At 60.3% G+C, this 57,671-nt stretch carries 40 protein-coding genes (2 of these 40 running past the window's edge); 19 read left to right on the forward strand and 21 right to left on the reverse strand.

Annotation, left to right across the window (positions count from 1 at the left end):
* Both BM110_RS09025 and lpxO read left to right on the forward strand, forming a co-directional pair.
* Positions 1 to 1,201 carry the 3' portion of an LPS O-antigen chain length determinant protein WzzB gene (locus tag BM110_RS09025; RefSeq protein ID WP_092250178.1) on the forward strand. Its footprint begins 143 nt before the window's first position, so the window shows 1,201 of its 1,344 coding nt (coding positions 144-1,344); its start codon lies beyond the left edge, outside the window; the stop codon is at positions 1,199 to 1,201.
* A gap of 258 nt (positions 1,202 to 1,459) precedes the next feature.
* Positions 1,460 to 2,359, forward strand: coding sequence for a lipid A hydroxylase LpxO (lpxO, locus tag BM110_RS09030; RefSeq protein ID WP_092250175.1), 900 nt, complete (start codon positions 1,460 to 1,462; stop codon positions 2,357 to 2,359).
* Positions 2,360 to 2,375: 16 nt separating this feature from the next.
* On the opposite strand, the gene ligD is transcribed toward lpxO, so the two are convergent.
* Together ligD and BM110_RS09040 are read right to left on the reverse strand one after the other, a co-directional pair.
* Positions 2,376 to 4,841 carry a DNA ligase D gene (ligD, locus tag BM110_RS09035; RefSeq protein ID WP_093513198.1) on the reverse strand — a complete coding sequence of 822 codons (2,466 nt, stop codon included), beginning with the start codon at positions 4,839 to 4,841 and terminating at the stop codon, positions 2,376 to 2,378.
* Positions 4,842 to 4,844: 3 nt separating this feature from the next.
* On the reverse strand, positions 4,845 to 5,678 hold the full coding sequence (locus BM110_RS09040; RefSeq protein WP_092250168.1) for a non-homologous end joining protein Ku: 834 nt from the start codon (positions 5,676 to 5,678) through the stop codon (positions 4,845 to 4,847).
* A gap of 185 nt (positions 5,679 to 5,863) precedes the next feature.
* On the opposite strand from BM110_RS09040, the gene BM110_RS09045 reads away from it, so the two are divergent.
* Positions 5,864 to 6,178, forward strand: a complete 315-nt coding sequence (locus tag BM110_RS09045) for a hypothetical protein (protein ID WP_093513199.1) — start codon at positions 5,864 to 5,866, stop codon at positions 6,176 to 6,178.
* A gap of 12 nt (positions 6,179 to 6,190) precedes the next feature.
* On the forward strand, positions 6,191 to 7,348 hold the full coding sequence (locus BM110_RS09050) for a PQQ-dependent sugar dehydrogenase (protein WP_093513200.1): 1,158 nt from the start codon (positions 6,191 to 6,193) through the stop codon (positions 7,346 to 7,348).
* Positions 7,349 to 7,419: 71 nt separating this feature from the next.
* On the opposite strand, the gene BM110_RS09055 is transcribed toward BM110_RS09050, so the two are convergent.
* A complete protein-coding gene (locus BM110_RS09055; protein ID WP_071495778.1) occupies positions 7,420 to 7,899 on the reverse strand; it encodes a nuclear transport factor 2 family protein in 480 nt (159 codons plus the stop codon).
* Positions 7,900 to 7,952: 53 nt separating this feature from the next.
* The gene (locus BM110_RS09060; protein WP_093513201.1) at positions 7,953 to 8,516 is read right to left on the reverse strand and encodes a TetR/AcrR family transcriptional regulator; all 564 of its coding nucleotides are present in this window, start codon (positions 8,514 to 8,516) and stop codon (positions 7,953 to 7,955) included.
* Positions 8,517 to 8,641: 125 nt separating this feature from the next.
* Here BM110_RS09060 and pssA point away from each other — a divergent pair, with 125 nt between their 5' ends.
* On the forward strand, positions 8,642 to 9,985 hold the full coding sequence (gene pssA, locus BM110_RS09065) for a CDP-diacylglycerol--serine O-phosphatidyltransferase (protein WP_093513202.1): 1,344 nt from the start codon (positions 8,642 to 8,644) through the stop codon (positions 9,983 to 9,985).
* Positions 9,986 to 10,336: 351 nt separating this feature from the next.
* Positions 10,337 to 13,306 (forward strand): hypothetical protein, encoded by a 2,970-nt coding sequence (locus BM110_RS09070; RefSeq protein ID WP_139220319.1) that lies wholly within the window; start codon positions 10,337 to 10,339, stop codon positions 13,304 to 13,306.
* A 51-nt stretch (positions 13,307 to 13,357) separates the two neighbouring features.
* Here BM110_RS09070 and efeO (BM110_RS09075) read toward each other — a convergent pair whose 3' ends face one another.
* From efeO (BM110_RS09075) to efeU, 4 genes are read right to left on the reverse strand one after another with little or no spacing between them, the layout of a single operon-like run.
* A complete protein-coding gene (gene efeO, locus BM110_RS09075; RefSeq protein ID WP_092250153.1) occupies positions 13,358 to 14,176 on the reverse strand; it encodes an iron uptake system protein EfeO in 819 nt (272 codons plus the stop codon).
* A 28-nt stretch (positions 14,177 to 14,204) separates the two neighbouring features.
* Positions 14,205 to 15,509: an iron uptake transporter deferrochelatase/peroxidase subunit gene (gene efeB, locus BM110_RS09080; protein WP_092250280.1), complete on the reverse strand. Its 1,305-nt coding sequence runs from the start codon at positions 15,507 to 15,509 to the stop codon at positions 14,205 to 14,207.
* A gap of 14 nt (positions 15,510 to 15,523) precedes the next feature.
* Positions 15,524 to 16,726, reverse strand: coding sequence for an iron uptake system protein EfeO (gene efeO, locus BM110_RS09085; RefSeq protein ID WP_092250150.1), 1,203 nt, complete (start codon positions 16,724 to 16,726; stop codon positions 15,524 to 15,526).
* Positions 16,727 to 16,736: 10 nt separating this feature from the next.
* A complete protein-coding gene (gene efeU / locus BM110_RS09090; protein WP_093513204.1) occupies positions 16,737 to 17,582 on the reverse strand; it encodes an iron uptake transporter permease EfeU in 846 nt (281 codons plus the stop codon).
* Between the two features lie 167 nt (positions 17,583 to 17,749).
* On the opposite strand from efeU, the gene BM110_RS09095 reads away from it, so the two are divergent.
* Positions 17,750 to 18,766, forward strand: coding sequence for an AraC family transcriptional regulator (locus tag BM110_RS09095; protein WP_093513205.1), 1,017 nt, complete (start codon positions 17,750 to 17,752; stop codon positions 18,764 to 18,766).
* 96 nt (positions 18,767 to 18,862) lie between these two features.
* Positions 18,863 to 24,256, forward strand: a complete 5,394-nt coding sequence (locus BM110_RS09100; RefSeq protein WP_093513206.1) for a hypothetical protein — start codon at positions 18,863 to 18,865, stop codon at positions 24,254 to 24,256.
* A 102-nt stretch (positions 24,257 to 24,358) separates the two neighbouring features.
* Here the strand turns inward: BM110_RS09100 and BM110_RS09105 are convergent, their stop codons facing one another.
* From BM110_RS09105 to BM110_RS09140, 8 genes are all read right to left on the reverse strand, one after another.
* Positions 24,359 to 25,774, reverse strand: a complete 1,416-nt coding sequence (locus BM110_RS09105; protein ID WP_092250136.1) for an efflux transporter outer membrane subunit — start codon at positions 25,772 to 25,774, stop codon at positions 24,359 to 24,361.
* Positions 25,771 to 28,950 carry an efflux RND transporter permease subunit gene (locus BM110_RS09110; protein WP_071488416.1) on the reverse strand — a complete coding sequence of 1,060 codons (3,180 nt, stop codon included), beginning with the start codon at positions 28,948 to 28,950 and terminating at the stop codon, positions 25,771 to 25,773. The genes BM110_RS09105 and BM110_RS09110 overlap by 4 nt, the downstream gene beginning before the upstream one ends.
* 15 nt (positions 28,951 to 28,965) lie before the next feature.
* On the reverse strand, positions 28,966 to 30,207 hold the full coding sequence (gene mexE, locus BM110_RS09115; protein ID WP_071488457.1) for a multidrug efflux RND transporter periplasmic adaptor subunit MexE: 1,242 nt from the start codon (positions 30,205 to 30,207) through the stop codon (positions 28,966 to 28,968).
* 293 nt (positions 30,208 to 30,500) lie between these two features.
* The gene (locus tag BM110_RS09120; RefSeq protein WP_093513207.1) at positions 30,501 to 32,114 is read right to left on the reverse strand and encodes a dipeptide ABC transporter ATP-binding protein; all 1,614 of its coding nucleotides are present in this window, start codon (positions 32,112 to 32,114) and stop codon (positions 30,501 to 30,503) included.
* Positions 32,111 to 33,010, reverse strand: coding sequence for an ABC transporter permease (locus tag BM110_RS09125; RefSeq protein WP_093513208.1), 900 nt, complete (start codon positions 33,008 to 33,010; stop codon positions 32,111 to 32,113). The genes BM110_RS09120 and BM110_RS09125 overlap by 4 nt, the downstream gene beginning before the upstream one ends.
* Before the next feature lie 3 nt (positions 33,011 to 33,013).
* On the reverse strand, positions 33,014 to 33,964 hold the full coding sequence (locus tag BM110_RS09130) for an ABC transporter permease (protein WP_093513209.1): 951 nt from the start codon (positions 33,962 to 33,964) through the stop codon (positions 33,014 to 33,016).
* The gene (locus BM110_RS09135; RefSeq protein WP_175538841.1) at positions 33,961 to 35,571 is read right to left on the reverse strand and encodes an ABC transporter substrate-binding protein; all 1,611 of its coding nucleotides are present in this window, start codon (positions 35,569 to 35,571) and stop codon (positions 33,961 to 33,963) included. The genes BM110_RS09130 and BM110_RS09135 overlap by 4 nt, the downstream gene beginning before the upstream one ends.
* Before the next feature lie 44 nt (positions 35,572 to 35,615).
* Positions 35,616 to 38,036 carry a TonB-dependent receptor plug domain-containing protein gene (locus tag BM110_RS09140; protein ID WP_093513211.1) on the reverse strand — a complete coding sequence of 807 codons (2,421 nt, stop codon included), beginning with the start codon at positions 38,034 to 38,036 and terminating at the stop codon, positions 35,616 to 35,618.
* A 238-nt stretch (positions 38,037 to 38,274) separates the two neighbouring features.
* Between BM110_RS09140 and BM110_RS09145 the strand changes: the two genes are divergently transcribed.
* Positions 38,275 to 38,736 carry an anti-virulence regulator CigR family protein gene (locus BM110_RS09145; protein WP_092250118.1) on the forward strand — a complete coding sequence of 154 codons (462 nt, stop codon included), beginning with the start codon at positions 38,275 to 38,277 and terminating at the stop codon, positions 38,734 to 38,736.
* Positions 38,737 to 38,861: 125 nt separating this feature from the next.
* Here the strand turns inward: BM110_RS09145 and BM110_RS09150 are convergent, their stop codons facing one another.
* On the reverse strand, positions 38,862 to 39,278 hold the full coding sequence (locus BM110_RS09150) for a VOC family protein (RefSeq protein WP_093513212.1): 417 nt from the start codon (positions 39,276 to 39,278) through the stop codon (positions 38,862 to 38,864).
* A 148-nt stretch (positions 39,279 to 39,426) separates the two neighbouring features.
* On the opposite strand from BM110_RS09150, the gene BM110_RS29560 reads away from it, so the two are divergent.
* Together BM110_RS29560 and BM110_RS09160 are read left to right on the forward strand one after the other, a co-directional pair.
* Entirely contained in the window at positions 39,427 to 39,885 is a 459-nt protein-coding gene (locus tag BM110_RS29560; protein WP_175538839.1) for a hypothetical protein, read from the forward strand.
* A 184-nt stretch (positions 39,886 to 40,069) separates the two neighbouring features.
* On the forward strand, positions 40,070 to 40,930 hold the full coding sequence (locus BM110_RS09160; protein WP_092250113.1) for a LysR family transcriptional regulator: 861 nt from the start codon (positions 40,070 to 40,072) through the stop codon (positions 40,928 to 40,930).
* A 1-nt stretch (position 40,931) separates the two neighbouring features.
* On the opposite strand, the gene BM110_RS09165 is transcribed toward BM110_RS09160, so the two are convergent.
* Positions 40,932 to 42,389, reverse strand: a complete 1,458-nt coding sequence (locus BM110_RS09165) for an MFS transporter (protein ID WP_092250110.1) — start codon at positions 42,387 to 42,389, stop codon at positions 40,932 to 40,934.
* A 222-nt stretch (positions 42,390 to 42,611) separates the two neighbouring features.
* On the opposite strand from BM110_RS09165, the gene BM110_RS09170 reads away from it, so the two are divergent.
* Positions 42,612 to 43,370: an SDR family oxidoreductase gene (locus BM110_RS09170; protein WP_093120958.1), complete on the forward strand. Its 759-nt coding sequence runs from the start codon at positions 42,612 to 42,614 to the stop codon at positions 43,368 to 43,370.
* Positions 43,371 to 43,943: 573 nt separating this feature from the next.
* Here BM110_RS09170 and BM110_RS09180 read toward each other — a convergent pair.
* Positions 43,944 to 44,858 carry a LysR family transcriptional regulator gene (locus tag BM110_RS09180; protein WP_028616088.1) on the reverse strand — a complete coding sequence of 305 codons (915 nt, stop codon included), beginning with the start codon at positions 44,856 to 44,858 and terminating at the stop codon, positions 43,944 to 43,946.
* 247 nt (positions 44,859 to 45,105) lie between these two features.
* On the opposite strand from BM110_RS09180, the gene BM110_RS09185 reads away from it, so the two are divergent.
* The 4 genes from BM110_RS09185 (at position 45,106) to pgm (ending at position 51,409) form a co-directional block, all read left to right on the forward strand.
* Complete coding sequence (locus BM110_RS09185; RefSeq protein WP_071495692.1) at positions 45,106 to 46,128, forward strand: zinc-dependent alcohol dehydrogenase family protein; 1,023 nt, start codon at positions 45,106 to 45,108, stop codon at positions 46,126 to 46,128.
* A gap of 704 nt (positions 46,129 to 46,832) precedes the next feature.
* Complete coding sequence (locus BM110_RS09195) at positions 46,833 to 48,257, forward strand: hypothetical protein (RefSeq protein WP_092243390.1); 1,425 nt, start codon at positions 46,833 to 46,835, stop codon at positions 48,255 to 48,257.
* Positions 48,254 to 49,660 carry an aminotransferase-like domain-containing protein gene (locus tag BM110_RS09200; RefSeq protein ID WP_092243394.1) on the forward strand — a complete coding sequence of 469 codons (1,407 nt, stop codon included), beginning with the start codon at positions 48,254 to 48,256 and terminating at the stop codon, positions 49,658 to 49,660. The genes BM110_RS09195 and BM110_RS09200 overlap by 4 nt, the downstream gene beginning before the upstream one ends.
* A 105-nt stretch (positions 49,661 to 49,765) precedes the next feature.
* Positions 49,766 to 51,409 carry a phosphoglucomutase (alpha-D-glucose-1,6-bisphosphate-dependent) gene (gene pgm, locus BM110_RS09205; protein WP_093513213.1) on the forward strand — a complete coding sequence of 548 codons (1,644 nt, stop codon included), beginning with the start codon at positions 49,766 to 49,768 and terminating at the stop codon, positions 51,407 to 51,409.
* 114 nt (positions 51,410 to 51,523) lie between these two features.
* Here pgm and BM110_RS09210 read toward each other — a convergent pair whose 3' ends face one another.
* The gene (locus tag BM110_RS09210; RefSeq protein ID WP_092243400.1) at positions 51,524 to 52,219 is read right to left on the reverse strand and encodes a pirin family protein; all 696 of its coding nucleotides are present in this window, start codon (positions 52,217 to 52,219) and stop codon (positions 51,524 to 51,526) included.
* Positions 52,220 to 52,437: 218 nt separating this feature from the next.
* Between BM110_RS09210 and BM110_RS09215 the strand changes: the two genes are divergently transcribed.
* Positions 52,438 to 54,885, forward strand: a complete 2,448-nt coding sequence (locus tag BM110_RS09215) for a UvrD-helicase domain-containing protein (RefSeq protein ID WP_093513214.1) — start codon at positions 52,438 to 52,440, stop codon at positions 54,883 to 54,885.
* A gap of 76 nt (positions 54,886 to 54,961) precedes the next feature.
* Here BM110_RS09215 and BM110_RS09220 read toward each other — a convergent pair whose 3' ends face one another.
* Positions 54,962 to 55,234, reverse strand: coding sequence for a DUF1652 domain-containing protein (locus BM110_RS09220; RefSeq protein WP_058425948.1), 273 nt, complete (start codon positions 55,232 to 55,234; stop codon positions 54,962 to 54,964).
* A 257-nt stretch (positions 55,235 to 55,491) separates the two neighbouring features.
* Here BM110_RS09220 and BM110_RS09225 point away from each other — a divergent pair, with 257 nt between their 5' ends.
* Both BM110_RS09225 and BM110_RS09230 read left to right on the forward strand, forming a co-directional pair.
* Complete coding sequence (locus BM110_RS09225; RefSeq protein ID WP_093513215.1) at positions 55,492 to 56,301, forward strand: helix-turn-helix transcriptional regulator; 810 nt, start codon at positions 55,492 to 55,494, stop codon at positions 56,299 to 56,301.
* 49 nt (positions 56,302 to 56,350) lie between these two features.
* Positions 56,351 to 57,671, forward strand: the 5' portion of a protein-coding gene (locus BM110_RS09230) for an NAD(P)/FAD-dependent oxidoreductase (RefSeq protein WP_093513216.1). The gene runs 86 nt beyond the window's last position; the window shows 1,321 of its 1,407 coding nt (coding positions 1-1,321); its start codon is at positions 56,351 to 56,353; its stop codon lies beyond the right edge, outside the window.

The raw sequence follows: 57,671 nt of genomic DNA on the forward strand, positions 1-57,671 counted from the left end.
TTTGGCGCCCCGGACTTATGAGGTCAGCAGTGTATTGCGTCCTGCCGCGCTGAATGAGCTGGACGCGTTGAACCGTTCCGAGGTTTATAAGCTACCGCCCGCCGATGCGCTGTCAAAGGTGGGGTCGCAATTGGACTCTTACGAAACACGGCTGGAATTTTTCAAGTCGCACCAGCAATTGTTCAAGGCATTTCAGAAACCAGGCCAAAGCCTGGAGCAGTCTTTCGAAGACTTCAATCGCAACGCGGTCAACCTCATTCTGCCTGACCCCAAAAAGGCTGACTCGTTGAGCAGTTACATCCGCCTGGAGTTGCAGTACCCCGCCGATGTCGATGGTGTGGCGATTCTCAACGGGTTTGTCGATTACGCTATTAGCGCCGAGCGCGAGCAAGTGGGCGCGGACCTCAAGGTGATCGTCAATAACCGCTTGAACGAGCTCAAGGGCAAGATTGATGCCGCTCGCGCCAATTATGAGAACGAGAAAGAGTCGAAGATCGCCTCACTGCTGGAAAGCGACCGGCTCAAGCGTGCCCAGTTGCAAGATGAGCTCAGTGCGCTGCGTCTGCAGATGAAGATGGAGCGCAGTGATCGGCTGGCAGAACTGACCGAGGCCATCGCCATTGCCAAGTCCCTGGGAATCAAAACCCCGACGACGCCGTCGGCAATGGCGGATGCATCACGCGGTGGGAGCGGGCAGGTCATGCGTACTGAAGTCAACAACCAGAAAATCCCGCTGTATTTCATGGGCTCCAATGCGCTTGAAGCGGAGCGCGATGCACTCCAGCGACGCACCAGCGACGATTTCACCAACGCCCGCGTCGCCGAGATCGGCAAAGAATTGCAAATGTTAGAGGTGAACCGTAAGGTCGAGGTACTGCGCAGGCGCGACAATGAGGACATTTTCCTGCAGGATGTCGAACCGCTGCGTGCCGAAGTCGCGCGGTTGCGCAACTTGAACATCGATATGAGCAACCTCAAACTGGTGACCATTGATCGTCGCGCCCAGGAGCCGCTGGCGCCGATAAAGCCGAAGAAAGCGCTGGTGGTTGCCTTGAGCCTGACTGCAGGGCTGGTGCTGGGGCTGGTCATCGCGTTGATCCGCTACGTTGTGCAGAATCGTGGACAACCGGCACCTTACTCGCCGCTGGAAGAGGGGCGTTTTTCCCGCCGAGAGCGCAAGGACGATGAACCTTTGCTGTAACAGCATCGCGCACAACGGCGGTTCATGCCCAGTGGTTGTGCGCCTTCGCAACATCCGTCAGAAGACAGCTTTTCACAATTCTTAGTTAACTTTTGGTTACAACCTGTGGCTAAATAACTGCAAAGGGCCACGCGCCGGGTGGTCACTCAGCCGGTCGTGCCGATTGTGTGAATTGTGATTTCAGGTGCTGCTATCCATCCTCGTCCGTTGTGGGCACGCAGGAGCAGCCTGTTCTCTTCTGACTTGTGACGAAATCCCTTGAAACTCATCATTGTTATTCTCTACGTTGCCTCGATTGCGTATGTACACCTGCGTGGGCGGGTGCGGCACAAGCTGGGGCGCCAACTCAGTGATCATTCGACCTTCCTGGCGCCGATCAACTGCTTTCTCTACCTCTTTTCCAGGCTGCCCAGCCGACCTTACCTGTCGCCCAGCGATTTCCCGGACCTGAGCCCGCTCCAGGAGCATTGGCAGGAGATTCGCGAGGAAGGCCAGAACCTGCTGCGCGCCGGCGAAATCAAGCGCTCGGAACAGTACAACGACGTAGGTTTCAATTCGTTCTTCAAGTCCGGCTGGAAGCGCTTCTATCTGAAATGGTATGGCGACAGCCACCCGTCGGCGATGAAGCTGTGCCCGCGTACCACCGAGCTGGTGCAGGGCATCGGTTCGATCAAGGCCGCGATGTTCGCCGAACTGCCGCCGGGGTCCAGGCTGGTGCGCCATCGCGACCCGTATGCCGGCTCGTATCGCTATCACCTGGGCCTGGACACGCCGAACGACCCGGGCTGCTACATCAACGTGGACGGTGAGAACTACTACTGGCGTGATGGCGAGCCGGTAATGTTTGACGAGACCTACATCCACTACGCGGAAAACACGACGCAGCAGAACCGCATCATTCTGTTCTGCGATATCGAGCGCCCGATGAAATACCGTTGGGCCGCTGCGTTCAATCGCTGGTTCAGCCGCAACGTAATGGCGGCTGCGGGCTCGCCCAACGATGCCGGTGACAAGACGGGCGGGCTCAACCGCGCCTTCACCCGGCTGTACAAGATTCGCTTGCGCGGCAAAGAGCTGAAAAAGCGCAACCGTACGCGTTATTACCTGGAAAAATGGGCGATCTTTGCAGGGTTGGCCGCCATTTTCCTGCTGATCTGAGTGCTTCGGGCGCCATTCACTCCGGTGGATGGGCGTCCAGTTTGTCCCACATCTTTTTGCTGATCTTCTGTCGATTGGTATAGCCGTCCCAGGGATCGTTCTTCAAGCCGTCCAAGCGCTGCTGCAGATTGGCGACGGTCCATTGTTGGGCCCCGCGCAATCCCTTCAATTCCTCGCGACTGACCGGTACCGACACCGGCAAACCTGGCCGCGCCCTTACCGAATAAGCGGCCACGGTACTGGCGCCCCTTGCGTTGCGCAGGTAGTCGATGAAGATCTTGCCCACCCGGTTTTTTGGCCCTGACGTCGCGGTGAAGCGTTCGGGCAGTTGCTCGGTCATGAATTGGGCAATCGCTTTGGCGAATGCCTTGACAGTGTCCCAGTCATCTCGGCGCGCCAGCGGCACGACCAGGTGCAGGCCTTTGCCGCCACTGGTTTTGACGAAGGCTTGCAAGCCCAATTCGTCCAGGACCGAGAGGGTGAGTTGCGCCGCTTCCAGCATGCTTTTCCACGGCAGCGCCGGGTCGGGGTCGAGGTCGAGTACAAACAGGTCCGGAGTTTCGATCTTGTCGACAGTGGCGCCCCAGGTATGAAACTCCACGGTGCCCATTTGCACCGCCCCGAGCAACGCCTTGGCACTGTCGACTTCTATCAGGCGCGCATGGCCGGGATCGAGTGCCTGTTCCAACTGCTTGATGTTGGGAATGGCCAGGCGCTCCGAATGTTTCTGGAAGAACTGTTCGCCGTCGATGCCTTCGGGTGCCCTCAGCAGTGACACGGGACGGTGACGCAGAAAAGGCAGGATCCACTCGCTGATGCTGTTGTAGAACTGCGCCAGTTGCTCCTTCTGCATGCCGCTCTGCTTATCGATTACGCGGTCCGGGTGGGTGATTTTCACGGTGTCAGTGGTTTTTTTCGCAGGTTTCATGGATTTGACCGTGCGCGGTTGCTCATGAATGACCTGTGCGGCCGGTTTGTCGGTGCGCATCGCGACAAACGCCGCCTGGCGGATCACCCCCTCACGGGTCCATTCGGCAAACTGCACTTCGCCGACCAGTGTCGGTTCCACCCAGTGCACGTCACGGGCCTGGGCGCTGGTCAGGGCTTTTTCAAGCGGCGATGACTTACGCTCCAATGGCCTGAGTTGCGCATGGATCGCCTTCAGTGACGCTTGATCAAACCCGGTGCCCACGCGTCCGGCGTACACCAATCCCGAGGTGTCATTCACTGCCAGCAGCAGTGCACCGAAACCACTGCGCGAGCCCTGCGGACGGGTGTAGCCGACGATCACGAATTCCTGGCGCAGGCGGCATTTGAGCTTGACCCAATCGGTGTTGCGACTGGACACGTATGGGCTGCCCAGGCGCTTGCCGATGACGCCCTCGAGGGCCAGGTCACAGGCGCTTTCAAAGATGTCCCGATGATGGGCAGTAAAGGCTTCGGAGAAGCGTAATAGCTTGCTTCTGCTGCCGGACAACGCAGTCTTCAGCGCTGCACGGCGATCTTCGACGGGGGCCTGGCGCTGATCCTGGCCATCCAGGAACGGCGCATCGAACAGGTAGTAGACAATGTCCAGGCTGCGTCCGATATCAAAGGCGTTCTGCAGCGCCTGGAAGTCCGGAAGGCCATCGCCGTTGAGGCTGACCACCTCGCCATCGAGCCAACTGTCCTTGAGCTTGAGGGCTTGCAAGGCCTTGGCCTGGCGCGGCAGGCGGTCGGTCCAGTCGTGGCCGTTGCGCGTGAACAGCCGCACCTCGCCGTCGCGGATGCGCGCAAGCATGCGGTAACCGTCGAACTTGATTTCGTACTGCCAATCGCCCTCGGGGGCGCGATCCACCAGGGTGGCCAATTGCGGGGTGAAGTGCTCGGGGAGGGCGACGCTGGTTTTTCGGGCTTTTGCGCGTGGTTTTGGCTTACTCAGCGAGGCGTCGCTGAGCACGCTGTCGGGCTGGGCCTGGACAATATCGTAGTCTTGGGCAGGTCGTGCCTGCGCGTCTTTTTCCTTGATCAGCAGCCATTGTTCCTTATCGCCGCTGCCTTTCAGGCGTGTGCGGACCAGTGTCCAATCGCCGGACAGCTTTTCGCCGACCAGGGTGAACTTGAGCTTGCCGGCGGCGTAGGCCTTGCGCGGGTCGTCATGGGGTTGCCACACACCGCGGTCCCACACGATGACGTCCCCGGCGCCGTATTGGCCCGCCGGGATACTGCCTTCGAAACTGCCGTAGCTGAGAGGGTGATCTTCGACATGCACGGCCAGGCGCTTCTGCGTCGGGTCCAGGCTCGGGCCTTTGGGCACTGCCCAACTGAGCAGTACGCCATCCAGTTCCAGGCGGAAGTCATAGTGCAGGTTGCGCGCGTCATGTTTCTGGATCACGAAAGACAGCGCCGAAGCGTTGCGTGTTCCTGCGGGCGCACTGCCCGCCGGTTCGCCGGTGACGCCGAAGTCGCGCTTGCGGTTGTATTCGCTGAGGGGCTTTGGCATGGCTTATGACGCCTTGGTGGTTTTCTTCGCGGCGGGCTTCTTGGCGGGTTTGCCGGCCAGGCTGCGCTTGAGTAACTCCGTCAGGTCGATCACATCGGCGGACTTGCGCTCTTCACTGTCCTGGCTGGTTTCCACATCCTCGATCTTGCCGGCCTTGGCCTTCTTGGCCACCAGCGCCATGATCTTTTCCTGGAAGCTGTCGCGATATTCATCGGGCTGCCAGTCGGCGCTCATGTCGTCGACCAGGCGCTTGGCCATGTCCAGTTCACCCTTGGCCAGGCTGGGTTTGGTCACGTCGCTGCCCAGTTCCAGTTCGTCCAGGCTGCGCACTTCGGCGGGCCAGCGCAGCATCACCAATACCAGCGCCGACTCCAGCGGCATGAGTGCCGCCAGGTGCTGCTTGGTGTGCAGGACCACGTTGGCCAGCGCGACTTTTTTGGTCTTCCTCAGCGTTTCCCGAAGCAGCGCGTAGACCTTGCCACCGCGCTTGTCCGGTGCCAGGAAGTAGGGCGTGTCGATGTTCTGCAACGGGATCTGGTCACTGGCGACAAACGCGATGATCTCGATGGTCTGGGTCGACTTGGGGTGGGCCGAGCGGATTTCCTCTTCGCTGAGCACCACGTAGCGGCCTTTCTCGAAGGCCACACCCTTGACGATGTTGTCTTTGGTGACTTCCTTGCCGGTGGTCTTGTTGATGCGCTTGTAGCCCACCGGGTCCATGCTGCGCTTGTCCAGCCAGTCGAAGTCAACGCCCTGCGATGACGTGGCCGAGACCAGCGAAACGGGGATGTGCACCAGGCCAAAGCTGATGGCGCCTTTCCAGATAGCTCGTGGCATCGGTGCGACTCCTTGAGTAGAGGGGGTGTTCTGGTGACTCGGTGCCGATATGAAAAGTTTCCCCTGGCAGATGCGCGGACAGATCGTGTTACACCTGATGAGAAACTATTTAGTGTCGAAAGCCGAACCCAAGGCGTAGCGTGTTATCGAAAGCACGTACTCCTCACTCCCGAGAGGCTTTGTCAATGAACACTTGTATGCGTCACGTTGCAGCGCTGCTGTTGGGTCTGGCCCTGATCCCCATGGCCCAGGCGCAAAACCTGCCCGGCAGCAACAACGCCAACAACGGCCCGATCCACCGGGCCAACCCCAACAGCATGCAGGGCACCCAGCCCAACGCGCCGGCGATTCGCGGGATTCAGACCGGGCCGACCACGCGCACACCGACCCTGGAAAACGGCGGCATTGGCAACAGCTACCCCAAGCGCGACGCTGCGCCCAGCCGCCCGGCCACCGAAACCAAAGCCCCCACTTATGATGCCAACGGCAATCGCCGGTAAGGATTCCGTCTTATGTTTCTACGCAAAACCCTGCTAGCCGCGCTGTGCGCAACCTCTCTGCTGCCGTTGACGGCCAGTTTCGCAGCCGATGCCCGGCAGTTCCCCAGTGAACAAGGCAGCATCACTGTCACGCCGATCGCCAAAGGCCTGGACCATCCCTGGGCCGTGGCTTTTCTACCGGACAAGCAAGGCTTCCTGGTCACCGAGCGGCCTGGCCACCTGCGTTTTGTCAGCCCGGACGGTAAATTGTCCGCGCCACTGACGGGCGTGCCTGAAGTGTGGGCGAAGGGGCAGGGCGGCTTGCTGGACGTGGTGCTGTCGCCGGACTTCAAGCAGGACCGCATGGTCTACCTTTCCTACGCCGAAGGTGGCGGCAAGGGCGGAACAGCCGGTACTGCGGTAGGGCGTGGACGTCTGGCGGCTGACCTCAGTGGCCTGACCGACTTCAAAGTGATCCTGCGCCAGGAGCCGAAGCTGTCCACCGGCAATCACTTCGGTTCACGCCTGGCCTTCGACCGCGACGGTTATTTGTTTGTGACCCTGGGCGAAAACAACGACCGCCCGACCGCCCAGGACCTCGACAAACTGCAGGGCAAGGTGGTGCGCATCTACCCCGACGGCCGCGTGCCGGATGACAACCCCTTCGTCGGCCAGCCAGGCGTGCGCCCGGAGATCTGGTCCTACGGCCAGCGCAACCCCCAGGGCCTGGCGCTGAATCCCTGGAGTGGCACGATCTGGGAAAATGAACATGGGCCACGCGGGGGTGACGAGATCAATATCATCGAGCGCGGCAGGAATTACGGCTGGCCGTTGGCGACCCACGGCATCAATTACTCGCTGGCACCGATTCCCGAAGCCAAAGGCAAGACCGCAGAAGGCACCGTGCCGCCCCATCATGTCTGGGAAAAATCACCGGGTATCAGCGGCATGGCATTCTACGATGCAGACCGCTTCAAGCCTTGGCAGCACAATGTGTTCATCGGCGCGCTGGCCAGCCAGGAACTGATCCGCTTGCAGTTCGACGGTGAAAAGGTGATTCACGAGGAGCGTTTGCTGGGCGCTTTGAAAGCGCGGGTTCGCGATGTACGGCAGGGGCCGGATGGCTTTTTGTATGTGCTGACAGATGAGGATGATGGCGTGCTATATCGAGTCGGCCTCAATCAGGACTGAAGCCGACAACAACCTGTAGGAGCCCGGCCTGGCGGCGATGGCGATTTCAGCAACGCCATCGCCGCCACGGTTTACAGACCCAGGTCAGACAGCCCCGGGTGATCATCCGGGCGCCGTCCCAGCGGCCAGTGGAACTTGCGCTCGCTTTCCTTGATCGGCATGTCGTTGATGCAGGCAAACCGATTGGCCATCAGGCCGTTCTCGTCGAATTCCCAATTCTCGTTACCATAGGAACGGAACCAGTTGCCCGAATCGTCGTGCCACTCATAGGCATAACGCACGGCGATGCGATTATCGGTAAACGCCCACAGCTCCTTGATCAGCCGATAATCCAGCTCCTTGGCCCATTTACGGGTCAGGAAGCCTTTTGCTTCTTCGCGGTTATGGGCGAACTCGGCGCGGTTACGCCACTGCGTGTCGAGGGTGTAGGCCAGGGACACCCGGTGGGGGTCGCGGGAGTTCCAGCCGTCTTCGGCCAAACGCACTTTTTCGATGGCCGATGCGCGGGTAAATGGCGGCAGGGGCGGACGTGTTTCTGCAGTCGATGACATGGGGGCAGTTCCTCAAACAATCAGGGTGTGTTGAAAGTTGCGCCGTTGTGCGATCAAAGTCCCAACAAGGTTTGCGCCATGCATTGCGCATTATCGGCAGCTGTTGAATCGCCCATCACCAGGGCAACGGTAATGGCGCCATCGATCAGGATCAGCAGGTGCGCGGCCTGCCGCTCAGGGTCGGGGGTGCCATGTGCTTGACACAGTTCGAGCAGGTACTCGAACAGTTTCTGTTTGTGGGTCTTGGCCAACTGGCGTACCGGATCCTGCGGGTCGCCGGTTTCGCCGCTGGTGTTGATGAAGGCGCAGCCGCGGAAATCGGCGGAGCCAAACCAGGTTTTAAGTGCATCGAACACCGCCAGCAGGCGTTGGCCGGTGCCTTCGCTACACTCCACCTCTGTGCGCAGCCACTGCATCCAGCGCTCGTCACGACGCTGCAGGGCGGCAATCACCAGATCGTCTTTATTGGCGAAGTAGCGGTAGATGCTTTTTCGCGAGACACCAGCGGTTTTCACCAGGAAGTCCATGCCGGTGGCGGCGATGCCATGGCGATAGATCAACTTCTCGGTGACGTCGAGGATGATGTCGCGGGTTTCATTACTGGTCATATCGTTCATGTCGTGAACAGTAGAACGATCGTTCTTCTTGGTCAATTAAATTTTTTCCATGCGTCACAGCAAGACCTGGGCCCACCCATGGTGTAAGCTCGGGGCCTCTTCGGATTCGACCCATTGCGAGCCTTATGCCGTCGTTCTTCAAACGCTCCCTGTTGCCCAAACTGCGCGGTTTCCCCCTGACTCCTGATGCGATTGACGTGCTGTCCGGCGCTGCTGCCTATCGTCGCTGCCTGCTGGAGAAAATCTCCCAGGCCACACGGCGTATCTACATCGTCGCGCTGTATTTGCAGCAGGACGAGGCAGGGCAGGAGATCTACGACGCCCTGCACGCCGCCAAGGCGGCGCGTCCGGAGTTGGATATCGTGGTGGTGGTCGATTGGTTGCGCGCCCAGCGTGGCTTGATCGGCGCCGGCAAGCAGCCGGGCAACAGTGCCTGGTACCAGGCCATGACCCAGAGCCACAGCAGTGAAGTGCCGGTGTATGGCGTGCCGGTGCAAACCCGCGAGCTGTTCGGCGTGCTGCACCTCAAGGGCTTTGTGATCGACGACAAGGTGCTCTACAGCGGCGCGAGCCTGAACAACGTGTACCTGCACAAGTTCGACAAATACCGCTACGACCGCTACCACCTGATCCACAGCCAACCGCTCGCAGACTCCATGCAGCACCTGGTGGAGCACGGCCTGGTGGCGTCCAAGGCGGTGCATCGCCTGGACTTGCCCAACCCGCCCACTACGCGCAGCCTGCGCAACGACATCGGCGACCTGCGTAGCCGTCTCAAGCACGCGGCATACGACACCACCGCCGGGCAATTGCCCAACGGCCATCTGTCGGTCAGCCCGCTGTTGGGCGTGGGCAAGAACAATCCGTTGAGCCGAGTGATCCTGGAGCTGATTGCCAGTGCCCAGCATCAACTGACCATCTGCACGCCATACTTCAACCTGCCGCTGCCAGTGACCCGCGAAATCAACCGCGCCCTGGCGCGTGGCGTGAAGATCGATATCATCGTCGGCGACAAGACCGCCAACGACTTCTACATCCCGCCCAGCGAGCCGTTCAAGGTGATCGCCGCGCTGCCGTACCTGTACGAGATCAGCCTGCGCCGTTTCGCCAAGCGCCATCAGCGCGACATCGACCACGGCCAGTTGAACCTGCACCTGTGGCACCACGACGACAACACCTACCACCTCAAGGGCATGTGGGTCGACCAGCGCTACACCTTGCTCACCGGCAACAACCTCAATCCGCGCGCGTTTCGCCTCGACCTGGAAAACGCCTTGCTGATCGATGATCCCAAGAGCGAGTGGCTGGAGCCGAGACGTACCGAGTTGGCGCAGATTTTCCAGCACACCACGCGAATCGAGCGTTACCAGGACTTGCAGGCGTTGCCGGACTACCCGGAGGCGGTCGGCAAGTTCCTGCGCCGGGTCAGCCGGGTACGAATCGAGCGATTGTTGTATCGAATTCTCTAGAGTCTCTGCCCGATTTCATCGCTGGTTTTAGGCGTCGGCTTATAGAACGGCTGCCTTTTCCCCTCTTACAGTGCCTTCCAACCGTTCAAGGAGGCACGGCTTTTCCCTCAATGGATTTGCCATAAAGAGGATAGCAACATGCCATCTATTCTTGCCCAAAGCGGTTCGGTCATCTGCGCGCCAGCCACTCCGGCGCCTGACCTGGCGCCCATGTCCCAACCTTCAATTTCCCTTGTCCCATACAACCCCTGCGAAACTGTCCCTGAACGCCCCGGTACGCCCGCAATTGCGGCGCCCACCTGGACATTACCCATGTCGCCCAGTGCCACCGGCACTGTCGGAGACTCCACCTTGGCTGAGCGTCTGGCACAGGCCCTCGACAGCGGCCAGAATAGTGTGGCAATCCCTGATGACAGCAGTCTCGGTGCGGCCTTGGCCCTCTACCGCCAGTTGCTTGATCAACCGTCTTCTCAGTCCTGGTTCTCGCTCAAAGGCCTGGCAATGGACACCCTGACACTGCGCAAGGATCGCGTAGAGGGTTTCACCGCCGCGGGGGGCATACGCACTCCCGTAGCGTTCAGCAGTACTGACGACAGTGGCTGGGGGGAGGCGAGCCGGCATCTACGGGCGATGTGCAATGTGCTTGACCCCGACGATAAGGGCTTGCCTTGCGTCAGTCTTGATGAGCCTCGTATGCCCCTGCACGTCGTGCTGAACGCCTACGGCCTGGATCCCGGTGAATCCACTGAACAGAAGCGGGCACTCAAAGGCCAGGTGGCGGCGCATGGCTTGACGGTAGCTCCTCGGTTTTTGGCCGCGCTCGACGATGTGCGCGGCGTGATCAGTGACCTGGATGAGCGCGCTTTCCTGGCGAATTTGCTTGAAGAGCAGGTGCAGCCACTGGCGGATAGCCGTGCTACCGATTGGTCAACACTGAAGATCCAGCCATCGCCGGCCTCTGCCAAGGGTATGGGGCCCCACTCCAGCTACGATGTTGCCCAATTGCTTGAGCATAAGGGGTTGGGCGTACCTCGTACGGCTGCGGCGACCCGCAACGTCATTCGGTGGTTGCGCACAGTCCTGCCACCGGCCCCGCCCTTGGGTGATTATTCTGGGTTGGTCCCGCTACAACCGGGCGATCCGGACTACAAACCGCTGGCTACGCTCGCGATGTACACCCCGGCAACACTGAGTGCCGATCCCGACGCTCACCTTGGGAGGTTGAGCCAGGGCCCGGACGCTGTAGCGTTTGGCAACATCCTTGTTGCGGTTTTGCAAGGGCCTGCGGGTTCGATAGGCGGTTACGCGCTTTACAGCCCCAGCAATGCGGGACGCACCCTGGGTGAAGTCCGCCGGGCTCTGGAGCAGTATTTGTGTGACAACAAGGCAATGGACCCAAGCCTTGCGTTCCTGGTGGCCCATGTGGCGCTGGCGAGGAAAGCCCCCGAGTTTCTGGTCCGGGACTTACCCGAGGGCATCAAGATCGGCACATCGGCGTGGACGGAATTGCGACTTGGCTGTGCGATGGCTGAACGCATGTTGCCAGGCACCTCCCGGATGATGGATGAGCAGCAGGTCTGCGCACTGACGGGCCTGGAGCCTACGTCCGATGGTCAACGCACCCTCATGCAGGAGCAAGCCCTTGGCATATTGCTTGACTGGGGAGTGCTCAATGGTGTCATACCGGACAAGCCTCAAGGCCGGCATACTCAGGAGGATCTCAAGAAAACGTCGAGTGTGTTCTCGCGGCAACGGACACTCTCGGCTCGTTCGTTCAACCGTTTGAGCACCGCCTTGCCGTCGCGCAGGCAGATGGCGACCCAAGAGTTGCTCAAGGCCGTGCCTCAGACCAGCCTCAGCCAATTGGAGGCGATGAAGGTTCATCTCCCCGACTCCGACGAACGCCGCAACCTGAGGCGCTCCGAACCGCGTACGCGCTCGCTGATCGAGGCGTACATGAGCGGCGATCTGACCAAGGACAGATGGGTCTTGACCACCGATATGTCCAACGCTGGCAAACGTTCGAATACCCCCTATCGGCATATTGATGAGTCCTCTACGAATTCGGCAGCGGCTCGACAAAAGCTCAACGAAATCATCGAGCGGCTTCCCGCCTTGGACCCCCTACTGGAAAGCGCCGTCACCCGTCACCACAACGATCAAAAGATGGGCTTCGTCACCAAGCTCAAACTGATGTTCGCGGGGTTGCCGTTGGTCGATCGCCAGCGCATCGAACTGGGCAGTGTGGAACTGTTCACGTTGCGCAAGGCCACTGGCAAACAGCAGGTGTGGGAGTCGGACCAGGACCGAGCGGCGGTGACCGCGCGGCAGGGGATATTGATGCGTGTAGTTCACGACAATACTGTCACCTATTACGAAGTGCTCTACAGCGCAAACATCGTCAAACACGACAGCCTTGAGGTAACGAATGCCCTGGATAAGGTGGCCTCGGACAGAAGCTACCTGGCAAAGTACAAATTGCTTGCAGACAAATACATCCGTCGCGGTCATGACGTCGGCCTGGATTTCAATGCGTATGCCAGCGGTGCACCGGCACGCGAAGGCGTCAGTTCTTCCGACGTCATTCTCGATAAAGTCGGTGTTACCAGGGGGCCGCGCCCACTCCCCGAAAACGTGACCAGGGAAACGTTTGTTCCTGATACCTATCAGTCAGACCGTATCGAGGACATTGCCGTTGAAATCACCGAACGCAATTTCTACGAAAGTGCCGAGGACATGCTTGCACGGGCAAAGGGCCAGTTATCCGTGGAAAAAAGCCGCGAGGCCCATGCGCGGGATGTCAACCTGCTGCTATCGCTGGTTCCCTTCGTCGGTGCCTATCAGGACTTTCGCGATGGTAATTTTGGCAAAGGCCTGCAAAGTCTGGCGTTGGACGGCGCAGGTTTGATGATCGGTGCGGGAGGCCAGGCACGGTCGCTGATCCGTTCGCTCAAGACCCTGGCAAAAAACACCAGCCGGCCGTCCATCGGCAGATTCAGCGCTCGCGTCGCCCCGAGCACCCCAAAGGTTGCCTGGTCCTGGAACGAACCCAAGGTGCGCTTCAGCGACGCCGCATTTGATTTTTCCAAGCAGACAGCACTGTTCTTGAACGCGGTCTTCAATCCGGTGGATGGTTATCCGCGCCTGATCAGTGCCGCGTCCAAAGGCCTGTCCAAGTTGTCCAGCCGGGGCGCTGTCAGTGCGGGCTTGAGCAAGGCAATGCCTCACCTGATGACGGTAGACGAAAAAATGCGCTGTTATTTTCTGGTCGGTATGGGCCAGGTAGACCCTACCAAACCGCCCGGATCGCAAGCTGCTTGAGCATAGCGACCGCTGCGCCGCTGATGGCTGAGCGGTCGCCGGGCCCCTGGGTCAGTTCAAACCCAACTTGCCACGCAACGTGGACAGGTCTTCCGCCAGGGTATTGACCGGGCCGACCAGGGCCTTGCGGTCGTTTTCCTTGACCTTGTCATAGGTCTCGAAGCCGCCGTCCTTGGTCTTGTACTTGGCCAGGATCTTGTCCACGCTGGCGAAGTTCTTGTCGACTTTGGCCAGGAAGGCCTTGTCTTGCTTCTCGATCTGGCCACGGAACAGGTCGACGATTTTCTTCGCTCCGTCGATGTTGCCCTGGAAGTCATACAGGTCGGTGTGGCTGTAGCGGTCTTCTTCGCCGGAGATCTTGGTGGCGGCGACTTCTTCCAGCAGCGCTGCGGCGCCGCCTACGACTTTCTCGGGTGGGAAGGTCAGGCCGTCGACGCGGGTCTTGAGGTCGTTGACGTCGTTGTTGAGCTTGGCGGTCAGCGCTTCCAGGCCCTTGGTGGTGTTCTGCGAGAACAGCGCGTATTCGATACGGTGGAAGCCGGTGAAGTCTTCGGCGGTCACGCCTTTTTCGTGGTCGTCGACGCGGGAGTCGATGGACGCATCGAGGTCGCTGAACAGCTCGGCGATCGGCTCGATGGACTCATAGTGCACGCGGGTCGGCGCATAGAGCTTCTTGGCGGTGGCCAGGTCGCCCTGGTTGATGGCGTCGGTGAACGCCTGGGTCTGGGTGACCAGCTCACCGATTTCCTCGGTGACGTAGATCTTGTAGTCCGACACCGGCCCTACCAGGTCCAGCGGTGCGGCGGCAGCGAAGGCTGCCAGCGGCGAAAGGGTCAATAACAACGACAACGCAATAGTCGACTTTTTCATGGGACGGTATCCGCTCTGAGTGTGTTTTTCAGGTATTGGCAGTGGTTTGAGGGTGCGTTGCAGCGAGCAGCGTGCGCCCGAGGAAATCCTGGGCCCCGGTGACGCCTGGCAAGGTGAAGAAGTACCCGCCGCCGACCGGCTTGAGGTATTCCTCCAGGGGTTCGCCGTTGAGCCGGGTTTGCACGCTGATAAAGCCTTTCTCCAGGTCAGCCTGGTAGCAGATGAACAACAGCCCCATGTCCAGCTGACCGTTCTTGTTGACGCCGTTGGAGTAGTTGAACGGCCGACGCAGGATCAGGTTGGCCTGGGTCTGCGGCGTGCGCGGGTTGGCCAGGCGGATGTGTGCGTCGAGCTTGGTCAGTTTGCCTTCCGGGTCCTTGCTGTAGTCGGGCACCTGGGTTTCGTTGTGGCCATCCATCGGCGCACCGGTGGGCTTTACCCGGCCGATGATGCTTTCCTGCTCCTGCAATGGGGTGCGGTCCCAGCGCTCGACGAAGTTGCGGATGATGCGCACGGCCTGATAGCTGCCGTTGGCCGCCCATGCCGGTTCGTCGCTGCCGGGCTGTACCCACACAATCTGGTTCATCGCCTTGTCGTCGTTGGAGTTCGGGTTGGCCGAACCGTCACGGAAACCGAGGAAGTTACGCGCGCTCTGGGCCGGCTCGCCGGGCTTGGCAGGCGCCTGGGGCGGTACGCTGCCTTCCTGTTTCCAGCGCACCAGCAGCAGGTCGGGCAGGTTTTTCACGATGTCGCGCAGGGCGTGGATATTGGTGTCCGGGGTGTTGGAGCTGAACTGCAGGCTCAGGTCGCCATGGCACTGCGCCGGCTCGAGCGCATCGTTGGGGAAACCGACCATGCGAGTCAGGCGCTTGGGTTTGGCTTTGGCGAGCCCGAAGCGCTCATCGAACAGTGACTCGCCGACAGAAACGGTGATGGTCAGGTTATCCGGCGTGACTACCGGGCCGAGGATGCCGGAGTCGGTGGGCGGCAGTTTCGGATCGACTTGCGGCACGGTGCCGCCGGTCATCAGGAAGGCGATGCGTTCGCTCAGGGTACGGAACAGGCGCTCCAGGTCGTCACGGTCGCTGGCCAGCACGTCGAACGCCACGATCATGCCGCAGGCCGGGCGTGGGGTGACGATACCGCTCTGGTGTTTGCCGAAGAAGTCGTGGTGGTCCTGGGTCTTGTCACTGCGCGGTGCGGTGGTGACTTGCTCCGTCGCAGCGGCCATGGCCGGGCAGGTCAGGGCGCTGCCGGCAATCGCGGCACCGGTGGCGGCCATGCCCAGCAGGACACGGCGACGCTGAAGGTTGGTGTGTTCTGAATCACTCATGTGTGCGGTCGTCTTCACTGCAGGCCGGAAAGGCCAAGGGCGGGGTCGATTCCATCGAGTGCAACGGCCAGAGCCTTGGCCTTGTCGGCGATCTGCTTGCGCTGATCGGCGGTTACGGTGTCGTAGGTGGCGTAGCCCTTGTCGACCTTGAAGCCTTGCAGTTCGCCATCGAAGGCGGCGAGGGCGCTGTCGATTTCAGGCAACAGGTCGGCGGCGGACTTGGTCAGCAGCGGGCGCATCAGCTCCACCACCTTGTGGGCGGCTTCCAGGTTGGCGGCGAAACCATTCAGGTCGACATGGCTGTAGCGTTCTTCTTCACCGCTGATGGCGCGTACATCGGCAAGGCTGTTGAGGTTGCGCACCACGATGCTGACCAGTTGCTCCGGTGGCAGGGACTGGGCCAGCAGTTGTTGTTTGAGGGCGCTGACGTCGGTCAGCAGGCGCTGGGCAACCGGCGCCAGGCCGTCAAGGCTGCGTTGCTGGAACAGGCTGTATTCCAGGCGGTGGAAGCCGCTGAAGGCCGGGTCCTGTTCGCGTTTTTCAAAATAGTCGGCACGAGCGTTGATCGCGTTGTCCAGTTGCGCGAGGCGTTGCGATGCCGGAGCCAGGCGCTGGTAAGCCTCCCGAGCCGGTAGGTAGAGTGCTTGGGCCTGGGCCAGGTCGCCACGGTCGATGGCCTGTTGCAACGCGGTTACCGCCTTGACCAGTGCGCTGCCTTGGCCGCTCAAGTACACGCGGAATTCCGACAATGGGCCAATGAACGCCACCATCGACGGTTTGGCCTTGGCCTGGGCGTCGGACTCGGCGGTCGGTGTTACGTGCAAGGTGCCACGCGGATTGCTCAGCAGGCCGCAGGTGATCGCGTAGTCACCGGGCAACAGGTTGGCGTTGATCACCTGGCTCAGGCCGGGAGCGATGTTTTCCCGTTCTTCGACCACCAGCACGCCGTCCAGGATCTCCCATTCCACCGCACGATCGGAGCGGTTGATGATGCGGAAGCTGGCGTGGCCGGCGGGGACCGTCAATTCATTCGGCTCGCAAGCGTGGCCGTGAATGGTCACGGCGATTTCATTGTGGTTGGTCTGTCGTTTGCTGGCTGCCAGTTGCGAGGCGTAATAGAACAGGCCGCCGGCGGCGATCATCACGACCACCGAGCCCGCCACGGCCCAGCGCAGGGCGCGAGGTGGCGAAGCCGGTTGAGGGGTTGGGTTGGACAAGAGACGGTCCTTACTGGCTGGAAACGGAGGAGGGTGTGACGGCCGGCTTGGGGGGCGCGGCGGGCAGGAAGAACATCACCAGCGCCACCACCAGGTAAATCAGGTAGGCGCCGAGGGTGCTGACGGTGGGGGCTTCCTGATAGCCGAACATGCCGGCCAGGACCGAGCCCAGCGGGCTGTCCATGGGCAGGGCGGTGCTGAAGTCGAAGAGCACGGTCTGCAGGTGGTTCCACACGCCTGCTTCGTGCAGGGCCTGTACCGAATTGGCGAGGATGCCGGCCGCCACCACCAGGATGAACAAGCCGGTCCAGCGGAAAAATGCACCGAGGTTCAGGCGCATGCTGCCGGTGTAGATCAGGAAACCGACGATGATCGCCAGGATCAGGCCGAGCAGGGCGCCAATCGGTGCGCCAGGGCCTTCACTCTGCTGGAACACCGCCAGCAGGAAGAACACGGTTTCCAGACCCTCACGGGCCACGGCGAAAAACACCATCAGGATCAGCGCAGTGACCTGGTGTTTGGAGCCGGCCAACGCGTGATCGAGAGATTCGTGCAGGGAGTGCTTGATGGAACGCGCCACTTTACGCATCCAGAACACCATGGAACTGAGGATGCCCACGGCGACCAGGCCGACGATGCCTTCGAACAGTTCCTGTTGCTTTTGCGGAAACTCGGCGCTGACCAATTCCAGGCCGCCGCCGACCAGCAGGGCCAGCGCAGCGGCGAGAAACACGCCGATCCACACCGCAGGCATCCACTGACCACGGCCGGTCTGTTGCAGGTAACTGGCGATAATGCCGACGATCAGTGCGGCTTCAATGCCTTCGCGCAGCATGATGAGAAAAGGAACGAGCATTCGGCACCGCGCCACAACTAGATAGGAGGCTAAGTTGTAACATAATGATACTCATTGCTAAACAACAATTCTTGACGTTTGCTGAACATGGGCTGAACGGTGGTGGCGAATCGCAACCCACCTTATGATGCACGTCATTATTTGCGCCGCCGGATGCCCGTTTCCCCATGTCGGAAAAAGACACCATCTCCCTCCACCTGGTGCGTGAGGCCTTGCTGCAAAGCTGCGCGCCCGGCGCGGCCAGTGCCGAAGTGCTGCATAAAGCCGGGATTGACCCGGCACTGCTGGCCGAGCCCAACGCGCGGGTCTCGGCCACCACCTACGCACGCCTGTGGCGCCTGCTGGCCCGACGCATGGATGATGAGTTCTTCGGCATGGACCCGCGCAAGCTCAAGTCCGGCAGCCTGGCGTTCCTCTGCCGCGCCGCGATGGCGCAACCCACCCTTGGCACCGGGTTGGAAACCGGCCTGGGGTTTCTGTCGCTGATGCTGGAGCGCCTGCCTGCTGAGTTGGTGCGTCAACAAAGCCTGGCGGAGATCGTATTGCTGAAGCCCGAGTCCGAACCCAATCGGGCCTTCACTTACTTTACCTATTGGATGATCGTGCACGGTGTGGCCTGTTGGCTGGCCGGGCGGCGGATCCCGATTCTGGCGATTGAGCTGCGTTGCTCAAAACCGGATTTCTGTGATGACTACCAGGTGATGTTCTCCGACAACCTGCGTTTCGACCGACCCCGCACGCGCATGATCTTCTCCGCCGACTGCCTGGACCTGCCGATCAAGCGCAGCTCAGAGGAACTCAAGCGTTTCCTCGCCCACGCGCCTGCCAACATCCTGGTCAAATACCGCGACCCCGCCAGCCTCGCCACCCGTATCAAGCACGATTTGCGCCAGATGCCCCCCGACACCTGGCCGGAAACCGAAGGCCTCGCCGCCAGCCTGTGCATTTCCGCCTCGACCCTGCGCCGGCGCCTGGCGGAAGAAGGGCAGACCTACCAGGGGCTCAAGGACAGTGTGCGCAAGGAGTTGGCGATTGTGTGGTTGGCGGAGCCGCAGATCAGTTTTGCCGAGATTGCCGCACGGCTCGGATTTGCTGATACCAGCTCATTCTACAAAGCCTTTCGCAAGTGGGCCGGTTCCAACCCGGGGCACTATCGTAGTCTGATTTTGGACGGTGCTGGCTGAGGGCTGAGTACCACAACGCACTGCGACTTATCCGATAGGAGCCAAGCGCTCAATCCGCAACTCTCAGGCATCTTTCCTCGCTGAAGAGTCTGTCAGATGCCGCTGTCGATAACCTCTCCATCTCTCACTGCCGGTGAATCAGGGCCGGGTAACGCTGCCGTGGCGCAGTTGCCAGTGGCTACGAATGCAATACCTCGCAAGGAAAGCGAAGCGCTCGGCAACGAGCTGAACCAGTTACGCACTCAGATAAAACGTGAGTCCGACGCCTATCAACACCATATGTTACGGGCGGCATATGAAGATGTTCGTCCACGGCCGCTCAGCACCCGCCAGAAAATCAAGGACCTGTGGGTGAGTGTGCAAATGGCGGGGTCAGGGCATCAGCCGGGGCATACACCCAATCGGTCCCTGCAACAGGCGTGGAAGGCCAGAGAGCGGCTGGCCAGGTTGAACAACCGCTATATTCCCCTCGCCAAGGCTGAAGCGCTTGCGCAAATGGGCGAGCAACTGATGGACGCCGAGGACAGCCTGCGTGGGCTCACTGGCGATAAGGCCGCCGTGGTCAGCGTCCATGTCAATCGACTGAGAGAGCGCTTCGAGGCCGCCAAGTTTGCCTTCGCCATCGATGTCGGCGAAACCTTGGCGAAGGACACGGCGCCGCTACTGCCACTGTTCAACGTGCAGACCTATTTGGGGTTACAGCAGGCCGGGCAGGGGATTCTGGATGCTGCTGATGGAATCAAGGGCATGTACAACAAACAGTGTGTGCGGCCCGACCTGCTGCAGGTCAACCAGGCCCAGATGTACCACGAGGACGAGCTGCGGATGGCCGCAGTCGACCATGGTCCTAATGTTGTCGATGATCTTCGGGAAAAACACGCAGAGGCCGCCCCTGCGGATAAACAATGGTTGGCGTCGTTCACTTCTCAAACCCGGCAGGTGCTGAGCCGCATCGATGCCGCGTTGAGCCTGCCGGGTGCCGAAGGTGTCGAGTTGGAGGAAGTCAGAGTCCTGCTCAAAGACGTGCTCAGCCAAGCCAGTCCGCCGATGTCGGGTCGTTACGCCACGGGCGCCAATGGTGTCTACCGTGAAACCACAGGGCCTGTTGAGGAGCAAGGTTACACGCCAGAGATGCAACGCTTGGGCATTGCCTTGGGCAGTTGGTTGCTCGGCAAGGGGGTTCTACTGACGCAACGCGTCGGCGATGCTGTCGGAGAACACCCTGTGCTTGCGTTGGGGGTGCTTGCCGCCTATGGCGGCATCAGTACGTTTTATAGCAACTGGTTCCTGCCAGCTTCCCCAGGACTGGAAGATAACGAACGAAGGACGTATTCAAGCGATCGCTTGCCGATGCTGGACGCAGAGGTGGATATCGCACTCGAACAGGCACTGCCTGATCACCCGGATGTATCGATCGGGCAAGTGTTTCTGGATCAGTTGTACACAGTGAAGTCTCGCGCCCCTCGCAGTGTGGATGATGGCAACCTTTCGGTTGCACGGACAGGCTCAGTCGACGCAATGCTGAAGCATCGTGCCCATGGCGAAAACCAGACCAATGGTGAGCTTGTGCGAAACGCTGGAGGCATCGGTGCCGAGGTGGATGACAAGATGCTGGCAGGGGCGATTACCACGGGATTGCAGCGCTTCGAAATTCAGCGTACCGAACTCCAAGCGACGTATGAGAAAAAATTGACCAGTAGTCTGGAAGCGCACATTAAAGACTCCCTCGAATGGATGACCAACCTTTATGCACCCATTCTGGAACCGTCTGCTGCATTGGACGAAATGATCATTCAGCGTATCAAGGCATTTGAAAGGAAGACGGGAGAGACCGTGAGTCTGCGACTTAACAGCACGATAACCGTTTGGTACGAGGAAGACCAGTCACGCAACCTTAACTACAATATCGTGGCTACAGTAGAACGTAAAAAATATTTCACGCTCAAGGAAGTCATCACCGGTACTTACTTGAAGGAGATAAGATCGATGCGCGGATATCTCGATATGGGCTATAAGGTTTCCCGCGTTTCCCATCCGCAGCTAGTCAAATTTATTAAACATTCATTGGGGCCGGCATTGGAGGCTGAGCTTTCTGCTTATAAATCTCGGCCAGACATAGAGCAGAAATGGGTAGACTTCTATGATGGCAGGATCAAGAATGCTGCATTTAACTATCTCTCCAACACTTCCATTGAGCATCCTGGTCATGTGTTGATGAGTCGTTTTCTGAATGGAGAATTAAAGGCATCTGAGGTTGAATTTCATGGCGCGAAGGTCAATGGTGTGTTTGCTGTCACTCAAGGGCAGGCGGCGGTCCTGTGTAGTGTGGATGACGACAACTGTTTTTATATCAGTGAAAAACGTAATAGCTACTGGAAGTTCGGGGCGTCTTATACTGAGGGGATGCCTGTTTACCCAAAAGATGAAAAATTCAAAAGCTGGATCCGTATAAAACTGCCGCTCATTGAGCAAATTAAGGCCGCCAGGAATCCACAGGCGTTTGAGGTCACTCGAACAAAGATGTCGACAAACGTTCAAATAGGGATGGGCCGTAACGGTGGCCAGGTCAATATCAAACCCTTGACCTTTACCGCCCAGGAAAGCATACAGCAACTGAGCGCCTCTTTGTTCAAGTCAAATATGGAACGTGTCGAATCAGATATTGACACGTTGATTTTTGCTGATTGGGAGTACTATTCGCTCAAAGCACTGGATGTCCTCACCGAGTTTCTGAAGGTCCAAGGCTTAATATTTATGTTCGGCGCTCCCGGCAGCGGCGCCGCATTGAAAGGGATGATCTACGCCACTGGCCTGGGGTTGGCCAGCGCAGGCGCCCACGCGTTGAAAGCTGAAATCAGCGACGATCCGACGGAGCGAGATACCGCCAAAACGTCCGCTTGGGTATCTCTTATTTCAACGGCTATTTCACTCGGCATTCCTTTGGCGATTGGCGGAGCAAAAGGGGCAAATACATTGGCCTCGGCGGTGAATTATTACCGTTTTTCCAAGGAATACATTATTCGGCCTGATACGTTTCGCATAATAAACAACGTGCTGGCACGCAAGTACGGGATCAACTTTCGCCCTGCCGCTTCTGCTTCCCACTCGCCGGCAAGTGCGGCTGCATTGCTCCCTAAAAGTGCAGGCTCTTCATCTGCAACGGGCCATGTTGTGGCATCAGGAGCGGCGCCAGGCATCCAAGGGGTAGCAGGAACACCAACGATCTGGAACCAAATGACCGATGCACAAAAGGTCAGTTACTTGTCGACTAAGTTAATGGCCTCCCGTATCGGCAAGAAGTTGATCGCGCGGACCAGTGAGCAGTCTGTCAGACAGTCGATTGCCAATAATTTGCGACGTGATCTCACGACAGCGACGAATTGGAAGAGTGAACGTAGTGAAATCAATCCTGCAAAAGCATTGCTTGAATCTGATTCAAAACGCCTCGATACCGTGGACCAGTTTATAAAACAACTGCATAAGCAGCCGCCGACCATTGAGACACGCGCCGTCAGTGGGCCACCTGTGCAGAGGGCGGCGGGCTGGATTGCGGCGTCCAGCAGCCCCTGGATACCGGAAGGGCGTTTGCAGCGGGTTATTGCGCAGTTTCAGCAGGCCGATTTGAGCAAAATCAGTGTGATTGATGATATTCATCGGGCAATCAGCGGGACTTCCGAAGAAGCGGTTCGCCTCAGTGGAGAAGCTGGTCAGATGGGGTCTGATATCGCTCGTGGTGCATTTGCACACCAACTGAAGAACTCGGGTGTTCCAACGGGATTGTCCCGAGCTGAATGGTTGTTCGGGTTGACCCAGAGTTTTAAACCCTATGCGACTAATAACGATCCATTGGCAAGGACACTCTATGCGTTGGCACATCTTCAGGATACCAACAAAGGATTCAGTGCCCTCGTCAAAACCTCAGAATTACGCTTATCACCGCCTTCAATATCATTCAAAAAGCCACCGACCCGCGTACTTGCGGCGCCCACAAGCGCGCCTGACGTTGATACCCGAATCGAGCCCTTTCGACAGATTGAAGGCAGCCCTTCACGAGCACTACCCGTTGAGATGCATGGGTTCATGGACACATTGCGCGCCAATCCCAAGCTGCACAATGCTTTCATGGCTCCCGCAGGACAGTGCGCAAGCGCCGCGGAAACGGTTGCCGAATTCATGCGTACAAATGGGTTTGAAAACATCAAGTTTCGAGCGATGCTGATCTGGAGTTCGCGCAACCCGGACGGTGTATTCAACCATTTTTTACCTATAGGCGACTTCAAGGGCAAAACCTACGCGTTTGATCTGACGGCGCCACAGTTTGCCAATAAAGGCATGCCCTCGTTTACAGACCCGATGATTCTGCCGGAGCCGGCATTAATGCAGGCCTATCAGGCTGCTACGAACAAGGCACTGATCAAGTACAAGGACTTTTCCAACCTGCGGTCGGCAGAGGCAGCTTTTTCAGGTTTTTCCGCACCCGGGCCTAAGCAGTTTATCGAGGGCGGCCACCTGCTCAGTTACGGCTGGAGCAAGCCAACCCTCGCGCAACCGAATGCAGCGTCCGGCCCTACGCCGCTGGACAAAGTGAGCACTTCCGTACGTGGGATTGCTCGCGTGCGCGCCCAGGATATTGCGAACCGTAAACCCGGCCTTCAAGTACCCATATCCAGCGCTGCACCGCCCCCCCTTGCTATTGATAATCCAGGATTTCAATTGTTGGGTCCGAAAAACTGGGGTTCACTGTCGGACGAGGACAAGATCGACTATCTGGTAAACCGACTGTTGCTAAGTGATGACGCCCGGGCGCTGATGGGTTCCACCGATAAAGCCACCGTTGTTCAATCCATTCGTGACAACTTGAAGCTGGACGGTCTTGGCGTCCCGCGTCAGCGCTTTGCCTGGGGCACGTTACAGGGCGAGGTAGGCCATGGTTTGCGTCGCCTGGCAAAGGACCGTGCCCGTTTGGAGGCAACCAACACCGCAATGAGATCCCTGCTGGACAGCACCCCGTTGGTCCCTCGCGAGCTCAAACTGGGTAATCCCTACGAAAAGGCGGCGGAGTGGATTGTCGATACGAGTCGCTCCGATGGTTTAACGGCGGACGAGGTTCGGGGCGTGTTGTGGCGTAACCGAGACGCCGACCTGACTGACATTCACACGATTGATGAGATTCATGCGCAGGTCTACAAACCCGGGCCGGGTGAACCTTATCGTGACTTCCGCTCCAGCAGCGACCCTGTTTATATGGCGTCGGAGATCGGGCACGCGGGGTTCGAGAAGCTATTGCCTGAACTTGCTCAAAGCGCACAGGAAGGCAAGTGGCTTCTGGCGGACGGCCTGTTCGCGGCAGCGGTCCGATTTCACCCCTATGGCGACGGCAATGGCAGGCTAGCGCGCGTGTTGTATGCATTGGCACAAATCAAAGCGGACGGACCGTTCTTCAAGGCATTGACACCTGAGGGGGAAAGCATTCTGAACCCGAGAATCTGATACAGCCCTTCACTGCTGCCCAGGCCAAAAAAAGCCCCGTGACCGAATGGACCACGGGGCAAAAAATTGGCTGGATGCGACCAACCAAAGGAGCTCTTTACCTCACTTGGCGCTGGCGACCACCGTGTCCGGCTGCCAGCCCCCCCCCAGAGCCTTGTAGATCGCGACGATGCCGCGATACAGGTCCACTTCGGCCTGGGCCTGGGAATCTTCGGCGGCCAGGCGCTCGCGTTGCGCGTCCAGCAGCACCAGGAAGTCCACGGTGCCTTCGCGGTAGCGGATCGCGGCCAGGTCGGCGGCGGCGCGGCTGGATTCGCTTTGGCGGATCAGCGAAACCAGGCGTTGCTGACGCTTGCCGTAGTCGCTGAAGGCGTTCTCGGACTCTTCCAGGGCCAGCAGCACTTGCTGCTCGTAGGTCGCCAGGGCACCATCCGCTTCGGCATCGGCGCCGCGCAAACGGGCGCGCACGCTGCCCAGGTCGAAGGCGGCCCAGGTGATGCTCGGGCCGAGGGCCCAGGCATTCGCGGCGGACGAGCCGATCTGGGAACCGCGCCCGGCGGTAAAGCCGAGGAAGCCGCTGAGGCTGACCCGTGGGAAGAGGTCGGCCTTGGCCACGCCGATACGCGCAGTGGCGGCGGCCAGTTTGCGTTCGGCGCTGAGGATGTCCGGGCGACGTTGCAGCAGTTGCCCCGGATCGCCAATCGGCAAGGCCTTGGCAATCGCCGGCAGGTCTTTCGGGCTCAGGTCGACTGTCAATTTGTCGGGACGCTGGCCGAGAAGGGTAGCGATGCGGTTACGCTCGCGCACTTGCTCGGCCTGCAGTTGCGGCACGCTGGCTTCGACCGCGGCGAGGCGTGCGTCGGCACGCTCCACGTCGAGCTGGTCGCCCACACCGGCATCGCGCAGGCTGACCGTGATGGCGCGCGATTCCTGCTGGTTCTTCAGGTTGTCCAAAGCAATGCGTTCACGCAGTTGCGCACCACGCAGCTGACCGTAGGCATCCACCAGTTCGGCAATCATGGTGACTTGCAACTGGTACAAGTCAGCCTCGGCGGCTTGCTGGTCGGCGTCGGTGGCTTCCAGGTTGCGCTGGATGCGACCGAACAGGTCCAGTTCCCAGGCCATGTCCAGACCGAGGTCGTAACGCTCACTGTTGACACGCTTGGTGGTCTGGCCCGGGATTTGACCCTTGGCCAGGTCACTGCTGGCGCGGCTGGTGATGGTCGGCATCGCGTCATTGCTGGCGTCATCGCGGATCGCTCGGGCCGCCCGCAGACGGGCAAAAGCGACGCGCAAATCACGGTTGCCTTGCAGCGATTGGGTCACCAACTGGTTGAGGGTCGGGTCTTCGAACTGCTGCCACCAAATGCCTTCGAACTTGGCGTGGTCATACTTTTTGGCGTCGGCAGCGGCCGTGATATTGGCCGCCTCCGGAGTCTGGGCTTTGTAGTCCGGGCCCACGGCACAGGCGCTCAGCGCCAGGACCAGCAAGCTCGGCAGGAATACTTTCACACTCATTGCTGTGTCTCCAGCTTCAAGGCCTTGGCCGCTTTGCGCGCTTCGCTGCGCTCCACAGAGCGACGGATCAGTACGTAGAACACTGGCGTCAGCAACAGACCGAAGAAGGTCACACCGATCATCCCGGAGAACACCGCCACGCCCATGGCATGACGCATCTCGGCACCGGCACCGCTGGACAACACCAGGGGTACCACACCCATGATGAAAGCGAACGAGGTCATCAGGATCGGCCGCAGACGCAGACGGCAGGCTTCCAGTACCGCAGCGAGCGGGTCGAGGCCTTCTGCCTGTTTATCCTTGGCGAACTCGACGATCAGAATCGCGTTCTTGCACGCCAGGCCCACCAGTACGATCAAGCCGATCTGGGTAAAGATGTTGTTGTCACCGCCCGAGATGATCACCCCGGTAATCGCCGACAACAGGGTCATCGGTACGATCAGGATCACCGCCAATGGCAGGCTCCAGCTTTCGTATTGGGCGGCCAGTACCAGGAACGCCAGCAGTACGCAGAGCGGGAACACGAACAGCGCGGTGTTGCCCGAGAGGATTTGCTGATAGGTCAGGTCGGTCCACTCGTAGGTCATGCCGTTGGGCAGTTCGTCTTTCAGCAGTTTCTCGATGGCCGCCTGTGCCTGGCCCGAACTGTAGCCAGGTGCAGCGTTGCCGTTGATTTCGGCGGTGATAAAGCCGTTGTAGTGCATCACGCGGTCCGGGCCCGAGGTGTCGCTGACCTTGATGAAGGTCGCCAGCGGGATCATTTCGCCTTTGTTGTTGCGCACTTTCAGTTGGCCGATCTGGTCTTCATCGAGGCGGAACTGTTGCTCAGCCTGCACGTTGACCTGGTAGGTCCGGCCGAAGCGGTTGAAGTCGTTGGCATACAACGAACCCAGGTAGATCTGCAGGGTGTCGAAGATGTCGCTGATCGCCACGCCGTGGGTCTTGGCCTTTTCACGGTCGATGGCGGCATCGACCTGGGGCACGTTGACCGTGTAGCTAGTGAACAGGCCGAACAGTTCCGGTGTGGTACGGCTCTTGGTGATGATGTTCTGCACTTCTTTGTACAGCTCGTCGTAACCCAGGTTGCCCCGGTCTTCGATCTGCAGGCGGAAGCCGCCGATCGTACCCAGGCCCTGTACCGGCGGCGGTGGGAAGATCGCCATGTAGGCTTCCTGGATGCTGCTGTACTTGCCGTTCAAGGCACCGGCAATCGCGCCGGCGGACATGCTCGGGTCTTTACGCTCGTCGAACGGCTTCAAGGTCACGAACACGATGCCGCTGTTCGGGCTGTTGGTGAAACCGTTGATCGACAGGCCCGGGAAGGCCACGGCGGCTTCCACGCCCGGTTGTTTCAGGGCGATGTCGGACATGCGCTTGATCACGTCCTCGGTACGGTCCAGGCTCGCGGCGTCCGGCAGTTGGGCGAAGGCCACCAGGTATTGCTTGTCCTGGGCCGGTACGAAACCGGTTGGCGTGTGGGCAAAGCCCAGCCAGGTCAGGACCATCAGGCCGGCATACAGGAACAGCGCGATACCACTGCCACGGATCACCCGGCGTACGGTACCGACGTAGCCATGGCTGGCCTTGTCGAAGAAGCGGTTGAACGGTTTGAACAACCAGCCACCCAGCAACTTGTCGAGGAACTTGGAGAACCCATCCTTCGGCGCGTTATGGCTCTTGAGCAACACCGCCGCCAGGGCAGGGGACAAGGTCAGCGAGTTGAACGCCGAGATCACCGTCGAGATCGCAATGGTCAAGGCGAACTGCTTGTAGAACTGCCCGGTCAAGCCGCTGATGAATGCCGCGGGCACGAACACCGCACACAGCACCAACGCAGTGGCGATGATCGGGCCGGTCACTTCGCTCATGGCTTTTTCAGTGGCCGGGAAGGGGTCCAGGCCCAGCTCGATGTTCCGCTCGACGTTCTCCACCACCACGATGGCGTCGTCCACCACGATACCGATGGCCAGTACCAGGCCGAACAGCGACAGCGCGTTGAGCGAGAAACCGAACAGGTGCATTACCGCAAACGTACCGATCAACGATACCGGCACCGCCACCAGCGGAATGATCGAGGCGCGCCAGGTCTGCAGGAACAGGATCACCACCAGCACAACCAGGATCAGCGCTTCGAACAGGGTATGCACCACCGCTTCGATGGAGCCACGCACAAAGATGGTCGGGTCATAGACGATGCTGTAGTCCATGCCTTGCGGGAAGCTCTTTTTCAGCTCTTCCATCTTGCCGCGCACTTCGTTGGAGATCTCGATGGCGTTGGAGCCAGGGCGCTGGAAGATCGGGATGGCCACGGCCGGCTGGTTGTTGAGCAACGAGCGCAGGGCGTATTGACTGGAACCCAGCTCCACCCGAGCGATGTCTTTCAACCGCGTGATTTCACCGTTGGCGCCGGAGCGAATGATGATGTTCTCGAACTCTTCCTCGGTCACCAGGCGACCCTGGGTGTTCACCGACAACTGGAACGCGGTGGCGGTCGGCGCGGGTTGCGCACCCAGGGCACCGGCGGCCACTTGACGGTTCTGCTCGCGGATCGCGGTCACTACATCGGTCGCAGTCAGGTTGCGCGAAGCGGTCTTGTTCGGGTCCAGCCATACACGCAGGGAGTAGTCGCCCATGCCGAACAGCTGCACGTCACCCACACCGCCGAGGCGCGCCAACTCATCCTTCACGTTGAGCAAGGCGTAGTTGGACAGGTAGAGCATGTCGTAGCGCTGATCCGGAGAGGTCAAGTGCACCACCATGGTCAGGTCGGGGGAGGCCTTGTCCACGGTGATACCGATGCGCGTCACTTCCTCAGGCAGTTTCGGCTGAGTCCGGGTCACACGGTTTTGCACTTGCACCTGCGCGTTGTCCAGGTCGGTGCCCAGGGCGAAGGTGATGGTCAGGGTCAGCTTGCCGTCGGCGGTCGACTGCGAGGACATGTACAGCATGTTCTCGACGCCGGTGATCGCCTGCTCGAGAGGTGCTGCCACGGTCTCACCGATGACCTTGGGGTTGGCGCCCGGGAAGTTGGCGCGCACCACCACGGTCGGCGGCACCACTTCCGGGTATTCGCTGATCGGCAATTGGAACAGCGAGATCGCACCGGCGATCAGGATCAACAGTGAGAGCACTGCTGCGAAGATCGGCCGCGAAATGAAGAACTTGGAAAAATTCATCTTGAGTCGTTTCCCTTAACCGCGTGGAGCTGCAACGGCTGCGAGCTTGGGCGCGGTTTTTTCCGGCGCCACTTGCTCCAGGTTGCTGGCTTCAAGTGCTTGTCGTTGTTGGGCCAAGGCGGCGAGGGTTTCCTTGCTGGCCATCGGAATGGTTTCCGGGGCGACCGGCGACCCTGGGCGCACACGCTGCAGACCCTTGACGATAATGGTGTCGTCCTTGTTCAGGCCGCTGCGCACGATGCGCAAACCTTCGATCTTCGGCCCCAGTTCCACTGCGCGGTAGGCCGGCTTGTCGCCTTCCATCACCAGCACGAACTTCTTGCCCAGGTCGGTGCCCACGGCTTCATCGTTAATCAGCACGGCAGAGTAGGTGCCGCTGCCGACCAGCTTCAGGCGGGCGTACAGGCCAGGGGTGTATTCGCCCTTGCTGTTGTCGAACACGGCGCGACCGCGGATGGTGCCGGTGGCCGGGTTGACCTGGTTGTCGACGAAGTTCATCTGGCCCAGGTGCGGGTTGCCGGTCTCGTTGGACAGGCCCAGGTACACCGGAGTGGTGGCGCCACGGCGGCCTTGGCGAGCCAGCTCGGTGTATTTGAGGAACACCCGCTCATCGGCGTCGAAGTAGGCGTAGACCTTGTCGGTGGAAACCACGCTGGTCAGCGCGGTGACGTCGGCGGTCACCAGGTTGCCGGCGGTGATTTCGGCACGGCTGACGCGGCCGCTGATCGGCGAAGTCACGCGGGTGAAGCTCAGGTTCAGCTTGGCCAGGTCCAGCTGCGCCTGGATCCCTGCGACGGCGGCGCGGGCTTCCTGGGCGGCGGTGGTGCGCGAGTCGGCCAGTTCAGCGGAGATCGCATTGCTCTGGCGCAGGCGTTCGCCACGTTGCGCTTCGTTATCGCTGCGGGTCGCGGCAGCTTTGGTTTGGGCAAGCTGGGCTTCAAGGCGACGCACTTCGGCCTGGAACGGACGCGGGTCGATCTGGAACAGCAGGTCGCCTTTCTTCACCAGCGCGCCTTCGGTGAAGGCCACCTGGTCGATCTGGCCGGACACGCGCGGACGGATCTGCACGGTTTCCGGGGCTTCCAGGCGACCGGTGAATTCATCCCACTCGTTGACCGGTTGTTCCAGCACCTTGGCCACGCTGACTTTGGCAGCTGGCATGGCGGCCGCTTGTTCCGGGGTTTTGCCGCACGCGCTCATCACCACTACCGCCAAAATGGCCAAGGGGAAGCGCAAATGTTTGAGTGACTGTTCCATGAGGTGCATCCGCCAATGTATTTGAGATGGGCGGATCATGCGCGGCGCTGTGCTATGTCACGAATCGAATGAAGCAAAGGTAACTATCATTCGGAATGATATAAGCGCGAGATTAGCCCTCTAGCATGGGGGTTTCGTTAGGGGGCTATCAATAGGCGTGATGACAAAGGTCTTTTGCCTGGGCTGTAAAGACAGGCGCGGAATATCCCTGGAGAGCCCGACGGTCGGGGGCGCGATGCTCGGGGATCGCGCCGTTGCCGACAACTGTTTCGTGTGGCACTGCGATACAGGTCTCACGCGGCGCTCGCAATGACCTGCCGGCCAGGGATGGCCGCAATCAATTCCCGCGTGTACTCGCTGGCCGGCCGATGGAAGATCTGCTCCACCGAGCCCTGCTCGATCACCCGGCCATTGCGCAACACCAGCACCTCATGGGCAAAGTTGGCCACCACCGACAGGTCGTGGGACACCAGTACATACGCGATACCCATCTCCCGTTGCAGCTCTTCCAGCAGCTCAAGGATGTGCGCCTGCACCGACACATCCAGCGCGCTCACTGGCTCGTCGAGCAACAACAGGTCAGGTTTCAACGCCAGGGCCCTGGCGATGGCGACGCGTTGGCACTGGCCGCCGGACAGCTCTCGCGGCAGCCGATCCAGGTAGCTGACCGGTAAATGCACGCGGCTGATCAACTCCCGGGCCGCCTGTTCCAGCGCGGCGCCCTTGAGCCGCCCGAAGGACACCAGGGGTTCGACGATGCTGTCGAACACGGTGAAGCGTGGGTCCAGGGCGGCGAACGGGTTCTGTTGCACCAGTTGCAGGCGTTGGCGCAGTGGGCGGAAGTCGCGCCAGTTCAGGTGGGTGACGTCCTGTTGCTCGAACCAGACCTGGCCCTGGGTCGGTTTTTCCAGGCCGAGTGCGATGCGCAGCGCGGTGCTCTTGCCCGAGCCGGACTCACCGACGATGGCCAGGGTCTGGCCGGGGTACACCTGCAGGTTGAGGTCCTCGAGGGCCACGAACGTTGATTCTTCGCCCTTGACCTTGGGCAGCGCAAATGTCTTGCCGACGTTTTTCAGGCTCAGGATCGGGGCCTGGGTCGAGTCGATGTGCGGCAAGGGCTCGCGCCGTTTGGCAAACGCCGGAGCGGCGGCAATCAGTGCCCGGGTGTAATCGTGTTGTGGCGCGCCAAGGATCCGACCTGGCGTGCCCTGTTCGACCACTTCACCGTGTTGCATCACCAGGATCCGGTCGGCGCGGTCGGCGGCCACACCGAGGTCATGGGTGATGATCAACAGCGAAATCCCCCGTTCACTCACCAGGCGTTGCAAGTGGTCGAGGATCTTGCGCTGCACCGTCACGTCGAGGGCACTGGTGGGTTCGTCGGCGATGATCAAGCGCGGGTTGCCCGCCAGGGCAATGGCAATCAGCACGCGTTGGCGCATGCCGCCGGAGAGTTCATGAGGGTACTGGCGCGCACGCAGTACGGGCTTGTCGATGCCAACCTGTTGCAGCAGTTCGACAATGTCCGCATCGACGCCAGGGTAGCGTTTGCCTCTGGCCAGGATCAGCGCCTCGGCGATCTGCTGGCCCACGCGCAGGGTCGGGTTGAGGCTGACCATCGGATCCTGGGGCACCAGGCCGATGGTGCGGCCGCGCAATGCGCGCTTTTGGCGTTCACTGGCGTGGGTCAGGTCGTGGCCCTCTACCCACAGCTGGCCGGCGGTGATCTGCGCACTGTCCGGCAATAGACCGAGGATAGCGTTGGCCAGGGTCGATTTACCGGAGCCGGACTCGCCGACAATCGCCACGGTTTCGCCCTGGGCGATGTTCAGTGACAGGCGATTGACCGCCGTGTGGCCGTGCCGATAGCTGACGCTGAGTTGACGAACATCTACTAGAGCGCTCATCGCTGGATCTCCTCGAAGGTGCGGGCGATATGGTTGAGGCTGAACACCACGGCCACCAGGAACAGGCCGGGCAGCAGGGAAACCCAGGGAGCGGTGATCAGGAAGTGTCGACCGTTGGCGATCAGGGTGCCCCATTCCGCAGCTGGTGGAGCGGCGCCGAAACCGAGAAAGCTCAGGCCAGCGGTGGCCAGGATCGCGGCGCCGAAGTCCAGGGTCGCCAGCACGGCCACCGGCCCCCATGCGTTAGGCAGGATGTGCCGCAGCAAGGTGCGCCCCCAACTGGCACCGCCCAGGCGCGCGGCCTCGACGTAGGGCAGGGTCTTGACCCGCAGCACCTCGGCGCGAGTGGTGCGGGCAAACCCCGGAATAATGCCGATGCCCACGGCAATCGCCACCGGCACCGTGCCGAAGCCGATGGCCGTGACAATCGCCAGGGCCAGCAGCAGGCCGGGGAGGGCCAGCAGTACATCGACAAAGCGCATGATCACCGCGTCGATGCGCCCCCCGGCAAAACCCGACAGGATGCCCAGGCCCAGCCCGCCCAAGAGGGCGATGCCCACCGCAAGGAACGCCGCCAGGACCGATAGGCCGGCGCCATGCACCACCCGCGTATAGAGGTCGCGTCCCAGCTCATCGGTGCCAAACCAGTGGATCAGGTTGGGCGCGCGCAGTTTGTCGACGGGCGAGGTGGCGTAAGGATCGAAGCTGCTCAATACGTGCGGCGCCACAGCCGCCACCCATGCAAACACCACCACCAGCAGCGCCAGGCTGAACCCCGGTCGTCGCAACAGGGGCAACACCGTCGCCGCCACGCGTTGCAGGCGGCTGCGGCGGCGCCACGGCGCAGGGCTGGCCGGGAGGGGATTGCGGCCCAGGTTCTGCTCAAGGACAGTCATGGTCTAGGACACCTTTGGGATGTGGGAGATGCGCGGGTCGAACCACGGGTACAACAGGTCGACCAACAGGTTTACAAGGACAAAAGCCGCCGCCGATACCGAAACGATCGCGAGCACTACCGGAATGTCCTGGCGCAGCACCGCTTCCTGGGCCAGGCGGCCAATGCCGGAGCGCGCGAAGATGGTCTCCACCAACACCGCGCCCGACACGGTATTGCCCACCTGCAAGCCGATCAGGGTGAGAATCGGCAGCGCCGCATTCTTGAACCCATGCCGCGCCTGCACCTGGCCACGGCTCAGGCCCTTGGCGTAGGCGGTGGTGATATAGGACTCTTTCCAGACCCCCTGGAAACTGCGTTGCAGCACCTGGGCGTATACCGCCGCACTCGGAATCGCCAGGGTAATCGCCGGCAGCACCAGGCTTTCCAGGCCCCGGCTGCCGGTGGCAGGGAACCAGCCGAGGCCGAAGGCAAACACCTGGATCAGCAACAGCCCCATCCAGAACACCGGCACCGAAAAGCCCAGGGACGGCAGGCGTGCCAGCGCTTTCTTCAGCGGTTGCCAACGGATGTAGGCGGTCAGGTAGGCCAGGCCGATTCCGCCGAGCAACGACAACACGATGGCCAGGCCCGCCAGGGACAGGGTCTGCGGCAGGCGTTCGGCAAGCAACTCGGCCACCGGGCGATTCAGTGAAAGCGACTGCCCGAAATCCCCCCGCAACGCCCCCAGCAGCAGGTCGACATACTGCTCGAACAGGCCTTTATCCAGGCCGTAGTAGGCCCGCGCCTTGGCCAGGTCCTCGACCGACAGCGCGTCGGCCTCGATGCCCGACGCGCTGAGCATGATCGACAAGGTGTCGCCCGGCAGCAGATACAGAATGAAATAGGTGATGCTGTAGGCCCCCCACAGCACCAGCAGCGCCTGGCCGATGCGGCCGATCAGGTAGCGGCTCATGGCGTGCCGATCTCGATATCACCCAGCAGCGCGAAGCCTTCGGCGGTCCAGCGGAAGTTTTTTACCTTGGGCGAGGTCGCCGCCTGCCACACGCGCTCATACACCGGGAACGCGGAGCTTTCATCGATGAGTAAATCCTGCAGGCTGCCGTAGGCGGCAGCGCGTTGCGGGGCTTGGGTGGCCGTGATGCCGGCGTCGAACAAGCCCTTGGCCTTTTCCAGCACCGCTGGTTCATAGGTGTTGGTGGCCAGCGTGGAACTGTTGGCGCTGCGTGGATCGAGGATGGTCTGCAGGATGATCGGGTCGGCACGGGTCATGTAGTTGATGGTCAGGTCATAGTTGCCCGCCGAGTTGTTGGCGACCCACTCGGCGCGGGTGACCACGCTGAGTTTCAACTCGATGCCGACCTTGCGCAGTTGGTCCTGGATCAGCACGTCGCCCGCGGTCTCGGCCGGGGTGATGTTGTAGCTCAGGCTCAGGCGCTTGCCGTTCTTTTGCCGGTAACCATCCGCACCCTTGGTCCAGCCGGCTTGCTCCAGCAGTTGCTCGGCGCCTGCCGGGTCATAGGCCAGCTTGGCACCCTGGCTTTTGAAGTACGGCGTGGTCACATCGAAGATGCCGTCCACCACCGGGAACTCAGCGTTGTAGACGGTGCTGGCGTAGCTCTTGCGGTCGAGGGCCTTTTGCAGCGCCAGGCGCACGTGCCGGTCGGCCAGGATCCGCTCGCCACGGGTATTGGGGTACAGGTTCAGCGCCGGCCCCGGCAGCGAACGGCTCTGAATGGTCGCGCCCTTGGACTGGAACAGCTTCAGGTCGACCTCCGAGAACGGGTTGCGCGGCCACAGGATGTCGGCCTTGCCTTGCAGGAACAGGCCGTTGCGCACGCTTTCTTCGGGGATGTAGCTGATGTCCACCGCGTCCAGGTGCGCTTCACCCTGGTTTTTCATATTGGCCGAGGCCCAGGCGTAGCCCTTGCGCTTGGTCAGGTGCGCACCGACTTCCGGCGTGTAGCTGGCCAGTACGAACGGCCCGGTGCCGATGATCTTGCCCAGGGAGCGTTCCTTCACGCTCAGCGCGTAGGAAGCCGGCGCGAGGATCGCCAGGTTGGTGGTGGAGGTAGCTTGCAGGAAACCCGCATTGGGCTTGGACAGCACCAGCTTGACGGTGAAGTCGTCCACCACCTCGGCGTGGTCGAAGCCTGCCAGGTAGGTGGCGCCGAAGGTGGCCGGCAATTCGGTGGCCAGTGCCTTGTCGCTGTCGAAGGCGGTTTTCACCGCCTTGGCGTCGAAGCGCTCGCCGTTGCTGAAGGTCACGTCCTCACGCAGGTGGAAGGTATAGGTCAGGGCGTCGTCACTCACTTCCCAGCGTTTGGCCAGCCACGGAATGATCTGGCCGGTCTGCGGGTCCTGGTCGGTCAGGGACTCGGCCACGTTGCGCAGCAGCACGCGGTGCTCCAGCCAATACACCTGAAACGGATCGACGCTGACCAGGGTGGTGTTATCGCCGAAAAACGCGATGTTCAGGGTCTTGCCCGCCTGGGTGTCATGCCCGGGCGAGCAGGCGGCAAGGCTCAGCGCCAGGGCGCAGGGGGCCAGCAGACGGCTCATCAAGTTGGCGGTATTCAATGGTGTGCCCTCATGTGGCGTGTGGATCAGAAGTCGTAGGCGAGCTTGGTGTACCAGTAGCCGCCGCCGGGGTAGAACGGCGGGTTGCCGTAGGCCGCGAGGCCGAGGTTGCTGTACACCGCGTGTTTGTCGGGGCGCACGTCGAAGATATTGGTGCCGCCGATGCTCACGGTGAGGCTGTCGACGAAGGTGTAGCTGACGTCCAGGTCGGTGATCCATTTGGCGCCGAAGCTGCGGTCGCCCGTCGGGTTGACGGCCAGGGTCTTGACCGCGCCGTAGCGCGCGGTTTGCAGGTTGACGGCCAGGTCCCGCACCTTCCAGTTGGCACCCAGGATCCACTTGGTCTTGGGAGAGGCGTCGGTCAGGTCGCCTTCGCGGTCGCGGCCGACCAGGGTCACGCCTGAGCCTGCCAGTGCCGCCGGCGTATCGCGAGTGCCTTCAATCGTGGTCTTGTTCCAGTTGAAGCCCAGGCTCCAGCGCACATCGCCCCAGGCCTCCAGCGGCGTGGTGTGGTCGGCCACCACGTCCAGGCCCCTGGTGCGGGTGTCGAAGGCGTTGGTGTAGTAGTTGACCCAGGTACCGGTGGGTACGCCCTGGGCGGCGAGAATGGCGTTGATCGCTCCGTTGCCACGGTCGTAGATATTGCTGGTCAGGGCGATGCGGTCATCGATGTCGATCAGGTAGGCGTCGGCGGTGACGCTGGTGCGTGGCGCCGGCTGCCAGGTCAGGCCCAGCCCCAGGTTGCGCGATTTCTCCGGCTTGAGGTCATCGCCGCCCAGCGCCTTGGCCAGGTTGCTGCCGGACGGCGTCAGGCGCGTCACGGCCGGCACCACGTTGCCGTTCACATCGGTCGCCACGCGGTTGTCGGCCACGGTGTAGCCGATCTGGGTCAGGGAGGGGGCGCGGAAACCGGTGCCCACTGTGCCGCGCACGGCCACGCTGTCGGTGAGTTCGTAGCGTGAGTTCACTTTCAGGCCGAAGGTGTTGCCCGAGTCATCGTCGTAGTGCTCGACCCGCCCGGCGACGTCGAGGAACCAGCGGTCCGTGAGATCGAAACCCAGGTCCAGGTAACCGGCGTAGTTGTTGCGGATCAGGCTGACTTCATCTTCCGGGCGAATCGTCACCGCCGCCTGTGCGCCCGATGCGGCGGGGTAGGTGCCGGTAATATAGGCCTCGCGCTCGCCGGCAAACGTGCTGAAATGTTCCCAGCGGTGTTCCAGGCCGGCGGAGACCTGCACCGGCGGCGTCAGGTTGAACAGGCTGTCGTAGCGGCGGGTGAAGTCCAGGTTGTTGACCCACTGCTCGAAGCGGAAGGTCGCCAGGTTGTCGAATTTGGTCGGCGACGCGGTGCCCAGCGACGGGTTGATATTCAGGTCGCTGGAGTGGTGCACGTTGTTGCGCCCGTAGGTGGTGCTCAGGTCCCAGTTCCAGTCGGCCACCAGGCCCTTGCCGCCGAACAGCAACTGGTAGTCGCGGTCCTTGATGTTGTTGAGCGGGAAGTAACCGTCGGGAAACACCTCGGGCACTGCGGCGGTGCCAGTCGGCAGGCGAAAGTAGTTGGCGGCCTCGGCATCGCGTTCGCCGTAGGTGGAGAACGAATACAGTGTCAGGTCTTCCAGCGGCAGTTCGGCGTTGTAGGCCAGGTTGAAGGCCTTGAGGTCCGGGTCGCCGTTCTTGATCGCCACCCGGTCCCAGGCCGCTTCCTTGGCTGGGTCAGCGAACGCTCGCACGCTGCTGTCGGCCTTGTCGTTCCACGATGCGCTGCCACGTTTGCGCGCATCGGCGGAGAAGTGAAAGAAGCCGCCCTGGCCCAGTTCGAAGCCCTGGTCGCCCGCGACCTTGATGGTCTCGCCCTGGCCGGAATACAACTGACCGTAGCTGGTCTCCAGGTGGCCGCCGCTCTTCCCGGACTTGAGGATGATATTGATCACGCCAGCGACTGCATCGGAACCGTACTGCGCGGCAGCGCTGTCCTTGAGCACCTCGATATGGTCTACCGCGCTGACCGGGATCAGGTCGATGTCCACCGCATTCGCACCGCTGTTATCGATGGAACCGCGCTGGCCGGTGGCGCCGTTATGCCGGCGTTTACCGTTGACCAGCACCAGGGTGTAGGCCGGCCCCAGGCTACGGTTGCTCAGCGGGCGGGTCACCGAGTTATAGCCGGCGATGTTGGTGCCGAAGTTGAACGACGGCAGCAGTTTGGCGATGGCTTCGGACAACTCGGCGCGGCCGGTCTTGAGCAACTGGTCGCTGTTGATCACATCGATCGGCGCCGGGCTGTCGGCCACCGTGCGTTGCTGGCCACGCAGACCGGTGGAAATCACAGTGACGGTGTCGAGCTTGGCGTCTTCGGCAAAAGAGGGTGCTGCAGTCAGGAGCAGGGAGCCGGTCAGGAGTGAAAGAGGTAATTTCTTGAGGGGCGTGGGGAAGGCGATGTCGGGCATGGAGGTAACCTGGAGGGTGTGGATGCGTCCTCCGCCAGGTATGGGGTCGGTCTTTGAAATGAAGATATATCTATAAAAAACCTTGTGGAAAGTCTTTTTTGGAATAAGCTAATTATCAGTTAATATTATTTATATCTGAAATAAAATTACCTATTTTTATTATGTGAAAAACAGGCGCGCTGCTTATCGCCAATGTCGACTACATTCCAAGGGAGGTTCCCTTACGGAGAAGACGATCATGTTCAAACCCCGCACGCTGGCGGTTGCTGTTACGTGCCTCGCTTTGGTCCTGGGCCCAGTGGCGGCGGTGGCCGACCCTGGCAACGGCAAGGGCCAGGGATCCGCAAAGGGCAACGCACAGGGCGGCCAGGGTCATGGCAACCAGGGCCATAAGGGCAAAGGCGCAGACGCCGATGATAGGGGGCACGGCCCCAGTATCGACCGTGGCGGCATCCTGGGGGTGCTTGGTGGCTATCGTGACTACTGGAGCCCAGGCCCATCACTGCCGCCTGGCATACAGAAGAAGTTAGCGCGAGGCAAACCGCTGCCTCCAGGCATTGCCAAGAAGCTCGATGGGCGCCTGCTGGGCAGGCTGCCGCATTATGACGGCTACGAATGGCAGCAGGCGGGCACCGATCTGATCCTCGTGGCTATTGCTTCCGGCCTTATTTATGAGGTGCTCGAAGGGGCTTTCGATTAGGGCGCTGGAGCCTGACGGTGGGGGCGCCGTAACGCGGTCGAACAGATTGAATTTACCGGGAAGGGTGCGTGCACAAGTTCACTGGCACAGTCGGATGATGACTCAGGCTCGACGCGTTCCAGCCATCAAGCCTGCACCGCAGGGCCTTTCAACTCGATCTGATTATCATCAGGATCATTGAGATACATCGATAACCCGGTTCCCTCCGCGCCATACCGCATCACGGCCGCTTCAGCGGATACCCCGGCCGCCGCCAGGTGCTGGAGAATGGCCTGTTCATCGAACGGCTCGACTCGCAGGCAAACGTGATCGACATTGTGTCTTTGCTTGCCTGCCGGCTGCCCACCCTGACGCCCGATCGGCCCGTTCACATCAACCAGGTCAATCATGGATGTGCCAGCGCTCAGGTGAATCATGCCGAGGTCGTCACGGCGTTTTTTGACATCACACCCCAGCACGGATGTGTAGAACGCCAGGCTGCGCTCAATGTCCTTGACCCGCAAAACAACGTGATCGATACGTTGAAGGGTAAAACTGCGCATTTCCATCACTCCTGATTCTTGCCGTTGTCGAATGGGACAGTGTTCAGGGTAGCCGTGTTCAGGGTAGCCGCAGTTTGTCTTATGTTTCTGCCTCGCATTGCCAAATACACCTGCCGGGTCAGGCACACTGAGCGGCAACGAGTCTGTGATGCGCATCGCCTCGGACCTCGGATACGCCAACGCCAGCGGGGGCTATCCGAATTCCTTGCCCGATTCAAAGTTACAGGCCTGGCAATCAGAGATCATAAACTCCGTAAAGAATATGCCTGAGGGATCGGCCAAAGCAGCCGCGGAGAGTGCACTCAAGGCTGGCAGGGTCGAAGGCTGGATAATCAATGGCCGCAATAGGCTAGAGGCAGATAACGTGAAAGAGTGGTCGTCGCTGTGCAGATCGAAGGCGGGTGCGACCTACCGTCAGATAAAAGAGGCGCTTGGCGCTCTTGGTTCTGACAGGTTAATGGAGTACGCCTCTTATCGTGTTATGTCTGACGGTGCATTTGTTCATAAGGGCTTGGAAAGCGCATCGGCTGTTTATTATTTTCGGTCGCATGACATTGCTGATGATGAGATGCCTTACGCGATACTGTGGAAGCTTTTCAGTGTTTGATTTAATGAACGTCAGGGTCCTGCGGTCAGGTTGAAGGGGTCGTACGCGACTCCCGAAAGTCGACATTTGCAGTCCCCGGTTGGTGTTTCAACGAAGGTGTATGCAGAGCAGTATGTCGGGCCTGAGATTGCTACGGCAGTGCCATCGCTGCACTCTCACTGTTCTTTTTTGTACGGGGTAACGCATGGACTGGAGTGATGTGCGGGTCTTTCTCGCGATTGCCCGCAGCGGGTCGCTGGGCGCTGCCGCCAAGCAGTTGGGTGTCAGCCATCCGACCGTGGGGCGACGCTTGCAGGTGCTTGAGCAGTCCAGTGGCCAACCCATTTTCCTGCGTACCACCCAGGGTCTGGTTCTGACCGACAGCGGAGAAAAGCTGCTCAGTCTGGCGCAGGAAATGGAGCAAAGTGCCTTGGCAATCGAAAGGCGCCTTGCGGGGGACAGCGCACAGCCAGAAGGTGTGTTGCGCATTTCTTGCGCCGACTGGTTCGCCTGTTATGTGCTGGCCCCGGTCCTGAATGAACTGGGACGACGTTATCCGCTGATCGTGCCCGAGGTCATCGCAGGACATCGATTGTTTGACCTGGCTCGTCGCGATGCCGACATTGCCTTTCGGATCGTTCCTTTCACCGAACCCGATATTGTCCACCGCAAACTGACTACCTTGAGCTACGGGTTATACGCGGCCGTCGGATCCGCTGACCCCGAGCCGCAGGGCGACGGGGTGGGTTTGATCACCATGAGTGTTGCCCAGTCTCACTATCCCGATGTGCAATGGCTGCAGCAGCGTTACCCTCTGGCCCGTAAGGTGTTCACCAGTAGCAGCCGCACAGCCCAGGCGCACATGTGCGCGCAAGGGCAGGGTGTCGCCGTATTGCCTCGCGTCCTGGGCGACCAGTTGACGGCGCTGCGGCTGATTGATCCGCATGAACCGCCACCGGGTCGCGACATCTGGATGGGTTACCACCAGGACATGCGGCAGATGGACAGTCTTCGTGCCCTTGCCGACCTTGCCTCGAGCATGATCGGCTCGCAGCAGGGCCGATGATTCACTTTACTGGGCGCAGGGCTGCCGTTTGCAATTGCGCAGCCGGTTGGCGCGCCAGGCTTAGGCTGAGTCCCGCGCCCAAGGCCAGGCATGCCGCGATGCAGAGTATGGAAACGGTGAAGGCGTGAGTGATGGCGGCCGCGTCCGTATCCGTGCCCAGGAGGGTGTAGAAAATGCCGCCTATTATCGCCACGCTCAGTGATGTGCTGATTTGCAGGGTAGAACTGGCAATGCCCGCAATCATGCCGGAATACGCGGGCGCCACGCGTCCTGTGATCATTCGCATCAATGTCGGCAGGGCCAGTCCTTGTCCGAAACCGATCAGAAACAGAATGACGGCGAGGGGCAGCGCAGGGGGCGTGACGGCCATCGGTGTGTGCGTCACGAGCCAGGCCAGGAGCACGAACCCCAGCACCTCAAGCCCCATTCCGACGGGGTTCACGTAAGCCCCCAGGAAACGCCTGAATTGAGGGGTGGAAAGCGGGCCCAGCAAAAATCCCGCGCCAAAAGGAAGGAAGATCAGGCCTGCATTGAGTGGGCTCGTATGCAGCGCTCCCTGTAAATACATGGAAAACAGCAGGAAAAACACGCCGATCGCGTAGAAGGTCAGGGCGACGAGCAGTGCCCGGCCCAACCCAGGCGTGCGCAATGCGACAGGATCAAGCAACGGTGCGCCTTGCGCCTGGTGCAAACGGGCTTCGTAGCGCCAGAACAGCCAGCCCAGCAGCGGTACGGCCGCAAGCGACAGCCAGGCCCACAAGGGCCAGCCGGCTTCACGCCCTTCGATCAATGGAACGATCAGCGCCCCAAGGGTCGCCATGGACAGGACGGTTCCACCCAGATCCAGCTTGCTTGTCCGTTGCGCGCGGGTTTCCCTGACCACGGGAATGGCGATCAGAATGACCAGCAACGCAATCGGTAGATTAACCAGAAATATCGCCCGCCACCCCAAGCCCATCAAGTCGAGCGCTATTAATATCCCGCCAAGTGCCTGGCCGGCTACTGACGCCAGCCCAAAGACCGCGCCATAGAGACTCAGCGCCAAGGGCTTTTCGGACTCGGGAAACATAGCCTGCGCAGAAGCGAGTGCCTGGGGCGCCATGACGGCTGCCGTCACGCCTTGCAGCGAACGTCCGGCGATCAACACCCAAGGTGACTCGGCGACGCCGCAGATCAGTGAGGCAACTGCGAAACCAACCAGGCCAAGGAAAAACATTCTCATGCGACCGTAGATATCACCCAGCCGTCCGCCGGTAATCAGTGTCACGGCATAAAGCGCCGCGTACGAGGAAATGATCAACTGTTCGGCGGAGGAGGCCGTGCCGAGCGATTGCTGGATCGAGGGCAGCGCCACGTTCACGATGAAAAAATCCAGCGGCGGTAAAAACGCACCGACCAATAAGATGGCGAACATCAACCAGCGCCGCGGTTCCGGTGGGGCGATTTTTGTCTGTGGCATAAGGTCTCCTGTCTGGAACCCTTCGGTTCCAGAATATTCACGATGGCGGGTCATGCTCCGAATCAATGGGGCCCAATCTAAACGATCAAACTTGGGCTGACGCCTCACAAAATTGAACGCCCAGCGTTCATTTATGGCAGTGCCGTCGAGTGCCTGATTCCTCTCAAAATGGCCGCACTGTGGTTCCAGTCGGTCCACACAAACGAGACTGAGGAGTCAGATATGTCAGGTAAATTCGCTGGTCAGGTAGCAGTGGTCACCGGCGCATCCACCGGGATCGGGTTTGCGATTGCGCAGGGTTTGATTGCAGAGGGCGCCAGGCGTGTTTACATCACTGGGCGTTCTGCAGCCACGCTGGAGGCTGCGGTGGCCAGGCTTGGCGATAGAGCGATCGCGGTTATTTCCGATGTCGCGCGCCAGGCCGATCTCGATCAGCTCAAGGCGACGATTGAGGGGCGCAACGATCAGTTGGACGCAGTGTTTGCCAACGCGGGTATTTGCGAAAAGAACCCGCTGGGCGAGACCACCGAGGCGGCGTACTTCAACCTCTTCGACATTAACGTGAAGGGCGTGTTTTTTACTGTGCAGACGTTGATGCCTTTGTTGAAAAACGGCGCTTCGATTGTGCTGACGGCGTCTATCTGCTCCAGCAATGGCATGGAAGGACTGAGTCTCTACAACGCATCCAAGGCTGCCGTGCGGTCCTTCGCCAGGACCTGGGCCAACGAACTCAAAGGCCGCAAGATCCGAACGAATGTCCTGAGCCCTGGCTTCACCCGCACTCCTTTGATGGACAACGGCTTGAAGATGAGCGAAAGCGACATTGCCGCGCTGCGCCACCATGTCGAGCAGATCACTCCGCTGGGATACATGGCCCAACCTGAAGAAATCGCCTCGTCAGCGCTGTTCCTCGCATCCGCCGATGCGAAATATGTCAACGGGGTGGAACTGATGGTCGACGGCGGGCTGTCGCAGATCTGACCTCCCGATCGAACCTGGTGCAACCCTTGCAGAGGGTTGCTTTTGTCGCTTTTGCGAAGCCCCCCGCAGGACACCTCAACATGAACAGTGAAGAATTGAACACCCGACTGGACGCCCTGGAGGTCGCGCCGCCATCGAGTCGCTGATCAGCGCCTACGCCAATGCCTTCGATCGCATCGACGTGTCGCTCCTGAGCGGAATCTGGCACGAAGAGTCGACACTGAAAAAGGCCCGGTCCAAGTCAGCGGGTTGTATCACGACAGGTTTGAACGTCGGAACGGAAAATGGGCGTTCCTGTCACGTCGTTTTGAACTGCATTTCCTGACACCGTTGAACGGCTGGGTACCCGTAGCGGGTGAGGAGAGGTTTGCACCAAGCGAAGATCAGAACATGAGTAAACTCAGAGAAGGTTGATTTGCGGAATGTTCAGGATGTGACAATCAACTTAACGAGCCAAAATTTGCCGCTGATTCGGTTTTGAACTCAGGGGATCCAGACAAGCTGCGGCGCACTGGGTTAGTCGGTCATGCAATGTTATTAAAGGTTTTTTTTGAAGCTTGATGGGGACTTCGATTACAAACTGTCGGGGTCCCCAAAAAACATCTGTATCCGCGACCGCAACCACCGCTCCCCCGGATCATTATCCTGCGACCCACGCCACGCCATATGCAGTTCAAACGAACGCACCGGCAACGGCGGATCCTCCGCCCGCAACCCACCCGCAGACGTCAATGCCTCTGCCGCATAATCCGGCACGGTCGCCAGGATGTCAGTACCCGCCAACAACGTCCCCAACCCGTTGAACTGCGGCACCGCCAACACCACGTGACGTTTGCGGTCGAGCTTTTCCAACTCTTCATCGATAAAGCCGCTCAGGTCCCCGGCAAAGGACACCAGTGCGTGGGGCCGTGCGCAGAAGTCATCCAGGCTCAGGGAGCCCGGCACGCTGTCGGCACGCAGCAGTTTCGGCAGGCTGCGGCGCAGCACTTTGCGCTTGGCGTTGGCTGGCAGGTCGGCGGTGTAGCTGACGCCGATGGAGATTTCGCCGGAGGCCAGCAAGCCAGGCATCAGGATGTAATTGACGCGACGGACCACCAGCACGATGCCGGGCGCCTCGGCGCGCAGGCGTTTGAGCAGTTGGGGCAGCAGGGCGAATTCGACGTCGTCGGACAGGCCGATGCGGAACACCGCCGTGCTGGTGGCCGGGTCGAACTCGGCAGCACGGCTGACGGCGGTGGAGATCGAGTCCAGGGCCGGGGAGAGCAGGGCGAAGATTTCCACAGCCCGGGCCGACGGCTCCATGCTGCGGCCGGTGCGCACGAACAGCGGGTCATCAAACAGCCCGCGCAAGCGCGACAACGCCGCGCTGATGGCCGGCTGGCCGAGGAACAGTTTCTCGGCGGCGCGGGTCACGCTGCGCTCATGCATCAAGGTTTCGAATACGATCAAGAGGTTAAGGTCGACACGACGCAGGTCGTTACGGTTCATCTTGTGTCCTGGAAGAGTCAGCAAACTTGACGAGAGCAGCCATATAAGAAGAATGACCGGCATGAATCTTACGGGTAAAGGCTGTTACTCTGCACAGGAAAATTGAGTTTTCTTACAAGCTCTGGGGTCTATTACTCAGTTGCGGAATCAATGACAGGCATGTCGACTATTAATGGCGACCGGTGGTCTTACCCGCAAAGCCCAGATAGAGTTCATGGCATTAGAGGTTACTTTGACGAGGTTTGCGATGTCCCGCACGATCCGTTTTCACAAGTTTGGTCCGGCCGAGGTGCTCAAATGCGAAGAGCATGCAGCTGCGCAGCCCGCACCGGGCGAAGTGCAGGTGCGTGTCGAAGCGATTGGCATCAGCTGGTATGACATTCTGTGGCGCCAGAACCTGGCGTCTTCCCATGCACGCTTGCCGTCCGGCCTTGGCCATGAGATGGCAGGGGTTGTGGTCGCCGTCGGCGATGGCGTGGATGATTTGGCCGTGGGTGACAAAGTCGCCAGTTTTCCGGCTGAAAGCCCCAATGATTACCCGGTGTATGGCGAGCAGATCGTCCTGCCCCGTTCGGCCCTGACCCGCTATCCGGATGTCTTGAGCCCGATTGAAGCCAGCGTGCACTACACGCCGCTGCTGATTGCCTATTTTGCCTATGTGGATCTGGCTCGGGTCAAGCCTGGGCAGTTTGCCCTGGTCACCGATGCCAGTCACTGTGCCGGCCCTTCCTTTGTGCAACTGGGCAAGGCCCTGGGTGTACGGGTGATTGCCGCGACCAAGGACAGTGCGGAGCGCGAGTACCTGCTGTCCCTCGGTGCGGAGAAGGTCATCGTCACCGAAGAGCAGGACCTGCTCATGCAAATCAACAAGTTCACCGACAACCGCGGTGTCGACGTGGTGTTCGATGGCTTGGGCGGCCCGCAAATGTCGTTGCTCGGCGATGTGCTGGCACCGCGCGGCAGCCTGGTGCTGTATGGCTTGCAGGGCGGTAACCAGACGCCATTCCCCGCGTGTGCGGCGTTCCAGAAGAACATTCAGTTCTTTGTGCACTGCATTGGTAACTTCACCGGCAAACCCGAACTGGGCATCATCCAGGATCAGGTCGCTTTGCAGCGCGCCCTGCGGGATATCAACCAACTGACCGCCGATCGCGTGCTGGTGCCGCTGAAAACCACGGTGTTTCCCTTCAGCCAATTTGTGGAAGCGCACCGCTACATGGACGAATGCCCGTGCCGCGAACGCGTTGCGTTGCAGGTTGAAGCTGTTTAGGGCGTAGGAATATTCGTAAACAAGCTTTCCTGCCATCCGCCGCGTGAGGCAAATGCGCCATTTGACAGGACGGAACCTGCATCGCCCGCCAGGCGCCCAGCTGGCGCTTTAGCCCCTGAATCCGGCCTTCCTCTCTGACGCCGCCCTGAAATCCAGCGCGGCGTCTTTGTGTGCGTGTGATTAATACAGGCGCCGGTGCTTTATCTGCACTGGTTTTCGGCCAGGTTCTGTATCTATTAATCATTATTCCAGCACTGATAATTGCGCCTTAACTTTCATCTCAAGGACTGAGCAATGATTGAATATCCGACACTGCAATCGCGAGTGCTCGAAGCAGAGGCTGCTGCGCTTGTGTGGAATCAGGGAAGTAGATATATCCAGGACGAACCTCAATCCAATAAGTTGGAAAGTTTGCAGTTTTATTTGTCAGACACGTCTTTGATTGACTGGCTAAAGACGTGTAGGAAGTTGTCGGAATTTTCCTAGGTTTCCAGCTCGGCCTCGTTTGGGCCTAGATAAATAGAGGGGTGGAGGATTTCAAGGCTGGGCTGATACCCGGGAATCTCCGTGTCATTTTGTTGCTCGGTGCTACTGTTTATTTAGCGCTTCACAATGTGATGTGGAACTTTCTATGCGTGTAATAGATCGGGCAAACACGCTCAGTAGTTGCCCGAAACTGACATTTCAATTCAGGTAGTAGAACGATGAGCACTATTCACGAACAGGCTATGAATTATGTTTACCAGCAAGTTCTGCAGCGTTTGATCGGGCACTTTAATCGTGCGGAGCGAACAGCGCTTCAGTTGTTGGTCCAGCGAATTGTCGTGGCCGCGGGTGGCATGGAGCAGGTGGGGGAATACAAGGTGTTGATGGCCCATGGCGGAGGCGAAGTCAGCAGCTGTACCTTGGCATTGCTGCGTGCTGCACAGCTGACCATCGCCGGGCGAGCGCCACGAACCTTCAAGCTGCGGGTGGCAACGTTGCGCCATTCGGGCATGACCGAAAGCAGGCTCGACAGCCTCAATCAGGGTTACGGGCGCTTGTTCCTGCACGATGATCCGAGGGTTGAACTGCTGATGGTGGAGAACCAGGAAGTACTGCCCTTCAACCATCAACGGCCGGTCTCTGCCATGGGGCGAGAAACCAGCCAGCGCAACATGCTGATGATCGGGCACCTGAGTTCGGGAGATTGCCGTGCCACTTTGTGCAGCGACACGTATCTGGCACTCGGGGATTTCTACCAGCGCGTGACCACCTGGAATGGCGGGGTGCATGCCCTGGTCAGTGGTGATTCCCCGCGCAAGCAAGGGCAGTTTCTGGCCTGGCTGAAGAAAACAGCCCAGAGCGTCGGCGTTCCGATCGCCAGTACCTGGCCGTTGTCGCTTACCGGGTTGTTTGCGCGCATGGACGAGTGGAGCACCAGCTACTACCGCGAGGTGTACGGTGAACATTATGTCGCCAGTGCCAACCCCAGCAAGGCGGGTCACCGTCACCTGGCTTACATCAGCATTGCCGACCTGCTGGAGGACGTGGATACGCAAATGTCGCCGATATTGACTGAATTCATGGCGTTTGCTCCCGACCCGCTTGGATTTCATTTCAGCCATCCTGGCTACTCCAATCCTCTGATGATGGCTCATCTGCGTGGCTTGCAGGCCCGCTGCCTGCGAGACCTTGACTACGAAGAGGGGGTGCAAGGCTTTATCCGCCAGGCCTCGCAATTCCTGCGTCGCCAGCACCTGCCCGAGGAGTGGCTGGCGCAGGTTGGCATCGGTGAAGACGCTGCCCTGCCGAGTACCGCCGCGCAGCAGTTCTTTGGGCTGGATGAAACACAGTTGGTGTGCCTGCTGTTCTCGCCGTTTATCCACCATGGGGAGCGGCTGGAAGGTTATTTGCGTCAATGCCACCCTGGCATGCTGGTGGCCTTGCCTGAGCTGCACAAGGTTCTGCAGGGCAAGCAATCGGCTGACATGTTGCAACAGTGGGTCAGCGACACCAGTGGCCTGCCGATGCCCTTGTTGCAGCACCTCTATCGCAAGCGTCCGGTGCCGGGCGCGAGTGGGAAATCGCGCAATGCAAGCGTCATGGACCATGGCAACACGCCTGCTTGCCAATTGTCCGGGCGATGACACTGCGCGGCGAGCGACAAGCCGACTTCGCGTATCAGGCGGTCTACCGCTACATGATCAACCTGATCAACGAAGTCAGCACCGATACCCGTGTAAAGCTGCCATCGCTGCGGCAATTGGCGAGGCGCCTGAACGTATCGATCTCGACGATCCAATACGCCTACTCGCTGCTTGAGAAGGAGGGCAGGGTCTACTCGGTGGCCAAGTCGGGTTATTACGCCTGGCCGCTTTCATCAAGCACCATGGCTGGGGGCGGCGGCGATTTGCTTGACCGGCTCTACGCGGCGGCACGTAACCCCTGCATGGCGGTGTTCAGCGGCGATGAACCGGCGCTGCTGGCTTCGCTGGATGGGGCGCTGTTGCGCCTCGAACGGGAGCTGGTGCGCCAGTACCCGCGTCATCTGCAACCCTGGTCACAGCCGTGTGGCGTGTGGGAACTGCGTGCGGCACTGGCGGCGCGGTACACTTCGTCGCCCACGCGTTGCTGGCACGCCGACGACATCTACATCGGGGCCGACCTGCGCGGGGTGCTGGATATCCTGATTGAGGTGCTGGGCCTCAGGGGTACCACGGTGATCGTTGAATCCCCCTGCGACTGGCTGATTTTGCGCCTGTTCCAGGATTGCGCGGTGCGCATCATCGAGTTGCCCTGGACCCCGGAAGGGCGCCTGGACCTGACGACCCTTGACCAACTGTTGCGCGATGAGCCGGTGCACCTGGTATTGCTGTCGTCAAAGGTCAGCCTGCCATCAGGCAATGCCCTGCCTGCCCATGACCGTCTCAGCCTGGCACAGATGCTGGACCGGTACGGTTGCTGGCTGCTGGAAAACGACACCTTTGGCGAGCTGGGTTTCAAGGAACCCCAGGCGGCCCTGCGCGAGTGGGTGAACCCGGAGCGCCTGATGGTGTTTTCCTCGTTCGAGAAAATACTGGGGGCGGAAGCGCCCTACGGTTATCTGTTATCTCGGCGCATGAGCAGTGAGTTGCAGCGCCAGTTTCTGCTGCGCTCATTCCGCTTATCGTCGATCCGCCAGCGCGCCATTGCCCGCCTTTATCAGAGCGGGCGAATAGACCCGCACTTGCGGGCATTACGCCAACTACTGCAGGCACAAGCGGCTGAAATGAGCGGGCGCCTTGACCAGCATCTGGGGCAGCAGGTGAGTTATCGGATGCCGACTGCCGGGGCGGCGTTCTGGCTGGGCTCCACCCAGGCCGTCGACATGCGTCAGGTCTTCAAGCGCCTGCTTGCCCAGCAGGTCGTGATTGCACCCGGTGAGCTGTTCAGTGTCAGTGGGCTGCATCATCAGCACTTGCGCGTGAGCCATACCTTTCATGGGCAGCCCAACCTGGAGATCGCCTTGGCTGCCATAAGCGAGGCCCTGCGTCAGGCTCAAATGGGATGATTGCGTGAAGTTTCTCTTACTGCTGTGGGATCGATACCGTCGCGCAGTAGTCCAACTCTCAGTAAACTGCCATCTTTTCCGAATCCTTCTTTCCGAGGTTTATGCATGACAATCAGTCCTTTTGCGGGCAAGCCGGCGCCAGCCCAGTTGCTGGTGGATATCCCGCGACTGGTCACGGCCTACTATACCGGCCAGCCTGATGCAGCAATCTCCACCCAGCGCGTAGCGTTCGGTACGTCCGGGCACCGTGGCAGCTCGTTCGAACTGAGCTTCAACGAGTGGCATGTGCTCGCCATCAGCCAGGCGATCTGCCTGTATCGCGAAGCCCAGGGCATCAACGGCCCGCTGTTTGTCGGCCTGGACACCCATGCGTTGTCGACGCCTGCCGGTGCCAGCGCCCTGGAAGTGCTGGCCGCCAACGGCGTGCACGTGATGCTCGCCGAAGGCGATGAATACACACCGACCCCAGCGATTTCCCACGCGATCATCTGCTACAACCGTGGTCGAACCAGCGGTTTGGCTGACGGCATCGTCATCACGCCGTCGCATAACCCGCCGCAGAGTGGCGGCTACAAGTACAACCCACCCAATGGCGGCCCGGCCGATACCCACGTGACCAAGTGGATCGAAGCCAAGGCCAATGAACTGCTGGCGAACAAACTGGCCGGGGTCAAGCGCATCACTCACGCGCAGGCGCTCAAGGCCGACACCACCCATCGCCACGATTACCTCAACAGCTATGTGGCCGACCTGGTCAACGTGATCGACATGGACGCTATCCGCAGCGCCGACCTGCGCCTGGGCGTAGACCCGCTCGGTGGAGCAGGGGTGCGCTACTGGTCGGCGATTGCCGAGCACTACCGCTTGAACCTGGACGTAGTGAACACCGAAGTCGACGCGACTTTTCGCTTCATGAGCGTCGACTGGGACGGCCAGATCCGCATGGACCCATCCTCCAGCTACGCCATGCAGGGCCTGATCGGCCTCAAGGAACGGTTCGACGTGGCCTTCGCCTGCGACCCGGATCATGACCGTCACGGTATCGTCACGCCGTCCGGCGGCCTGCTGGCGCCGAACAACTACCTTGCGGTGTCCATCGACTACCTGTTCCAGAACCGTCCGGACTGGCGCGTAGACGCGGCGGTGGGCAAGACCGTGGTCAGCAGCGGCTTGATCGACCGCGTGGCGTCCCGCATCGGCCGTCGCCTGTACGAAGTGCCGGTCGGCTTCAAGTGGTTTGCCGATGGCCTGTTCGAAGGCTCGCTGGGCTTTGGCGGCGAAGAAAGCGCCGGCGCCTCGTTCCTGCGCAAGGACGGCACGGTCTGGAGCACCGACAAGGATGGCCTGATCCCCGCACTTCTGGCAGCGGAAATGACCTCGCGCAAAGGCCAGGACCCGAGCCAGATCTACCGCGGCCTGACCGATGCCCTCGGCGAGCCGTTCGCGATTCGTGTAGACGCCAAGGCCACCCCGGCGCAGAAAGCCTTGCTGGGCAAGCTGTCGCCGGATCAGGTGACATCGACCGAACTGGCCGGGGAACGCATTCAGCAGATCCTCAGTCACGCACCGGGCAACAACCAGGCGATCGGCGGCTTGAAGGTGATGACCGAAAACGGCTGGTTTGCCGCGCGGCCATCGGGCACCGAGGATATCTACAAAATCTACGCCGAGAGCTTCATCGGTGACGATCACCTCAAGCAGTTGGTCGAAGAGGCGCAGGTGTTGGTCGACGGCGCCATCTCCGGATAACGCCGTAATAACAATGTGGGAGGGGGCTTGCCCCCGATAGCGGTGTGTCAGTTTGCATCTCTTTTTCTGAAACACAGCCATCGGGGGCAAGCCCCCTCCCACAGTTGATCGAGGTCAGGCCAAGTCTACCAGGACGATTTCGCTGTCCTCGATCGCGGTTACCCGCAATACCTGTTCATTCTCTACAGCCACACCGTCTCGCGCTTGCGCACGCAGGCCATTGACTTCAATCACGCCCGTCGCCGGCACCAGGTACGCACGACGTCCGCTGTCCAACCGGTATTCAGCACTTTCCCCAGCTTTCAGGTTCGCTGCCACCAGCCGCGCATCCGCACGAATGTGCAGGCTCTCGTTGTCCCCGGCCTTACCGCTGGCCAGTGTCACAAACCCCTCGCGATCACCTTTCGGAAACGGTTTGGCGCCCCACGAAGGCGGCAAACCGGCTTGATTCGGAATAATCCAGATCTGGAAAATCTTGGTCGGCGCATCTTCCAGGTTGTACTCGCTGTGGGCGATGCCGGTGCCCGCGCTCATCACCTGTACATCGCCCGCCTCGGTACGGCCTTTATTGCCAAGGTTATCGGCATGGCTGATCGCACCTTCACGCACATAGGTGATGATCTCCATGTCGCGGTGCGGGTGCTGCGGGAAGCCGGTGCCGGGCGCAATGATGTCGTCGTTCCACACCCGCAGGTTGCCCCAGTGCATGCGGCTGGGGTCGTGGTACTCGGCGAACGAAAAGTGGTGATGGGCGTCAAGCCAGCCATGGTGGGCACCGCCCAGGGATTTGAAAGGTCGAAGTTCAAGCATGATCGTCTCCTGTGGATGGCCCTATGATCCTGCAGCCCATGATCGATAAAAAGCGTAAAAAATGCCTGATTCCTATCGATTTAATGGATTGGTTAGCAGCGTTTTGACTTTCAGTTCATCGCCTAACTGCATGACCGCAAAGCAATTGGCTGGCACTGAACGTCGATTCCGGCGACCATGGCGCACTTGTCAGAACCCAGCTCATCGCAGGAGTCCGCGTGTCGCAACAAAAGCCTGATCTTCCTCCCGAACTGCGCCCCTTGGCCGAAATGCCGCTATTGAAACGCCTGGCCGCGCGCCTGTTTGGCCACGGCCTGACCCGCTTGCGCGCCCAGCACCGGTTTTCCTGGTTGCACGGGCAGGCCGACGGTTTTCGCAGTGGGCACGAGGCGGGCGTGGAGTACGGTTACCGCGAAGGCAAGGCCGATGGCATCGAGGAAGGCCGGCAGGTCCTGTTGATTCGTGATTTCCGCCCGGATGAGCACCGTGCGCCGGGCGTGGACGATAGCCTGTTCGATGATTGGCGTCTGCCACTCACCGCCGAGTTGAAGAAGCGTATCAAGGCGGATGTCGCGCGATTGCTGCCGGCCCATGCCCAGCCCAGCGCGGCGCAGTGGAAGATGATTTTCAGCGATACGCCCTCAACGTCGGTGATTGCCGGGGCCGGCGCGGGTAAATCCACCTCGCTGGTGCTGCGTATCCTGCTGTTGACCCATTATCTGGGCTTTGAGCTGAGCTCTATGACGGTGGTGACCTTTACCCGGGAGTCGCGCAAAGACTTCATCAACAAGCTCATGGAAATTCTCAGCCTGTGGGGCCAACCCCTGGGTATGAAAGAAGCGCAGGCCGTGGTGCGCACCTTTCACTCGCGCATTCTGCCGATGGTGCGCAGCCTGCCGGGCTTTGAACGCCTGCAAGCGTTCGAAAACCTCAGCTCGGGTTTTGACGACGCCGACAGCAACCCCTTTGACTTGCGTATCAACGACGCCCAACGCCAGCAGATGAATGCCTGTTATCACCACCTGCACGGGCGGCACGCACGCTTTCGCGAGCTGATTGCGCCGCTGGCGCGCCATGGGCTGCAGCTCAAGGAGTTGGAGCGTGATCACCCTGACGTACAAAAACGCGTAGCGGTGACCGAACTGGCAGCCAAGCGTGATGAAGAACTCTGTGATGTGATCGAGGACCTGTGGTTCCGCGCCGGTGCCTGGCCGATCAAAGGCATCGAACCCAATCGCCAGACCGTGGAGATCAATGGCGCACGCTTTCATTGCCATGGCTATATCCCCGAGCTGGACGCCTGGGTGGTGCTGGGTTTCGATGCTCGGGAAAATGCCCAGCTCAGCCGGCCCAACGCGAAACTGTCAGTGCGCGCCGAGTGGGCGGTAAAGCGCACACTGTTTCAAGCTTTCTGTCGTAAGCCATTGATATGGCTCGATAGCTATGAGTCGTCCAAGCGCCTTTTGAGTAGCCTGGCGGGTGATGCCGCTGCGGGGCCAGGCTTCGATTACAAAGTCAAAGGCGAACTGGCGTCGGCGCCGTTACTGGACAGTTTCGTGATGGCGGCCGGATTTATCGAGAACCTCGGGCTGGATGTGCCTACTGCGGTTGGACAGATGAATTTTGCCAAGGATGATCCAGACCGCTTCTTCTTCGAGGCCCTGAGCATTTTCTGGAAGGCCCTGGAAGATCACCTGCTGGACCAGTCGCCGCCGATCATGACCTACAACCGCATGTTTTCGCTGTTCGGCGAGAACACCCCGGAAAACCTCAAGCTGCTCAGCGATCCGTTGTTACGGCCGCTGTCGCACCTGATGATCGACGAGTTCCAGGATGTTTCGCCACAGATCGTCTCGTGGATCCGCGCAAGCCTGCGCGAGATCCGCAGCCGTGGCCCGGCCATGCACGTCGGGCGCGGCGCCCAGCATTCATCACTGTTGTGTGTGGGGGATGACTGGCAGTCGATCTACGGCTGGCGTGGAAGTTCGCCCAAGTACTTCATGGAGTTCAACAAGGAGTTCCCGTCGCCGGCCACCACCCGAGTGATGCTGGGCGAGAACTACCGCAGTCACCAGCACATCATCGACGCGGCCGAGCACATCGTGCGTGCCGCACCGGCTATCCCCGGCAAGAAAGCCAAGGCCAGCGGAGCGCCCAAGGATCTGGTGCCGGTCAAGGTGCTGGAGCGCGACGACGCAGCATTGGGGCGGCAGTTGCTGGAGCATTACCAACGCGGTGAATCAGTGTTAATGCTTTATCGAAAAAGTAGCGATAAGTTATTGATTCAAGAGCATATTCAGTCTGCAGTTAATGTGGATTCTAGCTTGCCGCCTCCAGCGCGCAGGCTGAAACAATTGACCTACCACAGCGCCAAGGGGCTGCAGGCCGATGCGGTATTCCTGCTTGGGGATTGCCAGCATGTCACCCATTCCCCGTATAAGAACCAGGTGTACCGCATGGCGGGCCTGGGCAAGGACGGGGACAGCGAGCCGTATGACAACGCCCAGAAAGACGAGGTCTTGCGCCTGGCGTATGTGGGCATCACCCGGGCGGTGAGTCATTGCTACTGGTATGTGGAAAAACCCGAAGGCCAGGCAGTGAATGTGCCCAAGGCCTCAGAGCGGGTAGATGGCAAGAAAGCCTTCTTCGACGACCAACGCAATTAACGGATCGATGCCGTTCAAATGTGGGAGGGGGCTCGTCCGCTCCCACAGAAGATATGGGCCGTCTGAAGGATCGAGTTCAGGCCCGCAGGGACTGCGGCGGCACAAACGACTCCAACTCATCCTCCACCGCCTCGATGATCCGCTCCACATCGGCGGCATTCATCACCGTGGCGCAGGGGATGCCGGCGATGGCGATCAACGTCTCGCCGCTGGCCCGGTCGAACAGGCGGGCGATCATGCTGCCGGGCGCGTCCATGCTGCCCTCGAAGCCCATTGGATGGAAATGCCAGCGCATCAGCTGGCAGGCGTTGGGGAACGTCACTTTGTTCATGTTGCCCACCTTGTTCATTGAGCGCTTCCTTTAGCTCGCGGCAGGGGGCCATGACCTTCACTGGTCGTGGCGTTGTAGAGCTTAAAAATAGCATTCGTTCGTCACCACAAGGTGACTTTTTCGGCCCCGTTCGGCAGTTGTTTTCCATAAGGTTGATTTGGGTCATGTCCTGCTTGTGATTGGGCAATAGGCCATTAGTCAGAAGTGCCAATTGGCCATTGAAGCACCCGCAGAAATTCGGCAATCTCCAGGGTTTACCCGCCGCAGAGCCTTCCATGCCCGACATCGCTGCAGACGATGATTGCCAGCAATCCCACGCCACACGCGAACTGGTGCTGCGCCACCACCTTTGCTGGCGCCACCGGGACCTGGAAGGCGTGATGTCCTACTACCACCCGGAAATCCAATACCACGACTTTTTCCAGAACCGTGTCGTCGGTTTCGCCGGCTTGCGCGATTACCTGCAAGCCAGCATGCCCCGTGAGGCCGACGAAGCGATCGAGCACAGCGACCGTATCCGCGCCGACGGCGATACCGCGTTCATCCAGTACCGCATCACCTTGCGGGGCGGCCAGGGCCTGGTGTCGTTCCGCACCAGCGAAGCGATTACGGTGCGCGACGGGCTGATCTGGCGGGTCAACGAATATGCGTCGCTGGTGCATGAGCAGCCGGCCCAGGCCGCACGGCCCTCTGTCAGCCGCCTGGGCCTGTCGCCCCAGCAATTGGGGCACATGGCCAATGACCTGCAGCAGTATTTCGAACGCAAACAACCTTACCTGGACCCCGAGCTGGACCTGCAACGGGTGGCCAAGGAGTGCGGATACAGCCGCAATCAGATTTCCTACCTGCTGAACCAGGTGTTGGGACAAAGCTTCTATCGCTACGTCAACCAGGCCAGGCTCCAGCATTTACTGGCCGCGCTGGATCAGGCCCTGCCGCCGATAAAGGTCGATGACCTCGCGTTTGCCGCCGGTTTCAATTCGCTATCGGCATTCTATAGTACGTTCCGCCAGCATACGGGCCAGTCGCCCAAGGCCTACATCAAACAAATTTCTGTGCGTGCACGCGCGCAAGACAGCCCATGACACGGCGCTCTAGGATCGACCCTATCAAAACGAGGTAGGGGAACCTGGCATGCCGGCATGGCGCACTATCAGCTTATGGATGGACCAGTTGGACGACCCGCTGCAAGCGCGGCCGGCGCTGGAGCATGACCTGGACGTCAACGTGGCCATTATCGGCGCCGGTTACACCGGGCTGTGGACTGCGTACTACCTGAAACGCCAGGCCCCTGAGCTGAAAATTGCCATCATCGAAGCGCAAACCGCCGGTTTCGGCGCCTCCGGTCGCAATGGCGGCTGGCTGATGGGCAATCTGCTGGGCGAAGATCGCTTGCTCGCCGGCCTGAATCCCGAGCAACGCCGTGCGTCGTTTGACCTGTTGCACGCCATTCCCGACGAAGTGGCCCAAGTGCTGGCACGTGAAGGCATCGACTGCGACTACCGAAAGGGCGGCGTGCTGTACTGCGCCGCGCGTTACCCCGAGCAGGAAGGCAGCCTGCGCCGCTATCTGGAAAAACTCTACGCCCAGGGCCTGACCGAAGCCGACTACCGCTGGCTCGGCCCGCAGCAGCTGGCCGAACAGATCCGCATCGCCAAACCCTACGGCGGCATTTACGCCCCCCACGTTGCGACCATCAACCCTGCCAAGCTGGTGCGCGGCCTGGCGCGGGTGGTCGAGAGCATGGGCGTGACAATCTACGAAAACAGCCCGGTCACCCACTGGCAGTCCGGCAGCCTGCGCACCGCAAAGGCCAGCGTGCGTGCCGCCTGGGTGGTGCCGGCGGTGGAAGGCTATGCCACCACCTTGCCGCCGCTGGGCCGCTACCAACTGCCGGTGCAAAGCCTGATTGTCGCCACCGAGCCATTGCCGGCCAGTACCTGGGATGAGATCGGCCTGAGCCATGGCCAGGCTTTTAGCGAAAGCAGTCGTCAGGTCACCTACGGCCAGCGTACAGCGGACAACCGCCTGGTGTTCGGTGCGCGCGGCGGTTATCAGTTTGCCGGGAAGCTGCGCCATGACTTCGATTTGACCGACAGCGAAGTCGAGCTGCGTCGCTACCTGTTTGGTGAGCTGTTCCCACAGCTCAAGAGCGTGAGGATCAGCCATTCCTGGGGCGGCAACCTGGGCATGTCGCGCAATTTCCGGCCGCACATGCTCTGCGATCACAAGACCGGCATCGCGCTGTCCGGCGGTTACGGCGGGGAGGGCGTTGGCGCGACCAACCTGGGCGGCCGCACCCTGGCCGACCTGATCCTGGGGCGCGGCACCCCGTTGACCCATCAACCCTGGGTCATCCGCGAACGCGGCCTCGAGGCACTCAAGCCCTGGGAGCCCGAGCCCTGCCGCTGGCTGGGCTACAACGCGATCATTCGCAGTTTTGTCCATGAAGACC

This window comes from Pseudomonas sp. NFPP28, from assembly GCF_900115535.1.
In the GTDB taxonomy this organism is placed as follows: Bacteria; Pseudomonadota; Gammaproteobacteria; order Pseudomonadales; family Pseudomonadaceae; genus Aquipseudomonas; species Aquipseudomonas extremorientalis.

What these genes read in the sequence shown, in the direction of transcription:
- pgm (WP_093513213.1), top strand. Translation starts at nt 49,766, where the DNA reads ATGACAATCAGTCCTTTTGCGGGCAAGCCGGCGCCAGCCCAGTTGCTG.
- BM110_RS09225 (WP_093513215.1), top strand. Translation starts at nt 55,492, where the DNA reads ATGCCCGACATCGCTGCAGACGATGATTGCCAGCAATCCCACGCCACA.
- BM110_RS09045 (WP_093513199.1), top strand. Translation starts at nt 5,864, where the DNA reads ATGAACACTTGTATGCGTCACGTTGCAGCGCTGCTGTTGGGTCTGGCC.
- BM110_RS09185 (WP_071495692.1), top strand. Translation starts at nt 45,106, where the DNA reads ATGTCCCGCACGATCCGTTTTCACAAGTTTGGTCCGGCCGAGGTGCTC.
- BM110_RS09100 (WP_093513206.1), top strand. Translation starts at nt 18,863, where the DNA reads ATGCCGCTGTCGATAACCTCTCCATCTCTCACTGCCGGTGAATCAGGG.
- BM110_RS09160 (WP_092250113.1), top strand. Translation starts at nt 40,070, where the DNA reads ATGGACTGGAGTGATGTGCGGGTCTTTCTCGCGATTGCCCGCAGCGGG.
- BM110_RS09095 (WP_093513205.1), top strand. Translation starts at nt 17,750, where the DNA reads ATGTCGGAAAAAGACACCATCTCCCTCCACCTGGTGCGTGAGGCCTTG.
- BM110_RS09210 (WP_092243400.1), bottom strand. Translation starts at nt 52,219, where the DNA reads ATGCTTGAACTTCGACCTTTCAAATCCCTGGGCGGTGCCCACCATGGC.
- BM110_RS09050 (WP_093513200.1), top strand. Translation starts at nt 6,191, where the DNA reads ATGTTTCTACGCAAAACCCTGCTAGCCGCGCTGTGCGCAACCTCTCTG.
- efeB (WP_092250280.1), bottom strand. Translation starts at nt 15,509, where the DNA reads ATGAGTGATTCAGAACACACCAACCTTCAGCGTCGCCGTGTCCTGCTG.
- BM110_RS09110 (WP_071488416.1), bottom strand. Translation starts at nt 28,950, where the DNA reads ATGAATTTTTCCAAGTTCTTCATTTCGCGGCCGATCTTCGCAGCAGTG.
- efeU (WP_093513204.1), bottom strand. Translation starts at nt 17,582, where the DNA reads ATGCTCGTTCCTTTTCTCATCATGCTGCGCGAAGGCATTGAAGCCGCA.
- BM110_RS09040 (WP_092250168.1), bottom strand. Translation starts at nt 5,678, where the DNA reads ATGCCACGAGCTATCTGGAAAGGCGCCATCAGCTTTGGCCTGGTGCAC.
- efeO (WP_092250153.1), bottom strand. Translation starts at nt 14,176, where the DNA reads ATGAAAAAGTCGACTATTGCGTTGTCGTTGTTATTGACCCTTTCGCCG.
- BM110_RS09165 (WP_092250110.1), bottom strand. Translation starts at nt 42,389, where the DNA reads ATGCCACAGACAAAAATCGCCCCACCGGAACCGCGGCGCTGGTTGATG.
- BM110_RS09150 (WP_093513212.1), bottom strand. Translation starts at nt 39,278, where the DNA reads ATGCGCAGTTTTACCCTTCAACGTATCGATCACGTTGTTTTGCGGGTC.
- BM110_RS09200 (WP_092243394.1), top strand. Translation starts at nt 48,254, where the DNA reads ATGACACTGCGCGGCGAGCGACAAGCCGACTTCGCGTATCAGGCGGTC.
- BM110_RS29560 (WP_175538839.1), top strand. Translation starts at nt 39,427, where the DNA reads ATGCGCATCGCCTCGGACCTCGGATACGCCAACGCCAGCGGGGGCTAT.
- BM110_RS09140 (WP_093513211.1), bottom strand. Translation starts at nt 38,036, where the DNA reads ATGCCCGACATCGCCTTCCCCACGCCCCTCAAGAAATTACCTCTTTCA.
- BM110_RS09195 (WP_092243390.1), top strand. Translation starts at nt 46,833, where the DNA reads ATGAGCACTATTCACGAACAGGCTATGAATTATGTTTACCAGCAAGTT.
- BM110_RS09105 (WP_092250136.1), bottom strand. Translation starts at nt 25,774, where the DNA reads ATGAGTGTGAAAGTATTCCTGCCGAGCTTGCTGGTCCTGGCGCTGAGC.
- BM110_RS09145 (WP_092250118.1), top strand. Translation starts at nt 38,275, where the DNA reads ATGTTCAAACCCCGCACGCTGGCGGTTGCTGTTACGTGCCTCGCTTTG.
- BM110_RS09135 (WP_175538841.1), bottom strand. Translation starts at nt 35,571, where the DNA reads ATGAGCCGTCTGCTGGCCCCCTGCGCCCTGGCGCTGAGCCTTGCCGCC.
- BM110_RS09120 (WP_093513207.1), bottom strand. Translation starts at nt 32,114, where the DNA reads ATGAGCGCTCTAGTAGATGTTCGTCAACTCAGCGTCAGCTATCGGCAC.
- BM110_RS09180 (WP_028616088.1), bottom strand. Translation starts at nt 44,858, where the DNA reads ATGAACCGTAACGACCTGCGTCGTGTCGACCTTAACCTCTTGATCGTA.
- BM110_RS09060 (WP_093513201.1), bottom strand. Translation starts at nt 8,516, where the DNA reads ATGAACGATATGACCAGTAATGAAACCCGCGACATCATCCTCGACGTC.
- BM110_RS09170 (WP_093120958.1), top strand. Translation starts at nt 42,612, where the DNA reads ATGTCAGGTAAATTCGCTGGTCAGGTAGCAGTGGTCACCGGCGCATCC.
- mexE (WP_071488457.1), bottom strand. Translation starts at nt 30,207, where the DNA reads ATGGAACAGTCACTCAAACATTTGCGCTTCCCCTTGGCCATTTTGGCG.
- BM110_RS09220 (WP_058425948.1), bottom strand. Translation starts at nt 55,234, where the DNA reads ATGAACAAGGTGGGCAACATGAACAAAGTGACGTTCCCCAACGCCTGC.
- BM110_RS09055 (WP_071495778.1), bottom strand. Translation starts at nt 7,899, where the DNA reads ATGTCATCGACTGCAGAAACACGTCCGCCCCTGCCGCCATTTACCCGC.
- ligD (WP_093513198.1), bottom strand. Translation starts at nt 4,841, where the DNA reads ATGCCAAAGCCCCTCAGCGAATACAACCGCAAGCGCGACTTCGGCGTC.
- BM110_RS09130 (WP_093513209.1), bottom strand. Translation starts at nt 33,964, where the DNA reads ATGAGCCGCTACCTGATCGGCCGCATCGGCCAGGCGCTGCTGGTGCTG.
- BM110_RS09125 (WP_093513208.1), bottom strand. Translation starts at nt 33,010, where the DNA reads ATGACTGTCCTTGAGCAGAACCTGGGCCGCAATCCCCTCCCGGCCAGC.
- pssA (WP_093513202.1), top strand. Translation starts at nt 8,642, where the DNA reads ATGCCGTCGTTCTTCAAACGCTCCCTGTTGCCCAAACTGCGCGGTTTC.